This is a genomic window from Halovivax asiaticus JCM 14624 (assembly GCF_000337515.1).
GTDB lineage: Archaea > Halobacteriota > Halobacteria > Halobacteriales > Natrialbaceae > Halovivax > Halovivax asiaticus.
In genome coordinates, this window is sequence record NZ_AOIQ01000021.1 from 334,420 (window position 1) to 392,090 (window position 57,671).

Sequence of the window (57,671 nt, forward strand, 5' to 3'; positions counted from 1 at the left end):
ACGACGTCTTCGGTGATCTCCTCGTCGATATCTCGACCGCCGATCTTGGGGAGAATTTCGCGGATCGCGTTCAGCCAGGAGTCCTTTTTTTGGCCGCCGTACTGGTGCATCCGGAGCGACTCGGCGACCTGCTCGCCGACGGATACGGCGGGGTTCAGGGAGGTCATCGGGTCCTGGAAGATCATCCCCATCGACCCGCCGCGAGCTCGTCGCATCGCCTCTTCGGGGGCTTCGGTCAGATTGACGATGGCGTCGTCGAGTTCGATTCGGTCGACATCGGCGTCGACGCTGTCGTCAGGGCCGATTTCGTCGGTCCCAGCAGCTCGTGACTCGCCGACGAGCGTCCCAGTGGCGCCCGCTTCGGTGTAGCGTTCGAGTGCGTCGGTGTCGATGTAGACGTATCCGTCAGTCGCCTCGCTGACGGCGTTTTCGACCGCATCAGCGGCGTCTTCGTGGCCGTCGGCTGCGAGTGAGGCGGCGTTCTCGAGCGCCGAAGCGAAGTCAGTCGAATCCGTACTCGCAGCGGTTCCGTCGGTCAGATCGTCGGCGATAGCGCGCAACTCCTCTGGGGCGGTTCCCGAGTCGCGCTCGCTCCTGAGATCGTCGGAAACGGCCCAGACCGCTTCGATCAGCTCGACCGGATAGGAGGAGACGACATCGTCGAACTCGTCGGCCAGTTCGGCTGCCAGGGCCGGCTCCCGGAACGTGACGCGCCCGTCGACGATTTCACCTGGCTCGTCGACGAGATCCATCGCCGAGAGTGCCGTGACGCTCTTGCCCGACCCGGATTCTCCGACGAGGCCAACCGTTTCGCCCTCCGCGATCGTGAGGTCGATGCCGTCGACGGCTTTTACGTCACCTCGATTCGTTCTGAACTGTGTCCGCACGTTCGAAAGGGATAGGAGATCAGTCACTGGCACGGTATCGCAGGGCAGTCAAGAAATACCTTTTGGAGCCTGTACTGAAATCACTTGGTTCGGTCCACTCGTCACGCCATCCGTCGTCTCACTGTGTGAGTAACGTTTATCCCTGCAGCGGGCCGGGAGGGAGACATGAACGATAACCCGGGACAGGGTGTTCCCGAGGCCATTCGAGAGACCGACGGCTGGCAATCGGTTCTCGACGACATGACGTCGACCGCCGAGGCGTATCGCGACGACGGGTGGCAGACACTCGAACTCCACCCGGGTGATTCCGTCCTCGTCGATAGTGACCGTCGGACCGGACTCGACGTGTTGCTCTCCGGTCCCGAGTACGAACAACTCGAGTCGCTCGCGTCGTCGCACACCTTTTCGACGAGCGAGGTGTTCGCCGCCGAATCAGCCGGCCTGTACTATCTGCTGATCGTCGAACGAGATCCAGACGCCGAAACCGCCGTTTTCGTTCCGGCGTACTACGAACTGGCCCGGTCACGAGAGGCCCTCGATACCATCGTCGACGACGGCGCCTTGCGCGTGTTCTGTCGCCGACTGAACAACGACTACGTCGCCTTCGATCACGACGACATTGCTCCGTTCGTCCCAACGGGGCTCCTGGAGAGATAACAGCAGTTCCGCCGGTCTGCTTCTCGATTCGTCAGCCCGCACAATTGTCACACCGTGGCCGATCCGGTCGGCCTGCTCCGTCGGTCCGCGATCCCTCTCACCATTCGCACGGACTCGGCCAGCTATCGTGACAACCTCGTCGGGCTTCGAATCGAAACTTCTACGTCCCGTTGCTGCGCACGCTCAGGCGTGAGTCAGTACCGTACGACAACCCTGTTTCTCGTTCTCGCGTTCGCCTGGGGGTCCGCGTTCGTGGCTATCGACGCCGGACTGACCTACCTGCCACCCGTCCTCTTCGCTGCAGTCAGGTACGACGTTGCGGGGGTCATCATGCTCGCGTACGCGCTCGTCGTCGCCGACGACCCGCTCCCCCGCGGACGGCAAGCGTGGCTAACCGTGGGTGCCGGGGCCGTGTTGATGATCGCGGTGTACCACGCCTTTCTCTTCGTCGGCCAGCTCAACACGACGGCGGCGGCCGCTGCCGTCCTCGTCAGTCTGTCGCCGGTTCTCACAACCGGGTTCGCGCGCGCACTCGTTCCCCAGGACGCGCTGTCCCGGATCGGCGTGGTCGGCGTCGGGCTTGGGCTCGTCGGTGTGCTCGTCATCTCCCGGCCGGACCCGTCGAACGTGGTGACGACGGATACGGTCGCGAACCTCCTCGTCTTCGGTGCCGCCGCAGCGTTCGCACTCGGAAGCGTCCTCACCCGCCGGCTCGATGCCGACCTCGAGATCGAGGCGATGGAAGCCTGGTCGATGCTCGGTGGCGCCGCGATCTTACACGTGCTGAGCGCCGGGCTCGGCGAGTCCTTTGCTATCGCCGACTGGGCGCATCTGGAAGCAATCGGCGCACTCGCGTATCTCTCGATCTTCTCGAGTGCGATCGGGTTTCTCATCTACTTCGACCTGCTCGACCGCCTCGGCGCCGTCGAGATCAACATGGTCTCCTACGTCGCCCCGATCGTGGCCGCCGTCGTCGGCTGGTTCTACCTCGACCAGCCGGTGGATGCGGCCACGGTCGTCGGGTTCGTCTTCATCTTCTGTGGATTCTTACTGGTGAAACGGCGAGCGATCACCCGCGAACTCGCCAAGTTGCGAGCCTGACGCCTCCGCGAATCGCAACTCCTGGGGGTTGGTGCGAAGGAAGTGAAATGGGGAACTGGAGTTTCGACGAGAGGCGTAGGCTGAGACGAACCGGGTACGCTGAGACGTATCGTGTAGCCAGAGACGTATCGAGTAGACTGAGGCGAGTCGAGACCGGAGAATTCGTCGAACCGTGTGCGGCAGAAATCGTGCCGATCGAGTGTGCTACTGGAAGCCGATCCGGCTGCCACGGCGACCGCTCGCCGGTCGCGTGGCGGTGCCGCCGCGGAATTGGTCTTCGATTCCCTCGTAGTACTCGAGGATGTCTTCGGTGATCGTCGGTCGGACGTTCTCGAGTGCCTGTCGGAAGTGGCGCATCTCGACGACCTCGGCCTCGTCGTCGTCGCGCAGGGCTTCGATCGCCGCCTCGCGACCGATGGACTCGAGGTCGGAACCGACGTAGCCGTCGGTGATCTCGGCGATCTCGCGCAGGCTGACGTCGGCCGCCAGCGGCATGTCCTCGGTGTGGATCTCGAGGATACGCTCGCGACCGTCCGTGTCGGGTTCGCCGATCATGACGAGGCGGTCGAAGCGGCCAGATCGAAGCAGCGCCGGGTCGATCATGTCCGGGCGATTCGTCGCCCCGATGACCATCACGTCACCCATGTCTTCGAGCCCGTCGAGTTCGGTTAGCAGCTGGTTGACGACGCGCTCGGAGACGTTCGAGCCAACTTCGCCGCCGCGGCCCGGCGCGAGTGCGTCAAGCTCGTCGAAGAAGATGACGGTCGGGGAGACCTGCCGGGCCTTCCGGAACGTCTGGCGGATGGCCTTCTCGGACTCGCCGACCCACTTCGAGAGCAGTTGCGGGCCGCGCACAGAGATGAAGTTGGCGTTCGTCTCGTTGGCGACGGCCTTCGCCATCAGCGTCTTCCCGGTGCCGGGCGGACCGTACAGCAGGACGCCCGCCGGCGGGTCGATGCCGAGGCGGCCGAACTTCTCGGGGTCGTTGAGCGGCCACTCGACGGACTCCTGGACCTGTTCTTTGGCCTCGTGGAGGCCGCCGACGTCGTCCCAGGAGACTTTCGGGAGCTCGACCAGAACCTCGCGCATCGCGGAGGGTTCGACCTCGTTCAGTGCGCCGCCGAAGTCGTCGCGTTTGACGATCATCCGGTCGATGAGGCTCGGCGGGATGTCCTCTTCGTCCAGATCGATCTCCGGCAGGTAGCGACGTAGTGCCTTCATCGCAGCTTCCTTGGTGAGACTCTCGATGTCGGCGCCGACGAAGCCGTGCGTGTCGTCGGCTAGTCGAGAGAGGTTGACGTCGTCGGAAAGCGGCATGCCACGCGTGTGGATCTGGAGGATCTCCTCGCGGCCCGTCTCGTCGGGGACGCCGATCTCGATCTCACGGTCGAACCGGCCCGGGCGTCTGAGGGCGGGGTCGACGCTGTCGACGCGGTTGGTCGCCGCGATGACGATGACTTGGCCACGGGATTCGAGGCCGTCCATCATCGTCAGCAACTGGGCGACGACGCGGCGTTCGACCTCGCCGGTGACGTCCTCGCGCTTGGGCGCGATGGAGTCGAGTTCGTCGATGAAGATGATCGCCGGAGACTCCTCGCTGGCGTCCTCGAAGATTTCCCTGAGTTGCTGTTCGGACTCGCCGTAGTACTTCGAGATGATCTCGGGGCCAGCGATCGAGAAGAACGAGGCCGACGTCTCGTTGGCGACGGCCTTCGCGAGCAGCGTCTTCCCGGTGCCGGGCGGGCCGTGTAAGAGGACGCCCTGGGGCGGCTCGATGCCTAGTTTCTTGAAGATCTGCGGGTGCTTCATCGGGAGTTCCACCATCTCCCGGACCCGCTGGATCTCGTTCTGTAAGCCGCCGATGTCCTCGTAGGTGATGCCGCCGCCGGTCTTCTCGAAGCCGGAGATCGGCTCTTCGCGGAGTTCGACGTCCGTGTCCTCGGTGATGAGGACGACGCCGTCGGGTTCGGTCTCGACGGAGATGAGCGGGATCGCCTGCCCCGGCGAGCGCATGAACGGGTGGTTCGTCGAGCTCATCACCGGGACGATGTCTCGTTCGACGACCGGCCGTTTCAGGATCTGGCGCTTGACCATCCCTGCGGCGTCCGAACCGAACTGGACGGACGCCTCTTCCGGCGGGGCGAGGACGAGCGACTCGGCTTTCGTGGCCTCGGCCTTGCGGATCGTGACGCGCTCGCCGATACCGACCTCCGCATTCTGGCGCGTGAAGCCGTCGATCCGGACTGTGTCCGTGTTCCAGTCCTGTCGATCGGCTCGCCAGACCTTGGCAGCGGTGGTGTTCGCCCCTTCGATCTCGATGATATCTCCCGGACTCAGCTTCAGGTGCAGCAGCGTATCGGGGTCGAGCCGGGCGATGCCACGGCCCGAGTCGTTGGGATACGCCTTCGCGACCTCCAGTTGCACTTCATTCATAGGTTGTGGTGGACGACGTTGACGGTACTCCGGTTGCTCGCCGGATAGCTCTTTTGCTCACGGTACTGCACTCACACTCACGTGTGCTACTGGTACTCGAACGCCCTTAGGGTTACTGCCCTCGTGTGCCCTGACCGGGTTGCCCTGTCAGTGCCGGGGAATTGGTTCAACGCGTACACGCATGCCGAAGATCGTACGAAGGCGATCGATCTCGTTCTACTGCCCTGGACATCTTGCTATCCTCGTACCGTCTGGGCGTAGCGCTGTCGGAGAATACTCCCGTTCGGTTGCTCGGGCTGCTCGATTGGAACTGCCCGACATCGAACGATCGGGTCGGCTACTCCGATCGACTCGATCGGCTGCGTGAGCAGTTTTGCCACCCATCGGACGAACGATACGATATTGTCGCCTCGATATGCTGTTCCGACCGGATCGTTCGATAGTGGCCGTCGAGTGCTCGATCGGGTTTTGCGTTCGGCGCATATCCTCGCGCTCGCCCCTTCTCGTCTTCTGATTAGTCTCCGTCGTCCACCAATTTTCCCTCTTTTCCCCGATTTCGATTGTTACTACTTTCGCCCCCTGCCGAAACGGGGCGCTATCGGACGGTTCGTGCTGGCTCGACGAGAGCCCTCGATTCTATAAGTGGGGTCGGATATCGCCGACAAATAAACTTTATAATGCTATACCAAAATCTGTTGTTGCAGTTCTCGATACAATATTTAAATGGGTGCCTAATTCACCCGATTTAAGGGCGCTACCCGGCTTTCTGTGCTCTCCATGTCCATCTCTCTGGCTGATTGGTGGCTATGCTGTCATTTTTGGCTGCGTAGATACCTGTCCAATCCAAATGCTTGCCCACCGTGTCGCTCACCGCTTTCACCGTGAACCGCCGGCTCCGTCGGGATGGGGCGATCCGAATACCCGGTCATCTGGCGGCTCCCAGCACTGACGAATCCAGTTCGCTGTTACTGTCTGTGGAACCGTGTGCCTCGCTGTTCTCTGTACCGAGCCGTGCACGACAACTGTCTGTCCCGTTGAGTGTCGGCCCGCTGTTTCCCTGAAATAGTCCCGACAGGCGTACTGCGGTGCGGGAACGCTGGTAGTGCAAGACTGGGCTCTGTGAGCCGATCACCCGATCGCTCACTCGTGGGTTCGAACGTACACTTGCCGGGCAGAAACTTACAGGTCAGCACTGATCACTCGGCCAGCAGACACTCGCGGACGTACCGTTCGAACTCGGCGCGTGCATCTTCGAGGACGTCGTCGTCACTCGTCACGCGCTGAGTCATCGTCCCGACAAATGTGAGTTGAAACAGTGCCGCCGTCTCCTGTGGATCGACGTCCCGGAAGATTCCCTGCTCGATGCCGGATCGAATCGTGTGGGCCACGTGTTTTCGGACGAACTGATCGCTGCGGGTGAAGTACGAACGGAACGCGTCGTCGTTGGCTCCCTGTGTACGCAGTTCGAGGATCGCGCGAGCGAAGTCGTCGCTAGTGTGAGTTCCGCCGAAGACGAAGGTCTGATCGACGATATCCTGAATGTGGTCGTCGGCGCCGCTATCCTTGTACACCGGCAACTGCTCTTCGAGCTGGGTCAGCATAAACTCGAGAAAGTCGAGCAGTAGATCGTCTTTGCTGTCGTAGTGGTGGTACAGCAACGACTTGCTCTTCGAGAATTCGTCACCGATTCGCTGGATCGTCAGATCCGAGTAGCCGTGCTTTCCGAGTGCGACGTAGGTTGCGCGCATGATCGCTTCCCGGGTATCGTCCGGATCGTCGAGAAACGAAGTTCCCTGGTTCATCGCAACTCACGGCGGTTTGCGTGCCGGAGGGTGAGCGAACACGTCCTACAGTCCATGATAGGTCCCCTATCAGCGCTGGCTATAAAAATTGATTGAATAGTCAGTCACCACGTTGGGTCGGGCCACAGACGGGTTGGGTAAAGACGATCGTCGAGATTGGCTGCAAGCCGGGTATCGGCGCCGAGCTGTCCAGGGTGTGCCGTAGTGATGATGGTGGTGGTGGTGGTGAGTTACCACTCCACACTTCTGGTGAGCACGTGAAGTGAGAAAGTTCTTAAGTGCTGATTGAATATTCAGTCACAAGATGACTGCCGACCAACGACGGGTAATCGAAGCGACGACCACTGGAGGGGCGGTTCTCCCATGAGCTGGATGGACCGTCTCGCCGGAACGATTATGGATCACTCCAGAGCGGTGATCGCGGTTATGCTGGTCCTCACCGTGATCATGGGTGCGGGCGCTGGGATGGTGGACCAGACGTCCTCGCTCGATACCTTCCAGGGTGACTCGGAGCAATCGAAGGCGCTCTCCTACGCGCAGAACAATTTCGATAGTGGAAACGAGAACGGAACCTCGGCGCAGGTGATCGTCAGGGGGGACAACGTTCTCACGAAGGACGCTTTCGTCTCGCAGCTCGAACTCCAGCAGTCCTTCAGAGACGAACCGACGATCAATCGGACGCTCTCCGACGAGCAGCCCTCGGTCGGCGTCGCGAATCTCGTCGCCATCGCGGCGATCTCTGGCGAACAACAGCGCGAGTTACAGGAAGAAGCTGCCGCCGTCAGACAGCGCCAGGCCGAACTGAACGCGACTGCGGAGGCGTTGCGCGCGTCGCTCGATTCGATCCGGGACGGGGAGTCGTCGGCGCGTGATGCGTTCGAATCGGCGAACCAGAATTCGCCCGTCACCTTGACCGACTCGCACTACCAGACGTTCGAGCAGGCCGCCGGGATGCTCCAGAGCGCCGAAAACGAGTCGCAGGTCGAGTCGGCCTACCAGCTCGGTACGCAGGGCGTCCTCGAGGACGAGTACGCACAACTGACCGAACGCAGCGAGCGGCTGCAGGAACGACAGGCTGCCTTGCAGAACGGTTCGGCACCGCCGATCACCGACCAGATCGCGGCGATCGAGGCGATGAATGAGACGACGTTCGACCGAGCGCTCGGAACCGTCCTCAGCGAAGAGGGAGCGGGCCAGTTGAACGGTCTCGCCTTCATGCCGGTCGATTACGACGTCGGTTCGACGAGCGCGAACGCGACGATGATGCTCGTCACCCACCAGATGGAGGGTGGAGGCGGTGGTTCACAGCCGGGTTCGATGCCGCAGTCGATCGTCGACGCCCAGCTCGAGATGCGGTCGATCGCGAACGCGGACGACGCCCCCGGAACCGAGGTCATGATCTTCGGCGGCGGCGTCATGACCGAGGAGATCAACAACTCGATGGGCGACAGCTTGGCCATCGTCGGGCCGCTCGCGTTGTTGTTCGTCGTCCTCGCGCTGATCGTCGCCTACCGTGACGTTCTCGACATCCTGCTGGGGCTCTTCGGTATCATCGCCGTCCTCGTCTGGACGTTCGGCTTCATGGGTTGGCTGGGGATCAGTTTCAACCAGATCTTCATCGCCGTTCCCGTCCTATTGATCGGGCTCTCGATCGACTACGCGATCCACATCTTCATGCGCCACCGCGAGCAGCGCCACGACGGTGGGGCGTACGACGAGGAGGACTCTCGCGGCTCGATGCGGACCGCGCTCGTCGGTGTCGGGATCGCCCTCGTCTGGGTGACCGCGACGACCGTGATCGGGTTCCTCTCGAACCTCACCAGTCCCGTCCCGCCGATTCAGGACTTCGGTGTGGTGAGCGCGGCCGGGATCACGGCCGCGCTGTTGATCTTCGGCGCGCTGATCCCGGCGATCAAAGTCGAACTCGACGAGTTCCTCGAGAATCGCGGGTTCGATCGCAAGAAGCGGGCGTTCGGGACCGGCGGCGGCAGATTCAGTCAGGTACTCGGTGTCGGTTCGGCGGCTGCACGACGCGCCCCAATCGCCGTCATCCTCATCGCACTGCTCGTGAGCGCCGGCGGTGCCTACGGCGCGACGCAGGTCGACACGACCTTCGATCAGGAGGACTTCATCGCCGAGGACCCACCGGAGTGGACGAAGAACCTGCCGGAACCGTTCAAACCGGCCGAGTACACGATGAAGGAGAACCTGGACTACGTCAACCAGCACTTCGTCCGCGAGGACGCTCAGGCCCAGATCGTCGTGCAGGGTGACGGCGTCACGGATCCACAGACGCTTAAGCGGATCCACGACGCCGAGGGCGAAGCCGCGAACAACAGCGTCGTCGCGACGCTCGGGAGCGGTGACGCCGACCTCGAGAGTCCGATTCGAACGATGCAGGCGGTCGCCGCGGAGAACGAGTCGTTCAACGCGACGCTCACCGCGGCAGACACCAACGGCGACATGGTGCCAGACCAGAACGTCGAGGGAGTCTACGATGCCCTGTTCGCGACGGCGCCCACCGAAGCGTCCAACGTGATTCATCGGACCGACGGTGGCGAGTACCAGGGTGTCAGGATGGTCATCTCCACGCAGGGGACGGCGGCGATGAGCGACGTCACGGACGAGATGCAGACCATCGCCGCGGGTATCGACGGGACGGCTGGCGTCTCCGCCACCGCGACCGGCCAGACGATCCTGTTCGACATCATCTCCGACCAGCTGATGGATACGGTCATCGAGAGTCTGTTGATCACGCTCGTGGCCGTCTTCGCCTTCCTCATGCTCACCTACCGGCTCACGGAAGGCAGTGCGACCCTCGGCGCGGTCACGCTGATGCCCGTCGTCTTCAGCGTCTCGTGGATTCTGGGGACGATGTACCTCACCGGCATTCCGTTCAACGTGATGACGGGGATGATCACGAGCCTCACGGTCGGGCTCGGCGTGGCCTACAGCATCCACATCAGTGAACGCTACAATCTGGAACTCGAACGGACGGGATCGGTCTGGGAGGCGATGTCCCGGACGATCACCGGCACGGGCGGTGCACTGCTCGGGAGCGCTGCCACGACCGTCGGCGGGTTCGGCGTCCTCGCGTTCGCCATCCTCCCCCCGCTCCAGCAGTTCGGTATCATCACGGGCATGACGATTATCTATGCGTTCCTCGCGAGCGTGCTCGTCCTGCCGAGCCTGCTCGTGCTCTGGACGAAGTACATGGGGCCGGACGATGTCTCGTTCGCCATCCCGGGCGCACAGGCCGCCGCCAGTGATGGTGGGAAGACCGGTCCTGCCGGCGAGTCCGCCGACACGCTCCCGTCGGACGAAGACGACTGACGGCGGACCGCTCGCCTCGTCCTGATCGATTCGACCCCGCTGTTGCGGACGCGATTTTTGATCGAGAAGCGTTCGACAGGCGTCTTATTCGCCGTCGTTCGTCTCCCTTCGATGCGCGGCGAGTGCCTCGGCGATCGTCAACTCGCCGGCGGCGACCTGCCGCGCGAATCGGTCGTCGATCGCCCGGTTCGTCTCGCCGGCGTCCCGGGAGCGATCTTTGATAGCTTGCAACTCGCCGGCGGTCGGCTCGAACTCGCGTTCGGTGATCGATTCGCCCTCGATCCGGGCGATGTTGGCCGCGGCGAGGACGTCGCCCATGCCGCGAGCGCCAGTCCCCAGATATGGCGTGGTCCCGGTTTCGTCGACCAGTTCGACCCGGAGGTCGTCGGCAAGGTCGTTCACGATCGTGGTCCCTTGTAGCCGGGCGCCGTCTCCGATTCGGACGATCGGATCGTCGGCCGTCTCGAGTTCTGCCTCGATCGTTTCGACGGTATCCGCGAGTGGCACCTGAAAGGCCGCGACGACGACATCGTCGACGAGGACGGCGACCCCTGGTTTTCGGCCGGGATCGACGCCGACGATGGTCCGCCCGCTATCGCCGCGGGTGAGCGTGAGCGCGCGATCGACGGCGTGACGGGGCGAGTCCGGGTCACCCGGTACGATCGGGAGGTCCGCGTCGATGTCGGTCGTCTCGGTCGCGGCGTCCGTGATCACGACCGTCGTCTCGTCGGGAAGTGGCTGCGCCGGTTCGATCGTGGTGAACGTCACGTCGCGGTCGCGAAGCTCCGTGACCACCCCGTGATAGAGTTCGAAGTCGGTCGTGCGGACGACGATCACGGGCTGAGTTCTGCCCCGACGGGAATAAGTATACCCTCGTCGTCCTGCTGTCGTTCCGCGGACCGACGGAGGACGTGGATGCCTGCAGACGTTGACGCGGGCGAAATCCCCTTGAATCGATCTGGCCTAGGAGCCATCGATGGTCACCGTCAGCGCCGGCGCCCGCCTCCACGTCGGGTTTCAGAACCTCTCGCTCGCACACGACCGCCTGTACGGCGGCGTTGGCGTCGGCCTCGCCGAGCCGCGGACCCGAATCAGTGCCGAACCGGCCGACGGTGTCTCGGCTTCGGGCCAGCCAGTTCGCCGGTACGCCACCCGGGCGGTCGAACGCCTCGGCGTGTCCGGCGTCGAGATCGAGGTGGAGTCGTCGATCCCTCGCCACGTCGGCCTCGGAAGCGGAACGCAACTTGCACTGGCCGTCTACGCGGCGACCGCACTCGCCCACGATCGACCACTCGCGATCCGGTCCGACGCCCCCGAACTGGGACGCGGTGGGCGAAGCGGGGTGGGTGTGGCGACGTTCGAGGCGGGAGGGTTCGTCGTCGATGCCGGCCACCCGACGACAAGATTCACGACGGCGCCGCCGGAACGCGGCGAGTGGACCGTCCCGCCGGTGGTCGCTCGTCACGACCTCCCGGAGGCGTGGCGGTTCGTCGTGGTCGTTCCGGACGCGACGCCGGGTCGAAGCGGCGACGCCGAGGACGCGAGCATCCGGACCGTCATCGAGGACGCGTCGCCGGGTGTTGCCGACGAGATTGCTGGTGTCCTCACCAGACGACTGCTTCCGGCAGCCGCGGCTGGCCAGCTGGACGACTTCGGCGACGCAGTCGAGCGAATCGGCCGCCTGAACGGGACCTGGTACACCGAGACCCAGGGCGGCGTCTTTCGCCCACCAGCCGGTCGCCTCGTCGAGCACCTCGACGAGGCCCCGGTCCTCACCGGAATCGGCCAGTCGTCGTGGGGCCCGGCGGTCTACGGCGTGACCGACCGAATCCACCGTGACGAGGCCGAGAATCTTGCCCGTGACAGTCTCGACGAACTCGGACTGGACGGGTCGGTGTACGTCACCCGTCCGGCTGCGGACGGGTTTCAGGTACACGAGTAAGGTGGCTACCCGCTCAGGGGCAGCCGAATCCTGGTCCACGGTTACGGTCACCCGCTCCTGCGGGGTGCCACAACAGCTAACCCGGCGCCGTTCGATGGACGGCTATGGAGCGGATTCCCTTCGGCGTCTCCCGCCTCGACGCGATGATCGGTGGTGGCGCCCCGGCGGGGAGCGTGGTTCTGCTCGCCGGCGAATCCGGCGCGGGTGCCAGGGAGTTCTGTTACACGAGTGCGGCGATGAACGCGCTCGCGACGGCGGATTCGGCAACCTTCGACCTCTACTACGGCGATCTTGAGGGATCGGCGTCACCGCCGGCGGACGCTCACTACGTTACGTTCACGGACGAGTCTGCGGCGGTCGTCGACGAGATGCGCTTCGCCCTCGCGGACGACCTCGTCGACGCGGCGGCCCCGGAGCTCACGATCGCCGACTTCTCACAGGAGTACTTTCAGCTCTCGCCCGTCCCGACGGAGTGGTACTCGGATCGGACGCCCGATATCAGGGCGCTCGGCGAGTCCACCGACAGGCGGGACGTACTGGCGGCCGTCAGCGAGTATCTCACGGCGAACGCGCCGGGAAACCTGGTCGTGATCGACTCCGTGACGGATCTCATCGCGGCCTCGACCGACCGGTTCGATCCGGCCGACCTCACCTTCCTTCTCAAGGGGCTCGCGCGGGCGACCTACCGATGGGGCGGGCTCGTCCTCTTGCTGGTCAACGTCGAACCGCTCGATACGCGCACGCTCGGCCGGCTCAAGGAAGCGGCGGACGGGACCTTGTTATTCGAGTGGGAGACGGGCGGCTCCGAACGCGCCCGCACGCTCGTCGTCGAGGAGTTCCGCGGCGTCCTCTCCCGGCTCGAGGACGAGAACATCGTCCGATTCGAGACCGAGATCGGCGACACCGGGTTCGACGTGAGCAACGTCCGGAAGATTCGATAACGCTGTCACTGTCGTCGCGTCCGTGATTCGTCGTGGAGGCAGTCAACTGGCGCTTCCCTCGGCGGCCAGTGCTCGACTCGAACGCTGAGTCGAGACCAACGGTTAAGGATTTCACTGCCCAATGCACGGTAAATGGCCAGCGACGGGCGCGAAAACGATACCATGACGGTTTCGGTGCCGCCCGAGGTCGGCGACTGGCTCGACGAACAGGCGACGCGGCACGGATCGTCCCGTGAGGCGATCTGTCGGCAACTGCTTCAGGGGGTTCGAGATGTCTCAGCGGATGAGGACCTCGCCGACGCCGAGGAACTGGCGTCGCTTCGAGCCCACGTCGAGGCCCAGCGCGAGGAGTTCATCGATCACGTCGAGGACGTCCGCGACCGCGTCGTGCAGGTCAAACACGAGGTAGACGGTCGGGCTCCACTCGAACACGACCACGAGCGCTACGCCGACGCGGAGACGGTCGACGCGCTAGAGTCGACGATCGACGCCGTCACGGCCGACGTCGAGGCGATCGACGCGAGCCTCCAGACGCTCGCAGACCGAGTCGACGAGGGGTTCGACAATTACGAGACGATCCTCGACGAGCTCGCTGCGGACCTCGAACTGGTGTCCGACCGATCGACCGTGCTGGCGAACGCCGTTCTCGATCTCCGCGACACGCGAACGGCGATGCAGGCGCGAGCGAACCGCCGAGCCGCCGCTGACGAATTGAAACTGGCGGCGAACCGACTCGACGTCCGGAGCGCCTCGTGTGCCGACTGTGGATCGAGCGTCGACATTTCGTTGCTCACGAACCCGACCTGTCCACACTGCGGGGCGTCGATCGCCGACGTCGAGCGCCGATCGTCGATCCTCGGGTCGCACACGCTGGTTACGGGGGAGCCACCAGCGCTACCCGGTGATTCGGATCCCGGCGGTCCTCAGCGAGAACGACTCGAGGAAGCGGCCGATGCTGACGCCAGCTCCTCGAACGAGGGAACCCATGACTGACGACGCATCGGATACGTCGAGCGAGGCTACTGGCGAGGCGGCGGCGGTCGATGATGCCGACTCAGCGGAAAACGCCTCGGAACCGACGGGAACGGAGGCGAACGAGCCCGCGGCGGGCAAGACGGCGGGGACCGAATCCGAGTCGGACACCACGGAGCCGAACGGAACGTCCATGACGTACGGTGACGTCGACGCGACCGAACCGACGGCGCCCGAGAGCGCTGGCGAGACGAGCCCGCTGGGTGAACTCGCCGACGACCTGTCGCCTGGTCCGGACGCCGACGGGAACGTGGATGGATCCGCCGCCAACGGAAACGTAGATGGGTCAGCCGCCGACGACCACGAGATCGACAGCCCCGACGATCTCACAGCGCCGTCCCAGACCGAGTCTGCGACCAGTTCGGACGGCGCCGAGGTACGGGCACTGTTCGACGAGATGGACGTCGCGACACTCGACGGCGACCGGGTCTGGGCCCAGCTCGAAGCGGCGGACGAGGCTCCGACGGGGGAGATTCACGAGCGAGAGATCCGAGACATCGACAAGCGGCGGTACTGCCATCAGTGCGTTCACTTTGCCGACCCACCGGCCGTCCGCTGTGAACACGAGGGCACGTCGATCCTCGAACTCGTCGACGTCCAGACGGTGAAAGTCGCGAACTGTCCGGTCGTTCTCGAAGAGGAGTCGATCGAAGATCGGTGACGCAGGTCCGCTGTCCGAAGCTGGCTCGGTCCCGTCTTGGCCGCGTTCGGGTCGATGGTGTCGATGGCAGCTCTGCTGTCGAGCATCGGCCGTCCCGTCGCTCGAGACGAGGGGACTTTTCACGCGTCGACGCCTACTACCACGCATGCAGTTTTGCGACGAGTGCGGTTCGATGATGAAGCCCGAGGGCGACCAGTTGGTCTGTGCTGCCTGCGGCGCGGCGATCGATCGCGATCGCGAGCGGGAGGCCGACTTCGTCACGACGGAGACGCAGACGGGCGACGAGCTGATCGAGACCGAGGAAAACGCCGACTTCGAGGGAAAGCCGAAGGCGACCGATGTCCGCTGTGACCAGTGTGGCACAGAAGAGGCGTGGTACTACATCCAGCAGACGGCATCGGCCGACGAACCCCCGACGCGATTCTTCAAGTGCACCGAGTGTGGCCACAAGTGGCGCGGGTACAACTGAGTCCCAGTGAGGCTCATCGGTACCGGTGACCGTCATTTGAGACCATTCTCTGGAACAGCCGGTTCGAACCCGCACGCCGGACCCGGGTGTTCGCGCACCTACAACGGCTTGTCTGTCGAGACACGCGTCCGAAGGAACGGTCCCGACGCCGTACCTGTTCGCTTCCGCGGGTTGCCCGGTCGGTCGTCCACCGCCGTCGCGTCCAAATTGTCCACGGCCAAGAAATCGTACACCTGAGAGTCGGAGGCCGAGAGTCTGTACGGGAAGTCACGACGCTTTCGCTTCAGGTCGGCGTGGCGGTCGGCCATAACAACGCTGTTTCAACCAATTCACAGACCCGTATTGTCTCCGCGAGAGGGTGCCGTGAGCGCGTTCCAACTGCTCACGTTCGTCGGGCAGGTCAGGCGATTCGACTGCCAAGCCGTCGGTGTCGCGGGTGGACGTGAGAATTTCCACGTCGATGCCGCCCCACCACGTGGGAATTCCGGTTTTTCCAGTGACCTTGGATGTTTCGACGGTGAGAACCGTGCGGCGGTACCGAGACTGTGTCCCGTTCGCACACCAGAACGCGACGATTTCGGGGGACGTCCTCAGAAACGTGTGCGTTTCTGATTTCGAGGCGAATTCTTTGATTCGCCGACCATTGGAGAGCAAAGCTCTCCAAGAGGCTACTCAAGAGCTTGCTCTTGTGAACGCTGTATCCGTTCCCTGCTCGTCCGTTTCACTCGCCCCTTGAGGAAGGTCTTTTGCTTCAATTCAGGAAAATACCATAGATCAAAACCAAATCTAGCTTTCCAGTTCGGGTACGTCGCCGAGAACTCCGAGACCGTCGTCGGTGTGAGTGGCTGTAACAAACACGGCCCCGTCGACCAGAACCGGTTGTGAGGTCAGACCGGAGTGAGGCTTCGACTCTAAACCGTAGTGCCAGCGCCGCGCTCCAGATTCACGATCGAACGCGCTGATCGTCTCCTTCTCGGGTGCGTATTCGGGCTCGTAGATCGGGAACAGGACCGTTTCAGTTCCAACACAGATACCCCCCGGCGCGGAGTCAACTGGAATGTCGAGGCGCCATCGTTCCGTGCCGGTTTCGCTGTTGAGCGCGACGGCGTCGCCCCTATCGCTGGTGACGAACACGGTCCCATTGTCGACGGCAACCAACTCAATGTCGTATTTGCCGTCGTCGTGCGAGAACGTGTAGAGTTCGCGGAGCCGGTCGCCGGTTTCTCTGTCGTGGACGACGAGCGTTTCGCCGTCGGAGACGAACACGCCCTCCTGAGTCGCGACGGGCGCGGCAGATTCTGGTGCGGACGTGAGTTCACTCCGCCAGCATTCCGAGCTATCGTCCAGCGAGAGGGCGACGAGAGACGGCACATCATCCACCTTCCCGACGGCGAACACGCGCTCGTCGTACACAGCAGGCGTATGGACGAGTGGGTGTAACATGTCGGTTTCCCATAGTTTCTCGCCGTTTGCAGCTCCGAATGCCTCGATACCAGCACTGGTATCAACCAGCACGGTTCCGGTGGTTTCGTCTGCGACGAGTGGGTCCGAAGAGAACCGACCGCGTATCGGTTGTGTCCAGATCCGATCGCCAGATCGGGAGCCGAGTGCAACGACTTTTGTGCCGTACGCCACGATACATCGGTCGTCGGCGACGACGATTCCCTCGGGTTCGCTTGCATCGAAAGTGGTTTGCCACTGCTCAGCGCCGTCCTGCGCATCTAGTGCGATTACACTTCCGCCAGCGCTGGTGTCGGAGCTTATCATGTACACTGTCCCGTCGGAAACAGCGGGTTGCCAGCGTGTGTAGGCCTCCGACGTCCACGCCAAATTCGCCCGCGAGGGTGCGGAGACGTTCGGAGCGAACGAATTTGCCCCATCGGCTCCGTATTGTGTCCACGAACCCGTGGGAACCTCCGGCAGCGGCCTGTCCGGCCTATCCGACTCCAGGAGCGTCGACAGACACCCCGAGAGGGCACTTGCGCCGACGACCGCTGCCGATAGGTACGCTCTCCGCTTCATAATAAATGCATAGGGGATAATTTCATATGCTCTTTTTGGTACAGATATCCTCGGTGACCCGAGTCGTCGGCGCTTCTCATTCGGCAACACCCACCGATTATGGCTAATTCTGTATCCAACGATGACTGTGTAATCGGCGGACGACCGTGGCAGTGGTCTTATAATAACTGTTATCGCCTTAAACCGGTACTCATCGTAATCAGTATTGAGGCCATCGGCGATCGGTGAAAGCAGCCATTATTAGTTCCTGTTTCTTAGGTCCGTAGATACAATTGGTAGACCGAACCGCGAGAATAAGTTCCCATGTACCACGCGCAATTATACGCCGTATTTCTGACGACGGTGTCCCAATCATCACGGTTTTCGGTGCCGTTGTTGACGATTGTCTCGTAGATATGGTCGGAATAATTCGACGAATAATCTGCCATCGCCTCACAAGTTTCTTTCATCGAACCAACCCATTCTGGTTCTATCTGTCCATCGTTGACACATCGTCTGTATCGTCCCAGTTGTCCGCTACGAGGATGAACTGTGCGCCCACTGCGAGAGAACCCAGTAAGTTGCAGCCAACCCGCTCGAATCGGAATTGGAACCGGGACCGATAGCGTTTTTCGGGTTCCGGCGCAGGTATCCTGCGTGAAGGTACGTGGAACGGTCGTCGGCGAGGTGACGATGCGAACGGTCTCGACGAGCGCCGGCGAACGGGAGTTGGCCGAGGTGCCGGTACGGCTGGCGGACGGGACGACGGCGGCGGATGGATCCGCAGACGGAACTGCGACTCACGACCACGACACGGATGCAGCTACGTCGACTCGATCAGCCGTCGAAGCGGACCGGCCGGACGTCGATGCCACGACGGTCACGCTGTGGGGCAAGTGGACGGAATCCGCCGACGTGCTCGAACCGGGGATGGAACTCGTGGTGACCGAGGCCGAACGCGACGAGTTCCGCGGCGAGACCCAGTACGCGACCACGACCGACTCCTACGTCGTCGTCGAACCGTCCTACCTCGTCGACGTGACCGACGTCCGCAACTGGGTGCAGTGCCCGCGACTGTATTACCTCAACAAGCTCTCCGGCGTTCCGCTCAACTACCCCGTCGTGACGGGGACGCTCGTCCACGAGGTCTTCGGCGATCTCCTCCGCGGTCGCGACCTCGACGCCTCGATCGACGAGCGCATCGAGGAGCGGGCGCTGGAACTCGGTCTGCTCGGCGAGTCGGCCGAGTCGGCCGCCGAGGACGTTCGACAGAACGCGGCGGCGATCGAGGGCTGGCTCGAACAGGGCCGGTTGAGCGAGGAAGACGACTGGCGCTCCGAGCAGCTACTCATCAGTGAGACGTTCGGGCTCAAGGGCCGGGCCGACGCGATCCGCCGCGGCGCGCCGGTCGAACTCAAGACCGGCAAGAACCTGCGCAAGGAGCCCCGATTCAAGGACAAGGTGCAGGCGGCGCTGTACGCGCTCGTCCTCGAGGAACACGGCGGCTCGATCGACACCGGCACGTTGCTCTACACGAAGAACTCGGCGCTCGACCGGAACGAGGAGACGGGCGATCTCACCCCGGCGAAGGACTTCTCGATGGGTCGTGGCCTCCTCGAGTACGTCCTCCGGCTCCGGAACGAGATCGCGGCGATGGAGGCGTCGGGGACGGTCCCGACGGGGAAGGAAGCCGACGCGAAGTGTGAGTACTGCTTCGAACGGGACACCTGTATGGTCGTCTCCGGCCGCCTCGATCAGGAGTCGAAGGCCGGACAGGTCGGCCAGGCGCTGCCCGAGGCGGAACTCGACCACTTCGAGCGCTTCTATCGCGCGATCGAGGAGGAACGACGCGAGGTCCATCGCGAGTACGGAAAACTCTGGGAACAGACCCCCGAGGAGCGAGCGGACGACGATCGCGCCATCGTCGATCTCGAGTTCGTCGAGGCGCGCGAACTCGACGGCGGCCGGTGGGAACTGCGGGCCCGACGCGGCTCGTCGGGAACTGCCAAGTTCCGCGAGGGCGATCTGGTCCTCGCGAGCGACGGCGAACCAGTCGGGGGCGACGCGGAACTGGCCCGGATCGAACGATTGGACGAGGACGTGGTCCTGACGGCCGACGAACCCGTCGAGGTCGCTCGCATCGATATCTACCCGAGCGAGTTGACGACCGATCGGCTCCTCGTGGCGCTCCACGACGCGCTCCTCAAGGGCGACGAGCGTCGCAAGGACATCCTCTTCGAACGCGCCGAACCAGAATTCGAGTCACTCGACGAGACGTTCGTCGGCAACAACGCCGCCCAGGACGAAGCGGTTCGCAAGGCCGTCGGTGCCCGTGACTGTGCGCTGATTCACGGCCCGCCGGGGACCGGCAAAACGTACACGATCGCTCGCTCCGTCGACGCGATGGTCGAGCGGGGCGAGCGAATCCTGCTGTCGGCGTTTACCAACCGGGCGGTCGACAACGCGCTCGAAGCGCTCCTGGATGCGGGTATCGATCCGGACCGAATCGCCCGGGTCGGGACAGAGAGTGGCGTCAGATCGGACCTCCAGCACTTGCGTCTCGAACGCGAAGGTGATCCGGACGAACGGGTTCGAGCGCTCGAGGACGCCCAGATCGTCGCGGCGACGACGGCGACGTGTGGCTCCCGGATCATGAAAGAGCAGTCGTTCGACGTGGCACTCGTCGACGAGGCCGCCCAGCTCACGGAACCGGGAACGTACGCCGCGATCAACTTAGCCGAGCGATTCGTGCTGGTCGGCGACCACCACCAGCTGCCGCCGGTGGTGCAGGCCGAGAACGAACTCGTCGAGTCGCTGTTCGAGCGACTGGTCGAGACCTACCCCGACGCGGGCGTCATGCTCGACCGACAGTATCGGATGAACCAGCGCATCCAGGCGTTTCCGTCGCGCGAGTTCTACGACGGCCGCCTTCGTCCGGCGACGCCGGCCGTGGCGAGTCGGACGCTCGACGATCTCGACGGCGTCTCCCGGTCGGCGCTGCCGGCCGACCGGCGCGACCCGGTCACGTTCGTCGACGTCCCTGGCGACGGGGAACGCCACACCGACGCCGAGGAAGCGGCTCGAATCGCCGACCTGATAGAGACCTACGAGGCTGCCGGACTCGACCGGGAGGACATCGGCGTCATCGCGCCGTTTCGGGCGCAGGTCTCCGAGATCGAGCGACGGGTTCCCGCCGACGTGACCGTCGACACGGTCGATCGCTTCCAGGGATCCAGTCAGGAAGTGATCGTCGTCTCGTTCGTCGCGAGCGGCGACCTCGACGGCCCGATCTTCGAGGACTACCGACGGATCAACGTCGGGCTCACGCGGCCAAAGAGAGCCCTCGTGCTGGTGGGTGACGCCGAAGCCCTCGAGAGTGACCCGGTCTATCGACGGATGCTCGACTGGGCGCGAAGCTGAGCGCGTTCGGGAGCGGGATGGAATCTCTCTTATTCGACGAGGTGTTCGTCGAGTGTCGTCTCTCCCCACGACCCGTCCCAGACGAGTTCCAGCGACCGGAGGTCGGTCGCGGTGACGTCGACGATTTCCCCATCACGCATCGAACTGGCCAGGACCGTCCCCTGTTCCAGCGGGGTTCCTTCGACGGCGACCGCCAGTACGTCGACGCCGGTTTCGCTATCGGTCCCGTCGATAGAGCGACCTTCGAGCTGGACGTCGGATCGGTACGGCTGCCTGGTGGCCACGTCGGCGTCGGCGACGAAGCCGACGGTGAGCGTACTGCCGTTCCTGATCGTTCCCCAGTCGGCCAGCGACGTATTGCCGTCGAAGCCGCGGATGCCGGCCGCCTTGAGTGTCAACTCGCCCCCGTCGATCACGTCGCCGCCGGTGTGTTCGAGCGTGACCTGTCGGTCCATTCCCTCTCCGGACTCACGCCACTCGAAGTCGGCGTCGGGTTCCGGATCCTCCGTGATCGTCCCGACGAGGACGCCCACGCCGACGGCGAGGACGACCGTGACGATCAGTGCCAGCGCGAACCCGATCGCCGGCGAGATCGCTCGCTCGTCGTCAGTTTGCGGGTCGAAATCGCCGCTCGATATCATCTGAGTGTGTCCCTCGTTCGTGCGCTCGCCCGGGACCGGCCGTCCAGCCGGAATCGCCACGCGCAAATCAGGGCCGATACCGACACGGATCCGATCTTCGAGGCGAACGCCGTCGTTCGAATGTTCGGAGGAGGGTGCGACCCAAGAACGTTCGTTCCGTATCGAACGGTGAGTCGGCGCTCGATCCGTAGGTGTTTCGGCGACTCGAATCAGGACTCGGTCCGCTCGTCCGCCTCGGCCCACAGCGGATAGAGATCGTCGGCGATCGGTCCGGTGATCTCCTCGTCGTCGAGCGTGAGGCGTCCCGAACGATCGTCGCCAGTCACGGATCCGATACTCGCCGCCTGGATTCCCGCCTCATCGAGCGCGGCGACCGCATCGTCGGCGTCCTCGTCAGGGACGGTCGCGAGGAGCGCCCCGGAGCCGAAGATGCGGAGCGGATCGACGTCGGCTGCTGCACAGAGCGTCTCGGTCTCCGCGCGGACGGGAATCGCCTCACGCTCGATCGTGAGTTCGACGCCCGAGGCACCGGCGAGTTCGACGAGCCCGGCGAGGACGCCACCTTCGGTGGGATCGTGCATGGCTGTCGCCCGATCTCTGAGGAGGCGAGCGGCGGGCACGACCGATATCTCCTCGAAGAACGCCGTCGCCGCCTCGATGGTCGCTGGGGGGACGGCCAGCGAGTCGGCGAAGTCGCTCGCCAGGATCGCTGTTCCTTCGAGGCCGGCGGGGCCCGCGATGACGACGCGGTTGCCGATCGTCGCGCCGCCCGTCGGCACGAACGGATCGGCAAAGCCCATTGCCGTCAACGAGAGCGTGGGTCTGGTGAGCGCGTCGACGTACTCGGTGTGGCCGCCGACGATCGACACGCCGAGTTCGCGAGCTGCGTCGTCTAAGTCACCGGTGACGGTCGCGAGCGTCTCGGGGGCGTCGGTCGGGAGGAGACAGACGGCCGTGAGCCACGCCGGGTCGGCGCCGGAGGCGGCCACGTCGTTGGTGGCGACGGCGACGCCGAGCCGGCCGGCCTGACTGGCGGCGAGCGAGATCGGATCGGAACTTACGACGAGCGTCCCCGCAGGAACGTCGATCGCCGCGGCGTCTTCGCCGAATCCCGGGCCCTGCCTGACGCGATCGTCGTGGGCACCGGAACGCTCGAAGACGTGTTCGGCCAGCTCGTCGGGACCTACCTTCCCGGGCATGGACGAGACTGGAACGACTCGGGGCTTGTAGCTGTCGCTCGCGGCACGAGCGTGGTCGAAAGACGAGTCGCTGAAACGAGCCCCTCTATGGCCGGTCAGCCGACTGCCATCAGGACGACTGCCGGTCGACGATGGCCTGGCGCATCTCCGCCGGGACCGGTGCGGACTCGGCGGTCTCTGTATCGACGACGACCTGCGTGACCGTCCCCTCGGCGAGCAGTTCGCCGTCCGCCTTTCGACGGATGCGGTGGTCGTAGGTCACGCTCGTTCGCCCGATTCGACTGACGCGCACTTCGTTCTCCAGGACGTCTTCGAACCGTGCCGAGGCATAGTACTCGAGTTCGGTCGCGACGACGCGCGTCGTCAGGTCTGGCTCACGGACGTACTCGCCGCCGTAGCCGAGTTGCCGGCGGTAGGCCGCGACGGCCGCGTCCTGGTAGGTGACGTACTCGCCGTAGAAGACGACGCCGCCGAGATCCGTCTCTGCGAGCCGAACCCGGTTCTCGCTGACCGTCTCGAACGCGTCGTCGCTGCCATCGTACGGGATGTCGACACTCGTCTCGCTGGAGTCGCTCATAGCGGTCGTGGGTGAACTAAGCGCAAAGACCTGTTGGCGCCGGCAACGTACTGGGAGTCTACCCCCGGACGCCGGCAACGTTCCGGGTGTCTATCTACGGACGCCGGCAACGTACCTCAACGCTGCCTACTGGGCCACCGCTTCCGTGTCCCGCCTTCTGCGTCTCAATCGTCAGTCACGACGCCGGTCGGTGACGAGTCGTCGATCTCGGCGAGCACGCGGTCGTGGAACGACTGGAGCGCCGCGCTCTCGTCTTCGGCGAGGACGACGTCGCTGGCCGAGAGCGTCGCGAGGCCGAACGCTCGGGGCGTCGGCGAGTCGAACAGCGCCCGTTCGACGGTCAGGTCGTCGGTCGCGATGGCGCCGACGATGGATTCGATCTCGTCGACCGCGAGTTTGTCTTCCAGTATCTCGCGGTAGGTCTCTTCGACGACGGCGAAGTCTTCGAGGCCCTCCGCGAAACCGAGCAACATCTCGCTCGAGACCTGCTGTTCGCTGGCGGACTTCTCGTACCCCTTGTAGCGTTTGAGGATCATCAGCGAGCGCGTGGCATTGATCCGGAAGTATCGCTGGAGGAGGTCGGTCCCGGAGAGGGCGGATCGCAGATCCTCGCGGACGGCATCGGGATCGAGGTCGGCGAGGATTCCGGGGACGTCGACCTTGCGGTTCAACGGCATCGACAGGACGAAGCCGTTGTCCGCGACCGCGACCCGAACGTTGGCGGTCGCCTCCTGGGCGCAGTGGTAGGCGAGTAATCGCGAGAGACCGTCGTTGACCTGCCGGCCGTAGTTGGAGTGGACGTAGTAGTGACGTTCGTACTCATCGCGATTGCGTTCGACCTCGATCGCGAGTCGATCGTCAGTCGAGACGCTCTCGATCCCGCCGTACTGGCACTGGTGGTCGTACAGGCGCGCGAGCGCCCGGACGCTGTTGTCGTCGAGCGGAAACTCCCTGAGCCAGGCCCGGACCCGGGCGGCGCCGCCAGCCTCGTAGTGCGACAGGAGTTCCCGCTGGAAGTCGATGATTTCACGACCGAGGTCCGTCGAGAGCGGGAGTCGTTCGGAGTACCAGGAGGGCACCGTCGGTCTCGCATGAGTGTGGTCGACGTATACCTTCGACCCGCGGCGGTAGCGGTACTCGAAGTGGTTGCCGCCGAGGACGAAGACGTCACCCTTCTCCAGGGTGTCGAGGTAGTCCTCGTCGAGTTGGCCGACCCACTCGTCGCTCGCGCGGGTGTGGACGCTGCAGGTAAAGGAGTCGGGGATCGTCCCGATGTTCGTCATGTAGATCACTCGCGCGAGGCGACCGCGCTTGCCGATCAACGTCTCGCCGACTGGGTGGTCCTCGTAGTGGTGCTCGCCGTCGGGCGGATCGTTCTCGTCGCGCCAGATCTTGGCGTAGACGTTGCGATCCTCGAGGCCGGCGTAGTCGGCGGTGAGGTACCGAATCAGCCGTTCGTAGCGCTTGGCGTCGTACTCGCGGAACGGGTAGGCTCGACGGAGGATGGCTTTCACCTCGCGTTCGGGTCGAACCTCGGCGATGGCCATCCCGTAGACGTGTTGGGCGGCTACGTCGTGGGCGTTTTCCGGGATCGATACGGAGTCGACGAAGCCCTCTTCGGCCCTCGCGAGCATGACCGCGCACTCGACGAGTTCGTCGCGGTCGAGCGCGATCACGCGGCCGGTGACGGTCTGGCCCACGCGGTGACCGGCTCGCCCGACGCGCTGGAGCAACGCCGCGACGCTCTTCGGGGAGCCGACCTGCACGACGAGGTCGACGTGGGGCATGTCGATCCCGAGTTCGAGGGAGGTCGAGGAGGTAACGACGTCTAGCTCGCCCGACTTCAACTTCTCCTCGACGTCCTGTCGGACCTCCTTCGAGAGGCTGCCGTGGTGACAGGCGGAGTTCGACTCGTCGTAGCCGGCCCCGGGTGTGTCAGGCGCTGCAGCCTCGGCCGTCGCATCCGTGTTGGTGCCAGCGCCGGGTTCGCCGTCGTCCGAAAACCGTTCGCGTAACTCGTGGAGCACCCGTTCTGCGCCCGACCGGGTGTTCGTGAACACGAGCGTGTTGGTGTGGTCCCCGATCAGGTCGTGTAGTCGCCGGTAGAACTGGTCCTGGACGATGTCGCGGCGCGTGTTGATCAGGTCGTCCGTCGGACACTCGAGTTCGAGGTCGAAGTCGCGGGCGAACCTGGCGTCGACGATTTCGTAGTCGCGGGGCTGGCCGGCGGGTTCCAGGGGCGCGTCGGCTGTGTCACAGGATTCGTCGTCGGTGTCGGAAGCATCACTGGTACCGCTCGATGTCGCCTGAGACGATTCGTCGGGGTCCGCAGGATACTCCCGGCCGACGAGAAACTCGGCGACGTCTTCGAGCGGGTCGATCGTCGCCGAACAGCCGATCCGCGTGATGTCGCCCTCGGCCATCGCTTCGAGGCGTTCCAAACTCACGGAGAGGTGCGTGCCGCGTTTGCCCTCCGCCAGCGAGTGGATCTCGTCGACGACGACGTACTCGACGGTCCGGAGCTTCTCGCGGAATTTCGGCGAATTGAGCAGGATGGCGAGCGTCTCGGGCGTCGTGTTGAGGACGTGTGGCGTCTCGTCCAGCATTTTCTGACGCTCGCTCGAAGGCGTGTCGCCGTGGCGGATCGCGTGGCGAATCTCGCCGACGTCGTCGCCGCGTTCCTCGATGATCGACTCGATTCCGGAGAGCGGCCGGGTGAGATTACGGTGGATGTCGTTGGCAAGCGACTTCAGCGGTGAGACGTACAGACAGTAGACCGAATTTGCCAGTCCGTCATCCTGCTCGCGATCACGGCAAAAGAGCTCGTTGATGATCGCACTGAAACTGGCCAACGTCTTCCCAGACCCCGTCGGCGCGCACACGAGCGTGTTAGTCCCGTCGTGGATCTTCGGAATCGCTCCGCGCTGGGGCGGTGTAAAGAAGCCGTCGTTCTCGGGAACGTATTCGCCGAACTCGCGGATCCACCACTCCTGGACCGCGGGTTCGAACAGGTCCAGGACGTCGCGGTCGGCGATGTCCGCGTCGGCGTCGAGCGACAGGCGCTCGTGGAAGTCGACCGACTCGGCGGGTTCCATCGGGGTATCCTGGGACGCGAGCGCCAAAGAGGGTTGGGTCGGCGGAGTGAAAGTGAATATGTGCGGGCTTGACGTTCCGTGGGTCGATGCGAACCTGCCGCTGTTGCCAATCTACTAACTGAAATTCTGGGCCGCAATAACCACATATTATATGGTTGAATGGCCATGTGCCTTTGAAAACCCTCCAAGGTCCTTCTTGGTTTTTAATTTATTAAAATCAATAATTGGGTGGAAGTATTTATCATCATCTCGTTCTCACTTTCGCTGGGACGCAATGTCAGACCCAGACTTCCCGAACGAACTCGGTAACATTCCGTATAGCAAGATCCTCGGCGCGCCGCTCAACGCGGCCGTCGAGGCGAACGCCGAAGCGTCCGAGACGGCGGCGGCGTTCATTCAGGATGTCGGTTTCACGGAGACCGATAGTTTCGGCTCGTTCAACGCCCAGCGCGAACCGGTGTACGTCAACTTCCATTACAAGAAACAGGCGACGAACGAGCAGGGAACCGTCGAGACCCAGGAGTTCGAGATGAAGATCCCGCTCCTGTTGTTACTCCACGTGCCGTACTTCGAGGTCGACAATGTCACCGTCGACTTCAACGTCTCGCTCAACTCGACGCACATGCGACAGGTCGAGGAGGAAGGTGGCGGTGGTGGCAGCGTCGGCGGCCTCGTCGGCGGGATCATCGGCTTCAACGTCGGGGCGAGCTACCAGAAGACCGATAAGCGACAGCAGAAGATCGAACGCAGCTACGATCAATCCGTCCACATCGAGGCCGGCTCGATCGAATCTCCGCAGGGGGTCACTCGACTGCTCGACGTTCTCGAACAGACGATCACTGAAACGTCCGAAGACGAGGTCTCCAACGGCGATACCGACGACACATAATGGGACTCGGATGTGATCATCGGTGACTGACGAATTACAGAACCTGCCCCTCTCGTCGCTGTTCTCGGGGCCGCTGATCGCGGCCATCGACGCGAGCGTCGAGGCGCAGACGGAATCTGTCGCACTACTCCGCGAGTATGGCTACGACGAGGACGGACAACTGGTCACCGTGACATTCGGGTACACGACGACCGAATCCGATCCGGCGGGCGGTACGCGTCGAGTGGCCAGAGAGATCGAGATCCCGCTCTTGCTCTTTCTCTCGCTGCCCAATCTGGTGATCCACCAGATCGAAGAGGAGTTCTCCGCGAAGATCACCGAGGTCGAGACGGTAGAGAACGAGCCAGCGGCAGCCAGTCCCGCGATGGTCCCCTATCGACCGCCGCGACTGCGCGTCACGCCGTCGGATCGGGAGACCACGATGGATCGAAAGACCCGTTCGACGTACGATCTGAACGTCAGGATGGTCGCCGAACTGCAGAACCAGTCTGCGGGAATGGACGTCCTCGACCGGGTGACACAGACTGCGACGTCCGACCGGCTCGACGAGGAGCGAACGGCGACGCTGTCCGCTACCGAGGGGCACTCCGATAGTGGCGGCCCCGCTAGCGCACCGGGTACCGACGACGGACCCCGGGACGGTCTGTCGACCCCGGATCCATCGGCGTTCACCGTCTCCGAACTGCAAACGGCGATCGACGACATCGACGATGCGTCCACGCTCCGGGCGATGTTGGCGGCCGAACGCGAGAACCACGACCGAAAGACCGCCCGACAAGCTATCGAACGCCGCCTCGACGACGTGCGAGGCGGGGAGGACTCGGCCGAATGACCGAACTCAAACGGTTTCTGACGGCGCTGTACGATTCGTTCTCCGAAGCGGAACTACAGGCGTTACAACACGGCCGCGAACGCTACCTGAAACTCGTAGAGAATGGCGCGATCCCGAAGGACGGAGCCGTCCCCGTCTACCACGCGGCGAACGCCGACGTGACTCTCGACGTTGGACTCGAAGCCGAGGAGACCGAGCGCGGCATGGAGATCTACATCACTGGCTCCCGCGACGGTGATGAATCCGGACTCGCGTTCACCGTCGATCTGTTCGACCTCGTCGACATCGACGACTTCGACGAGCTCGACTACGAGGACATTCTCGGAGCCGGAACCGGGCCGGGCCGATCCGTTCCTCGAAAACCTGGCGACGACGTGGCTGCCGGTGACGAGTTACGGGACGCTGGCGGTCTCTCGGTCGATGCCGTCCACGGTATCGGCATCCAATTTTCGAACGACCTCGCTGACGCGGGCATCGAGACGGTCGTCGATCTGGTCGCCCACACGCCAGAAGAGCTCGCCACCATCGTCAGCTCGGAAGGGGCGACCGTCTCTCCTGGCCGTGCGAACGACTGGATCGAACAGGCTCGCGGCATGATTACCGTCCTTTCGGGTGGCCAACCGATCGAGTTCGTCGACGATATCGGCCCGACGATCGGTGGGCGTCTGCGAGAACACGGCATCGATACGCTAGAGCAACTCGTCGAGACGGACCCGTCCGAAATCGCAGAGTCGGTGAGTACGGACTCGCGGTCCGTTTCGCCGGATCGCACCGCTCGTTGGCTCGACGAAGCCGACGCGTTACTCGCGGAACTCGAATCGGCGGAGAATGCGGCGGCCGACGACCGGCCGCCGTCAGAAACCGACGCAACTGATGACACCTAGATAGATGACAGGGAACCTTGGAACGTACTTCGAGACGCTGACGATGAGTGATCGAGCCGACCTCGAGACGCGGCTCGAGCGGTATCGTGACCAACTGGCGGACCAGGGCTACGAGGCGACGATCGCTGAAGGGGAAGACGGCTTCTTCGCCGGCGTCCTCGTGATCGACGACGACGATGGTGGCCGATTCGGCTTTCTCGAACCCGACGGGAGCGTTAGCTGGATCGGGGGCGAAAACGGCGGTATCGGCTCGCTGGGGACGGCCGTCGCACAGAACCCGACCGAGGAACTCGAACCGGAGACCGACGGGCTAGACAACGTCGACGTGGAATAGCCGGTCGCTGGGACTTCGTCGTGTCGCACGCGGGCCGCCGGACCACTCGTGGTCTCGAAGAGAATCCGATGCGGGTCTGCGAGTCGGGTGTCGGTGTTGGCTGCCGTCCATCGATGACGTTCACGTCCCCCGATTGCCGCATCGTTCCCGGTCGAAACCCGCGTCGTCGCAACGTTTTTCCTCGGTCCACGCCCACGTCCGCGTATGCAGGTGACCTTCCTCGGAACCGGTGCCGCCATGCCCACGGGCGATCGGTACCAGACGGGGATTCTCGTCCAGGAGGACGACAGGACCGTCCTGATCGACTGTGGAGCCGGCGTGTTACAGCGGCTGGAACAGTCTGGCGTGGGCTACGAGGCCGTGTCGACGGTCCTTCTGACACATCACCATCTGGATCACGTCGCCGACCTCCTCCCCTTGATGAAGGCCCGCTGGCTCGCGGGCGAGGAGCACCTGGAGATCGTCGGCCCGCAAGGAACGAAGGCGCTGGTGGACGACCTCCTCTCCGTGTTCGAGTATCTGGACGGCCGCCTCGAGCTCCAGATCCGCGAGGTGGTCCCGGACGACGAGTTTACCGTCGCCGGATTCGACGTCACCTCCTACGAGACGCGCCACTCGGTACCCTGTCTGGCCTACCGGTTCGACGACCGCTTTACCTTCGCCGGCGACAGCGAAGCCTTCGCTGGCCTCGCGAACTTCGCCGACGGCTGTGCGATCCTGGCTCACGACTGTTCGTTTCCCGACGACGTCGACGTGTCGAACCACCCGACGCCGGACTCACTTGGGAAGACACTTTCGGGCGTGGAGATCGGCCGACTCTACCTCACGCACCTGTACCCGCACACGCAGGGGCGCCACGAGGAGATGCGTCGATCGATCGCCGAACACTTCGATGGCGACGTCAGGTTCGCCGAGGATCTCCAGCGAGTGACGATCGAATCCTGATCGGCTCCCGCCAGTCGGCCCTCACTCGATCCGATAGCGAAGTAACGCCGCGATCCCGCCGAGATTCGAGAGTTGCTGGCCCGGCGGGAACTCGCTCGAGAACACGGTCACTTCGCCGCCTTTCTGTTCGGCCGTCCGGACGAGGCCGTCGATGTCGACGGCCCACTCGCCGTCGGGGCCGCGCTCTTTTCGGAGGCGGTCGTCGAGAATCAGCAGTCGCTCGACCGCACCGAACTCGGCCGCTTTTTCGACTTCGTCGGGTCCGTAGGCGGCCTTGGCTCCCTCGGCGATCCGGCGGGTCAGTTCGTCGATCGCCTCGGCCTCGGTCTCGATCCGGGTCTCCTGCTGGACGTCTGCCACGGCGCCGCGTTTGAGCACCTCGTGGACGCCACGGTCGCCGACGCTCGCCGTGTCGACCATCGTGATCAGTTCGGCGACGTCGGGCGCCTCGTCTTCGACGTACTTGTAGGCGTCCTGCTTGGTGAAGCCGGGCCCGGCGAGGATGATCGCGTCCACGTCGAGCCGGCGGAGGACGTCGGTCAACTCCGAGAAGAGCGCCGTGCGATCCTGCGCGTCTTCGTTCTTTCCCGTGGAGCCGGTGATCGTCGCGCGTTCTTCGGTGCCGTACTGGGCGACGCTGTGGACGTGCGCCCGGCCTTCCTCGACCGTGGCGATGGCGACGTCGGGGTTCTCGGTCGCTTCCTCGGCCTCTTCGAGGCGCCGCTCCTGATCGGGTTTCCAGTACTTCTCGATCGAGAGCTCGTCGCGCTCTTCGACGTTCAGTGTATGCTGAAACCCCAGTTGATCCTCGCGGGAGCAGGCGACGATCTCGCCGCCGACGCGCAGCCGGTTCGCAAAGCGGTGGAACTCGATGTCCTCGACCGCCAGCGCGACCCACATGGGCTCGCGTTCGCCGCCCGTATCGCGCATCTTGTCGTCGTTGCGCTGGATCCGCCGGGTCGTATCGCCGGCGACGCGGTCGCCGGGTTCCAGAACGTACTGGAGGTGCCAGAGGTCGTCGACGTTCTCCGGGACGACGGTCAGTCGCTCCCGACCGCCATCGAGTCGCTCCCGGTCTCTGACCTGCATGGGTCACCGTCGAACCGGCGCGGTGAAAGGTGCTGTTATTCGGCCCCACCGCGGCGATCGATTAGCAGTGTACCAGAGGATGTGTTCTCGGTCTGTCGAGACAAAGCGGACGACGGTTCCGGAGTCACGATAGTCCGTCCGGCGTGATCGCCCCGATTCGCTGGTCCACGTAGCGTCCAGGCTCGATCGAGAGGGTGCTCCACCTTCGACGCAGTGATGTCGACCGTTCTCATAGCATACGGCCACGACATATTTTTATACGATTGTGGTGGCTAATACTTACAGACGAATGCGACACGGACGGGTCCTGCTGCTGGCGGCGACGCTGCTTTCGATTCTCTCGCTGGGGATCGCCGGGTCAGCGCTCGAAGCGGTGTCGATCTCGTCGCCGTACGAGCCGCCCTCTGCTGAGGGACCCGACTCGGGTGTCTCGCTGTTCGGGATGCTGTTTATGCTCCTGGCCGCGTTGTTCGAGTTGTTTGGCATCGAGTTGACGGAGCCAGCGGTCCCTGCCGGCACTGGCGATATGACCGAGATCGTCGTCGCGGTGCTCGAGTTCCTGTACCCGAACGTATTGGTCTTGCTTGCGCTCGGTTTGGGTGCGGTCCTCCTGGCTCTCGCTGGGCACCGACTTCCGGATTCGAGCGGCGTCTCGCTGGTTCGGATGGTGGTCAAATGGGGTGCGTCCGCGCTGGACGGGTGGCGGTACGAGGCGGGCGCGACGCCACGACACACCGACGCGGGCCGCGAGTGGCCGCCCGCCGACCCGACGGACGAGGTGTCACGGGCCTGGGTGGCCATGACCACGGAGCTAAATGTCGACAATCCACGTTGTCGAACGCCCACGGAGTGGCGGCGTGCAGCCGTCGACGCAGGGATCGATCCGGCTGTCGCTCGCGAGGTGACCGACCTGTTCAGGAAGGTCAGGTACGGGCGTTCGACGGCGTCTTCGGACGACCGGCACCGAGCGAACGATCAGCTGCGACGGATCGAGGGGGAGTGAGCGATGGATCCCATCTCGATCGGTCGCCGTTCGTTGACCGCGATCGGGGTCCTCTCGCTTTGTCTGGGGCTTGCGGTGGTGCTGTTCGGTCCGATCGTCCCACCAGTTCCGTGGCCTCGAGACGACGAGGTCGTCCTGATCCTGTTCTTCACGGGAGTCCTGACGATCGTGTGTTTCTACGTGCCGCTCGTCCTGGTGGGAGTGAACCGACCGGGTGACTCGAACGGACCGCCGCCCGAACGAGTTGTGTCGACGCCAACGCCTCACTCTCGGCTCGAACGGCGCCTCCAGAGTCGGTGGTCGATGACGCTGCCGCGCCGGACACGCCGGCGTATTCGGGCGGAAATCCGTCAGGCGGCCGTTCGAGCGATCCGCAGGCGATCGAACTGTACGTCTCGGACCGCACGTGAAACGATCGAACGAGGGGACTGGACGAGCGATCCAGTCGCCGAATCGTTCGTTCGAAGCGATCGGGGGTCGGAACGGTCGCGCGTCCGGGCTGTGGTCGATCGGGTGCGGTTCAGCACTCGTGCGCTGCGAGCCGTCCGGGCGATCGTACGCCTCGAACGGGAGGGCCACCGCCGATGATCCGTCGACGGACTGGTCGATGGAACGTCACCGTCATCGTCGCGTTGTCGGCGATCGCCGTCGGCGTCCTGCTGGCGAAGCCGGTGGTGGCGCTCCTGGCGATCCCTGCGATCGTTTTCACGGGGTATTCACACGTTACGCGGGAGCCTGTCGTGTCGCTCTCCGCCGACCACCAGGTAGCCCCCACGGACCCGGCCCACGGGGAGTCCGTCGAGGTCACCGTGACGGTTCGCAACGAGGGCCCACAGCCGCTCGCAGACGTTCGAATGCTCGATGGGGTCCCGCCGATGCTCTCCGTCCGGGACGGTTCGCCTCGCCACGGAGCCGTTCTCGGGCCCGGTGAGTCGACGACCTTTTCCTATCGCGTCGAAGCGAAACACGGCGTCCACCGGTTCGAACCGGTGACGGCGGTCGTCAGAGAGGTCAGCGGCCGGCTGGTGATGGTGACGACGCTCTCGACGTCGGCGGCGATTTCGTGCCGGTCGCCGATCCGGACGATTCCGCTCGAACGGGCCGTCGGGAATCGTCCTGGCGCCACGGCTGGCGCGACGACCGGGAGCGGGGTCGAGTTCTCCAAGGTCCGATCCTATCGATTCGGCGATCCACCGGGACGGATCGACTGGAATCGATACGCACGATCCGGTGCGTTATCGACGGTCAGCTATCGCGAGGAGCGAACCGAGTCGGTGGTCCTCTGCGTGGATGCGAGGCGCGAGTGCTATCTCTCGGCGGGTCCGGCCGAACCACACGCAGTGCTGTACGAACGCGTTGCAGCCAGAGAAGTACTCGACGCGGTGACAGCCGCCGGGACACCCGTCGGGTTGTCGATTCTGTCGGCCGAGTCGACGTGGCTCGCGCCTGGAACGTGTTCTCACCACGTCGGGACCGTCGAACGGACGCTCGAAGACGACACCACGCTGTCGCTCGAGCCACCGGACCGTCGGACGGAAGACGGGTGTGTCGACGCCCACGTCAGCACGCTCCAGCCGGCCGTTCGCGCGGACTGGGACGTCGTCTTGTTCTCACCCCTCTGCGACGACGTTCCGGTCGAGATCTCGCGTCGACTCCGCGAACGAGGCTGTTCCGTCGCGGTCGTTTCACCGGACGTCACGAGTGGGCACTCCCTCGCCACCGCGTTCTCGCAGCTCCGGCGCAGAAATCGGATGGCCACCCTTCGGCGGGCCGACGTTCCCGTCGTCGACTGGGACCCCGAAACGCCTCTCGAGCCGACGATCCGGCGGAGCGTGCAGCGATGAGTCGTATTCCTGACCACCCGACCGACCCGCGACCGGCGGTCTTGAGCGCCACAGTCGCCTGTCTCGCCGCCTTCGGCGCCGCCATCGTCGGTTCGACCGGTCCCGTTCAGCGGGCACCGTTGCTCCTCGCAGGCATTGGCTCGGGACTCTATGCGTGTGGGATCGTCCTTCGGCGCCGTCGCTACCGGTTCGTCGGCCGCGGGGCCACGATCGTCGGCCCGCTCGTCGTCGGCGGTGCGCTCGTCGGGATCATCGCGTTGTCGCCACCGCTGCCGACGATGCTGCCGGTTATCGCGTGCGGTCTCGGCGTCGCGTTTCTCACCGCCGGGCTGTTTCCGATAGTCGTTCGATGGGCGCGTCAGTGTGCCGTGTTCGGCGTCGTCCTGCTGCTCGGTGGCGTGCTCGCGAATGTGGTGATCGCTGCCCCGTCGATCTGGCGATCGGCGACTGCGGCCACCTTGGTCGTGCTGTCCTGGGACGCCGCCGACCGTGCGGTATCGGTGGGCCGAGAGCTCGGTGCTGGCGCGACGACGGCGCCGGTGGAAGTGGTCCGGACGGTGCCGAGCGTTCTCGTCGGTGGGATGGCCGTCGTTCTCACCGTCGGCGCCTCGAGGATTCCGACCGCTGGTGGAACGGTTTTCGGCGTTCTGCTCGTGCTCGTGGCGACGGTCGCGTTTACGCTCGTACTCTCACACATCCCTCACACGTCGGAATCGTGATGTGGCGGCCGACGGTTCCGGTCCCGTCCGTCGTTCGCACGTGCGACCGGTCCCCGGAACCCGATCGAGTCGATCGAGCGCGCTCACTCGTCTTTGATCCGGCTGCCGCCCGGCGGCAAGAAGTGCTGGAGCTGGTCCGGACTGGCGATCTTGCGGACGAACGACTCGTCCGCAAAGCGTTCGCGCAATTCGCGGTAGATCCGCTTTGCCACGTCGCCCTGGGCGAACTGGCCCGGTTCGACTTCGATCGTCGTCACCGCCCGGTCTGCGATCGCGGCCGGCGGCCCACCGATGACGCGGGTCCAGGGTTCACACTGGATGCCGACCGCGACGTCGACCGGCGTATCCCGGTGGTAGGTTCGGTCGCCCCGAATCGCGAAGCCGCCCTTCTCCAGGTATTCGCCGCTCTCGGGCGTCTTGGTCACCTGATCGGCGTCGACGGCGTAGACGTCGCCGGCGTAGCGACCGTCCTTCCAGACCGAGGCGTAGGAGACGGCGAACTGGGCGGCCTGCTCGATGCTCGCCTCCGGGAACTCCATGTCGGGGCGGGACGATTCGCTCGGATCCGTGGCCTTCAGGACCGTGACGGGGCCGCCGTGGGCCTGCGTGTGGAAGACGCGATCGCCTGGTTCCAAATACTTGTTCACGAGCTCTTCGTTCTGGTCGGCGTTCCGGCCACCGATGACGAGGAAGCCGTCACTGGTCTGGACCCACCGGAACCGGTCGAACCAGGGTTCGTTCTCGCGGATCGGGATGGAGGAGCGAGCCAGCCAGTCGATGTCCGGCTCGTCCTCGTCCGAGTCGTCGCCTCCGGTCTCGTCGCTACCCTCGTCGTCGGCCTCCCAGGCGGCCTTGCGTTCGCGGACGTCGGCGAGTTCCTCGCGGGTGTTCTCGATCGCCTGCTGGGCGCCTTCCTTCTTCTCGGCGATGCGCTTCCCCTCGGTGTAGAGTCGGTCGGCGTTCTTCTCGACGCCGTCGTCGGCGTCGAGCCCGATTCGCTCGCCGTCGAGTTCGATCGTCACGCGACCGTTCGCACCGTCGACGTCGACGACCGCTTCGGCCGCGTCGATCCCCTGTTCGGCACCGGCTTCGAATCGCTCCTCGATCTCCGCCCAGGGGGTGCCCTCGGTTCTGGCATCCCGGACCGTCGAGAGAATCTCGTCGACGAAGCCGTAGTTCGCGTAGAGCAACTCGGCGCGCTCGCGTTCGGCCTCGGCCTCGCGCTCGAACTCCTCGATCGCACCCTCTTGCTGTTCGATGATGCGCTGTTGTTTCGCGATCTCGGCCTCGAAGTCCGGGCGCTGGCTGGCCGCGTCTGCAGGCTCCTCGTCGGCGAGTTCGAGTCGGTAGAAGTACTCGTCGAGTGCGTCGGTGAACGAGTCGAACGCCTCGGGTTCGAGCCCCGCTTGCTGGTGTTCGTCGAGCGGGAACGGCGTCACGTCGACAGGTGTGCCGGAGGCCTCGGTCTCGTCGTCAGTCTCCGCTGTTGGGCCAGCCTCGTCGTCGGTCCCGCTGTCGCCTTCGGTTTCGCCCTCCTCGTCCTCGTGTTCCAGATAGAGCCGCGGGTCGAAGGCCCCGTTCCTGACGTCGATCGCCAGCCGCTCGATAGCGCCGTAGAGCCGCTCGTATTCGGACTCGCCGGCGTCCTCGATGTCGATCGTCTTTTCGACGCCGGCGCGCGTACAGAGTTCTTCGGCGTAGAGGCCGCCGAAGTTGAGCTGTGTCGCGAGCGTTCGGACGACGTCCGTATCGGACTCGTCCATCTGCCGGTCGAAGGCCTCGCGGGAGACGGTTAGCGGATTCACCCGCGACTCGGGGAACTCGTAGCGAGCGCCGGGAGCCACGGTTCGCGATTTCAGTCGGATCGTCTCGAGCGAGTCCACGACTTCGTACTCGCCGTCGGTGACGGCCACGTTGCCCTCGCCGAACAGTTCGACGATGAGCCGCGTGTTGGCGTCCTCGCGCTCGAAGACGAACTCGAGGATGCGATCGAACTCGTACTGCGAGACGCCGGCGAAGTCGGCCCCCGAGAGCCGGTTCCGCAGCATTTTCGCGAAGTGTGGCGGCCGACCCGGCGCGTCCGGCACGCGCTCCTGGGCGACCGTGTGGACGCGCTTCGTCTCGCTAACCTCGATGAAGAGTTCGACCCGTCCGCGATCGAAGTCTCGCAGCTTGAGGCGCACGAGATCGTCGCCGTAGAGATAGGCCTTGTCGACCTTCGCCCCCTCCAGGTCGGAGAGTTCGCCGACGACGGCGGCGAGGTCGACGCTCGAGAGTTCCCGCTTGGGATCCATACTGTTCACTGTTCCTCCGGACCAAAAAGGGGTGTCGCTCTTCACACGTGCAAAGCGCTCCCGATACGCGCACCGATGAGATAGAAAGTGTTTCAACACTTGGGGATCTATTTTATCGCAGACGTGGAAGAATACGACAGCGGCCGATCGATCCGTCGGCGACGACTCCTCGCGGCGGTGTGCACCGGTCCGGTTGCCGCCGGCTGTCTCAGCCGGGAGGAGCGTCCGACCTTCGCCCTCGGCCGCGTCGAGATCCAGAACCGGAGCACGCAACCGGTCGACGTCGTCGTCACGATCACGAGAGACGGGGAGGAACGGTACCGCGAACGGAGATCGTACGAGGCGGCCGAGTTTGGCGTCGAGCACCCGACCTTCGGTGGTGAGGTGCTGGCCAAGGAGTGGTTCGGCACGACGGACGAGTACGAAATTTCGGTCGCGACGGTCGACGGCCGGTTCGAAGCGACGGCTTCGACGGCCGATGCCCAGGAAAAACACGGGCATCCCGTCGAGGGAGACGCGCCCGACGGACTGTGTTTCTCGTTCTACGTCATGATGGGAGTGTGGGGCGAGGACGAACTCGGCGCCATCCGTATCGGAACGACACTCATCCGGCAGAACTCGACCCACATGCCCTACGCCGACGGCTGTCAGGTAGTGGACGCCTGATCGCGACGGCGTCGTCGCACCCTCCGCGCCGCGCGGTGTGTGCCGGACCGTCTCACTATTCCGGCGACGGAGTTACGTCGCTCGATTCCCTTCCCACCTCCGTGTCGAACGAACCCGACCGACGGCCCGACGACCACGCCCGAATCGGCCCGTATCGCGTCGAGCCGCTGGCCGACCCCGAGCGCGGACTGCGCGTCGGCTGCGAGCGCCACGACGAGTGGACCGAGTTCGATCCCAGTCGCCGATCGGTGGCGTTCTACTGTCCCGACTGCAGCATGGAGATCGAGGTGACACTCCACGACGACCTGGACTGGCGAGACTGGGGCGAGCGGTGTTAGGGGCGGGCTAGCAGCGGTCGTCCGTCGGCCGCCCGAAACACGAGGGAGCCTGCCTAGAGCCGCTTGCTCACGTACGGGCCGTCCTGGTGATAGTCGAGTTTCTCGCGGTAGTACTCCCGGGCGCCGATGCCGGAGATGACCGAGAGCTTGGAAAACCCGGCGTCGGTGGCGAGTTCCTCGGCTCGTTCCATCAGCCGACGGCCGTAGCCGCGGTGCTGGTGCTGGCCGCCGTCGTTGCCGGCGTCACTCGCCAGCGTGCCCTGCCCGTTGGCGGATTCAGCGCCACTTTGCGGCTCGCTCCCGACGCTCACCTCGCTGCCGTAGACGTGGAGCTCACGGATCAACGCGGCGTCTTCGAGTTCTGGGCGAACGGGGTCGTTCGGGAAGCGAAGCCGGCAGAAACCGATCAGGAGGTCCTGATCGAAGTCTTCGATGGAGATGAAGTGCTCCGTGCCGCCGCAGGCCTCGTAGGTCATCACGTCCAGGTCGACGGTTTGGGGCTCCGCGTCGTTCATCCCCACTTCACGACAGCGGATACAGTCACACGACCAACCGTGTTCGTCCATGCGCTGTCTGGCGAGCTGGCGCAGGTTCGACTTCCAGACGCCGGCGTCGATGAAGTCCGCGGGGATGTCCCGCTGGACGCGCTGGAGGCGCGTGTAGCGCGGGATCATGTCCTTGATCTCGGCGACCAGGTCGGCCGCCTCGTCGTTCGTCAGGGGGTCGTACTCGTCTCGGTGCCACCAGTCGTAGGTGGCGGTGCCGCGGACGACGAGCGTCGGGTAGATCTTCAGGTAATCGGGCTTCCAGTCGTCGTTCGCGAAGAGTTCGCGGAAGTCCTCGAGACACATCTCTTTGCTCATTCCCGGCTGTCCTGGCATCATGTGGAAGCCGACCTTGAACGCCGCGTCGCGCAGGCGGCGGTTGGCGTCGATCGACTCCTGGATGCCGTGGCCGCGGTGCATCTCGCGGTTGATGCGCTCGTAGGTGGTCTGGACGCCCACCTCAACCTTCGTCCCCCCGAGATCGAGCATGCGATCGATCTGTTCCGGGTCGCACCAGTCGGGCTTGGTCTCGAACGTGGTTCCGATATTCCGGATCTCGTTCGTCTCGTTTTCGGTAATCACGTCTTCTGTGTACCGCCACTCGTACTCGTCGGGATCCTGCGCGAAGCTCACGCCCTCGGCGGGCTCGGGCGTTTTCTCGACGTCGTAGTCGTTCATCGCTTCGAGCGCCCGCTTGACGAACCACTCCTGGTAGTCGTGGCTCCGCGCGGTCATCGTGCCGCCCATCAGAATGAGTTCGACCTTGTCGACGGGGTGGCCGATCTGTCGCAACTGCTCCAGCCGGAGGGTGACCTGCCCGTACGGATCGTAGTCGTTCTGGACCCCGCGAGCGGCCGCCGGTTCCTGGCCGGTGTAACTCTGCGAGGAGGAGAACTCCGAGTCGGGGCCACCGGGGCAGTACAGACACTTCCCGTGCGGACAGCGCTCGGGTGAAGTCATGATCGCAACGGGCGAGACGCCCGAGGCCGTCCTGACCGGCTTTCGTCGCAGGACCGTTTCGAGCGTCTCGCGATGCTCGTCCGGGGCGTACTCCAGCAACTCCGCGTTCTTCGGCACCTTCGGCGCGGAGTGCTCGGAACACGCCTGTAGTTTCGCCGACTCGACGTCGTCGCGCTCGACCTCGCCCGACAAAATCCGCTCGACCAGCGTCTCACAGACGCGCTCGAACGCCTCCGTCTCGGTCGGATCCACCCCGGTACTCATCGGGACGTATTCACCGCGGACGCCGGTTAAGCGTGTCGCCCTGGCGGCGCGAGTCTCGGTGTTAGACGCCGTCGCGTTCCCGTTCGAATTCGACGTCCCGATCGTGGGCGGGCTCTGCCTCGACCGATCCACCCCGCTCCGCGGCGTCTTCCAGCGTCTCCGTCGCTAGCAACCGCTCCAGTTTGCCCTCGAACTGCTCGTCGGTGAGCTCACCAGCGGCGTAGCGCTCCCGTAGTGTCTCGAGTGCGTCGCCGGCACCCGCCTCACCCCGCCGCGCCGTCTCGGTCGATTCGTCGCGTTCGGCCTGCTCCGTCTCGTTTGCGTCCCACCACGTCTCGGCGTCTTCCTCGTCCCCGTAGAGCAGCGAAACAAGCGGGACGACGACGATGTAGCCGACAAGCAGGGTGACTAGCCAGAGGGTGTTGCCGACTCCCGAGAACATGAGCGCGAGCCAGCAGCCGGTGACCAGCAGCGACGCGATCCCGGTCGCGTTCTCCCGGAGACGCGTTGCCGTGTCGTCGCTCATGGTGGGATGTCCACAGGCCGGCGTAAAAGGTGTTTCTCACGTCCGAACGGAGGTCGGTCGGGCACTTCGAAGCAGCGCTCTCGACTACCCGAGCAGTTCGCCGAGTGCGTCGATCGCCGCGTCGTGGACGGCCGCGCGCTCGCCCTTGAGGAACTCGACGTGGCCGTCGGCGCCGCCGACGGTGTGGACGCCGGCGTTCGGGACGGCGCTTGCGATCGCGTCGCCGAGATCACGCACGTCGACCGCGTCGGTCGCCCGGACGTGTAGTTCGGTTTCGTCGACACCGAGGGTGACGAACGGGGGTTCCGTCCGGTTGCGCTCCCGACGGTGGAGTTCGTCTAAGAGCAGGCCAGTCGGCGGGAAGTCGAACCGGTGGGTGTACTTCGCCGTGTCGAGGACGGTGATCGTCACACCGTCGGTCCCGCGTACGCCGGCGTTCTCGCGAGCGGTCTCGAGTTCGGTCTCGAGTTTGTCGCGGAACTGCTCGGAGACGTGGGCCGCGAGATCGCCGTCGGGATCGAACAGCAGGTCGGCGATCAGTTCGCGCTTGTCGTTGTACGATTGGTAGTGGGCCTCCAGTGCGACGGCGTTGCGACGATCTTCGAGGCCGGTCGCGTCGTAGCCGGCCTCGGTCGCCAGGTCGACGAACGTGGTTGGCGGCTCCTCCCAGTAGCTAAGCGCCGGGAGGTGGGCCAGTTCGTCGCGAACGTCGGGGTTGACGGCGGACGCGAGCGGTGCGGCCAGTGCCGTCGTCGTACAATCGTCGACGGAGACGCCCTGGGTCGACGGTGTGACGGTCGTCGTCACGGCATCGGAGAGGTCGTCGGCGTGGCTGCTGTCGACGACGAGATGGTCGGCGCCGTAGCGGTCGAGGAGTTCGTAGGCCTCACGCGAAGCGTCGGTACTGCCGGCATCGACAACGACGACCAGCGGAACCAGTTCGTCGTGGCGGGTCTGCGCGTCGAGCAGCGATGTGACGTCACCCGTCGCGTCGTTCATCTCGTAGCGACTGCCCTCTAACGGTCGGCGCTCGGCGTAGTGATAGACGGCGTCGTCTCGCGTGTGCTTCTCGCGAATCAACGGGAGGATCGCGTGTTCGAGCCCCGCGGCGGCCGTGTAGCCGTCTGCCGTATCGCTGTGTCGAATCACGACGGGTCGACTCTCCATGACGGCGCGCCGAATCGCGGTCGCCGCGTCGGCCAGTTCGGATTCGACGGCGGTGACGGCGTCTAGTTCGCCGAACGGCTCGATCGCCGCCGGGCGGGCTTCGTCTTCGATCGCGGCTTCCAGTCGGTCGTGAATCTCGGTCGCGTCCTCGTCCGTCTGGACGGTGAGCGCTTCGGTCTCGATCTGGAGATCGCCGTTGTGTCGTTCGACCTCGCCTTCGAGTGAGACGATGTCGTCGACGTCGACGTCGGGATACGCGCGGACGCCGGCCTCTTCGAAGGCGGCACACTCGACGATGCCGGTCTCGTCTTTGAGTTCGAAGACGGTCGGTCCGCTCGTCTGTCGGACGCTCGTGATCTCGCCTTCGAGGCGAACGATCGTCCCGAGGCGATCCTCGAGCGAGTCGACCGTCGCGCGAGCGAGCGTCGCGTCGGCTTCGTCGGAGTCCGACTGATCCGCATCGTCTTCGTCGGAGACGGCGACGGCCCCGGCGCTTCCGGTTGCGACTGCGCCAGCGTCGGTCGTGCTAGCCCCGCCGGCCGTCCCGGCGCTCGCTGTACTGGCAGTCGCGCCCTGGTTTTGTGGCGCAGATTCGGTATTCGCCGCCTCACGCTCGTCAGATTCGGCCGTCGATTCCGTCTCGGGTGTCGATTCCACTTCGGCGTCCGCCGTCGTCCCGTCTGTGGGCGCGTCGTCCGCCTCGTCCTCGAGGCGACTCTCGCCCTCGTCGGGATCGTCGACGATCGTGCCGCGGAACTCGTCGGCCGATTCACGGATGGACCAGCCGAGGTCGACGTTTCCGTTGTCGCGGACCGAGAGGACCTGGACGAACACGGTGTCGCCCGGTTCCCAGTCGAGACTCTCCAGTCGACTGTCCAGTTCGCTTCGATGCAACAGGCCGGTGACACGGGGGCCGATATCGACGAAGACGCCGAAGTCGGCGTAGCCGTCGACGGTGCCCCGGTAGTATCGGTTCGGGGTCAGCTGCGAGGGGTCGTCGCCACGGAAAACGAAACAGACGTCCTCCTCGTGGACCTCGCAAACCTCACCGTCGACAGGCGTGTCGCAGATGATGCAGGTACCCATCTACCCGGGTAGAATGGGTTGAGCGTAAAACGGTTGTCGAATCACGCTCGTTCCCCGTCGTCTTGCTGGACGTCCGTCTCGACCGGTCAATCAGGCAATCACGAGGTCCTGGCTGTGTTCGGTGCTCCTCTGATCGTCACTCGAAGACGATCGAGTCGGCCTCGAGTGCGTCGAGGTCGGCGACGAGCGACCGAATCTCGTCGGGAAACATCGCTACCTGTATCTCGTTTCCCTCCGCGTCGGTGAACTCGAGTTTCACGCGCCTGTCACCGAATTCCCGTGCGCTCGCCGTCTCTACGTCGAACAACTTGGCCGTCGTCTCCGTGTTCGTCGGGCCGACGTTGTGAATCGAACCGTCTTTTACTTCGACCATGAACGGATCGAGTTCCAGGGTCAACATCGTCGGCGCGTTCGCCGTGCCCCGGGATAAAGCCAGGTGCTCGGGCGGAGGTATCTGAAATTCACCACGCTGGCACCAGTCGTGGATAAGAGGGGAATAGGAGAGCGACTGCTACGAGGGGGCGACACGTTGGTGCCGATTGGGTAGCGCGGCAGTTCCGTCTCGGAGCTGTCACGGCCGGGTGCCCGAACGGACTGCGAAATTCGTCGTCACTGAGCGGTGTACCGTCCAAATTCAGCCGTCCGGCCGAGCCGAACCCCGGCGAATCTCGTACTTTTATGGGTCACAGGACGGAAGTATCGCCCGTCTATGGAACTCACCTGGCACGGCCACTCGACGTGGCACGTCACGGTTGGCGAAACCGACCTGCTGATCGATCCCTTCTTCGACAACCCAAAGACGAGCCTGGAGCCGGAAGACGCTGTGGAGCCGGATTACGTGCTCCTCACGCACGGGCACGCGGACCACATCGCCGATGCGAGCGACTTCGCGAATGCGACGCTCGTCGCCACGCCAGAACTCGTCGCCTACTGCGAGGACGAGTTCGGATTCGACGATGCCGTCGGTGGCATGGGAATGAATCTCGGTGGGACCGTCGAGTGCGGCGACGCCTTCGTCACCATGCACCGCGCCGACCACACGAACGGCATCATGACCGACTACGAGTCGAGCGCCGGGATGCCCGCGGGCTTCCTGATCAGCGACGCGGATCCGACCGACGACGAGGCGGACGCGACGACGTTCTACCACACTGGCGACACGAGCCTGTTCAGCGAACTCCGAGACGTCGTGGCGCCGTCTCTCGATCCGGACGCGGTCGCCGTCCCGATCGGCGATCACTTTACGATGGGGCCGACGCAGGCCGCGATGGCCGTCGACTGGCTCGACGTCGACTACGCCTTCCCACAGCATTACGACACGTTCCCACCGATCGAGCAGGACCCTGCCGACTTCGCCGCCGCCGTCGAGCGGACGGGTTCGGACGCCGACGTCGTCACCCTCGACGGGGACGAATCGTTCGATCTCTCGTAACGCTGTCAACCCGTTCGCAACTCAGTTCGTTCAGCCGGTTCCGGTCGCGCCCGAGGCGGCCCTGTCTCGATAGTTTCTCGGACCAATGGTAACCCGCCACAGAGAACAACGTTTACACGTCGGGCCGTCGTCAGTCGGACCTGCATGTCAAAGAACGTGACCACAGTCTCCGACGAGGGCTACGACTCGACGAACAGTACCGACGACTTCGAGTGGACGGTCGACGCGACCGGCGAAACGGGGCCGGACACACTGGAGGCACTGCTCGGTGCGTATGCGTCCTGTTACGTTCCCGCGCTTCGCGTCGCCGCCGAGCAGCGAGACGCGGGCGACCTCGGTCGCATCCAGATCGACGCCGACGGCGAACTGAACGACGACGACAAACTGGCGTCGATCTCGTTCGATGTCACCGTCGACCCCGAACTCGACGAAGAGACAGCCGAGGCTGTGATCGACCGGGCGAACGATCTGTGTAAGGTCCACGATGCGGTCAAGGCCGAGCTTCACGCCGACATCTCACTATAGCCGCAGTACTCCGGATCGGTCACTGGATTTCAGCAAAACGAGACGGTCGCACTGTCGTCGGTATCACTCGTATACCCGTAATTGTGCAACCGAGCAACGAGGACAGCGGCGTCTGAAAAACTGTCAGTCCGGTGTCTATTCGGCCGGTTCTGCGCCTTCGAGAACGAACGTTACTTCCTTTTGTCCGTCGATCGTCACGTCTTTTTCGACGTCATCGAAGCTGTCGTCGGCACTCGTCACGGTGAACGTGTACTCTCCCTCGGACAGCTTTTGCGTGGTCGTCCCGTTCTCGAACCCGGTCGCCTGTGCGCTGAAATCCGGTTTGCTGCTGTCAGATGGCTCCGCGACGATTTCGAATCCGGCTCCGATTGCGTCACCGTTTCCGTTTTCGAAAGTCATGGTGACGGGGTACCGTTCGGTGGGTTCCCAATTATCGAGGTCCCCGTCCGATTCGTCGTCGGACTCATCGTCGTCGTTTTCATCGGAGAGACAACCCGCTACTGTTAGCGAACTGACGGCCGCGACTCCGGTAGTGAACTGCCGTCGTGTTGGTGTTGGACGTTCCATATCCGAAGCGAAACGTGGCACATACATAACCTCGTTGATATTAACCGGAACTTTCTGCCTGTTTGTAGTTGAGACAATCTCTACCAAGGCTGGTCTATAATTGTTTTTTAGCATGGTTGAGCTATGGGGCAGTGGTGAGTACTCAGAGGACTGCTGGGCCACAGCTGTACTGAGGTAACAAGCCAGGGAAACGCTGAAATCGACTCGGCGGAAATCACCCTCCATGTCGGAATCCTGGACGGATCACATCGTTGGAGAACGGATGGCGCTAGATCGCGAATTCGCCGACCGGGTCGTCGACTCCCAGTTTTCGAATCAGGAGTGGTCACTCATCATGACGGCGACGACGTTCGAGATCGAGCGCCCAGCCGATTCGGACCAGGCGGCGCTAGTTGCGAACACAGAGCAGGTCGAACACGTCCTCGCGGAGTTCGATTCGGCGGCGTCCCAGCCGGCCGGCTTCGGCGGGACTGGTCGCGGTGATTCCTCCGATTCTGCAGGTGGTCTCTTCGACTCGATCAAGTCCGCATTCGGTCTGGGGAGTGACGATGGTGGCATCACCGACGCGGAGCGCACGGCTGCAGACCGGCTCGCCCAGGAGTACGCGAGCGAACTCCAGACGAAACTCGAATCGAACGGGCGCTGGGACGAGGTGCGGGAACTCGCTGCCTCGATGTGAAGAATTCTCTCCATTTCGCCGGGACGAGCGGTACCCAGGGGGGTTCACGAGCGTTTCGGCGCGTAGCCGCAGGACCTTTAGGCTGGGCCGTCAGTGTAGCCGTATGGCCGACCAGATCGAGACCACGACGTTCAGTATCGAATCCGAAGCAGGCGACGCCGACGACGTGACGATTCCTGCCGGACTCGTCGACCTACTTGCAGAGGGTGACCAGTCTCCTGCCGAGACGGTCGGAGACATCACTCTCCTGTCGTTCGCAAGCCGCGCACATCACCTCGTTCACCACGGAGAGGACGCCGGCGACGACCTCGAAGCGCAGGAAGAACTCATCATGGAACTGTTCGAGGAGCGTTTCGGCGTGAGCTACGCCGAAGCCACGGGCCACCACCACTGATAGCGTCGTGTTTCGAAAGCGGTCACACGATTGCCCATTCGTAAACCGAAGCCTATAGGGCGGTTTACGAATCAGTGGTCGGTATGTCGACCGATCACGAGTACGACTCCGTGGCGCTCGTCCCTGAGTCGATCGTTCGCCCGTTCGCCCGGGCGGCGTTGCTGGCTGCGTTGACGGGAGCCGTCGCGTTCGTTTCGATCCCGATCCCGTTCTCGCCCGCGCCGCTGACGTTGCAGGTCCTGTTCGTCTTTCTCGCTGGCCTCTATCTCGGTCCGGTCTGGGGGTCGGTATCGTTGCTGCTGTACCTCACGGCCGGTGGCGCTGGGGCACCGATTTTCGCCGGAGGCCATGCCGGGATCGGCCACCTGTTCGGAAAGACTGGTGGATTCCTCTGGTCGTATCCGATCGCCGCGTTCGTCATCGGCGCGCTCGTTCACGGACGGACCGGATTTGGATTCGGCTCGATCGATCCGACCGCGGACGAAACACCGTCCGGCGGATTCTTCGATTCACTCGAGGTTCGCGATCCCGCGACTGTGGGGCTGGGGAGACTCGTCGTCGCCCTTTCGGTCGGGACGCTCATCGTGTATGCGATCGGTGCAGGATACGCGATGTGGCTGCTGTCTCTCTCACCTGTCGAAGCGGTCGCCCAGTTCGTCGCTCCGTTCGTCATCGGCGAAGTGCTGAAGATGGCGGCAACGATAGCCCTCGTCAGAGATGGCCGGTACGAACTGTCGTGAACGGACTCTTCCAGCGGGTTCTAACTCCACTCTCCCCATCCAATGATCGAATACGATACCGTTTCGTTCGCCTACGGTGACACGCCCGTCCTGGATTCTGTTTCGGCGACGATCGACGACGGTGAATTCGTCGTGCTCGTCGGTCCGAACGGCAGCGGCAAGACGACGCTCCTCCGGCACGCGAACGGTTTGCTTGCCCCTGATTCGGGAACCGTCCGGGTGAACGGGCGGGCCGTCGACGAGGACGTCGTCGCTGCCCGTACCGCAGTCGGGATGGTGTTTCAGCACCCACGTGACCAGTTCGTCGCGGCGACCGTCGGCTCGGACGTCGCGTTCGGGCCGGAGAATCTCGGCCTCGACCGTTCGGAGATTGACGACCGTGTCGAGCGGGCCCTCGAAGCCGTCAATTTGCAGGGACGGACGACCGACCGGATCGACGAACTGTCCGGCGGGGAGCAGGCCCGCGTCGCTATCGCCGGCGCGCTCGCCATGGAGCCGACCCATCTGGTACTCGACGAACCGTTCACCGGTCTGGATCGGCCGTCTCGCCAATCCGTTCACGCCCAGCTTCGCGCCCTCTCACGCGATGGAACGAGCATCGTGGTCTCGACACACGCACCCGGCAGTGTCGCTGACCTGGCCGACAGAATCGTCGTGATGGGAGACGGTCGACTCGTCCACGACGGGACACCTGACGAACTCCCTGACCCATCGCTGTCTGACGTATTCGACGCCGGCTCGGTGGGGTGACCGATGCTCACGTACGAACCCGACGAAACCGTCGCACACGCGCTCGATCCGCGCGCGAAACTGGCCTTTCAGGTCGCGTTCGCGGTTGCGGCCATCTCTCGTCCAGCGCTGGCACCTCTCGGAGTCCTCTCGCTCCTCGCACTCGGTGTCCTGCTGAGTGCGAACCTGTCGCCCCCTCGCGTGCTGTTCGGCTATCGCTACCCCTTCGGCATTCTGTGTCTCTCGGTCCTGATCGCCGCGGTAACGATCGGGCCGCCGTGGATCGACCTCGCGGACGGGGTTCGGACGGCCCACGCGGCGTACGGAGTCGGACTCGTCCTCCTCGTCAGTGCAGCCTACGTCCGGTCGACGCCGGTGCGCCACTCCCGTGCGGCGATCCAGTCGCTCGTTCCCGGCACGCCGGGGCGCCTGCTCGGAATCGGCGTCTCACTCGTCTTCCGCTTCGTCCCGGTCCTGCGGCGTGACATCGGGACGATCAGGGACGCGATGGCAGCTCGCCTGGGAACGGAGCGCAGCGCTACCGAGCGAGCAGTGGTGCTAAGCAGTCGCGGACTCACCAGGGCGTTCGTGCGCGCGGATCGCCTCTCCGTCGCCCTGCAGGCGCGGTGTTTCGCCTGGAATCCGACGCTCCCGCCACTGTCGTTCGCCCGGGCCGACGGACTGGTTCTCCTGCTTTCGGTCGTCCTCGTGACTGTTCCGCTGTGGTAGACCTGCCTGCTGACCGACGCTGACGATTTCGTCTTCGCTGCCTCCTCACGCCCTCATAGACGATGTGGCCTGTTCGTCCTGATCCGATCCCTGCACCCACCAGTCGATTTTTATCGAATGGTGTGGTAGGCGTCGCACCGATGAGTCTCATCGCCGAGTTTACACTGAACACGCCGATCCTCGTGGAGGCGCGGAGGGCCGTTCCGTCCGTCGACTTCAAGGTCGAAGACGAGTTCGTCTCGATCGAGGGAACTCCGTTTCTCACGGCGTGGGCGATGGGAGATAACTCAGATCTCACCACCTTTCACGAAGCGATCGGGGCCGATTCGACGGTGTCGACAGCGTGTCTACTCGCGGAAATGGACGACCGTCGTCTCTATCGACTGGAACTGTCACCCGAGGGAGCGGCGGGTATGACCTACCCCGCGGCCGTCGACGAGGGGCTAACGTTTCTGGAAATATCCGGATCGGGTGAGACTGTTCGGTATCGCGTCCGCGTTCCCGACAGGGAGTCGCTGACGGCCTATCGTCGGTTGTGCGCCGATCGAGATCTCGAATTTAGACTCCTCGGTCTGTACCAAGACGAGTCACGGAGCGTCGAACCGGCTGCCGTGACCGAGCGCCAGCGAGAGGTGTTGCGTGCGGCGTTCGAAGCCGGCTACTTCGCGGTTCCACGCCAGACGACACTCGAGTCGCTGGCTGCCGACTTCGACATCTCGGAGCAAGCACTCTCGGCGATCATCAGACGTGGCGAGTCGAACTTGCTCGCCGAGACCGTTGCGAGTGATCTGTCGCCGATGGGTGCTGCTGAAGACGCGTAAGCTGAGATAGCCGAACCCACTTAAAGTATTGATCAATCAACCACGCTACCTACCCTCCCAGTCCGACTAACTGGAAACAGATTCTCAATGTACGCAGACACAGACTCCGAATCGGCCGTCCGCGACGAGCGCTCGTTCACCTACCAGCGATCCGGCGCCGAGACACCAACTGAGGGCGTCTTGGAGGCCGTCTCCACGGCACTCGATCGACCGATCCTTCCGGACGCTGGGGCCGATCCACTCCCACCTCTGTACGACGCGATCGATCCCGATGCGCTCGATGCGATCTTCTCGAAACCCGGCCGCGAAAGCCCGCTCCTCACGTTCGAGTACACCGGCTGTACGATTACGATCGACGGCGACGAGATCACCGTCGAACAAGTCTGATCTGCGATCGGTCCCCGGCGCGCCTACCGCTCGGATCTGCGTTGGCGGTCTCCCGTTCGAAACGATTGAATCCACATCGACTCCCTGATGCCGGCCACCGCCGACATCGAGTGTGCCTCGACAGGGCAGACTGAGACACGTTGCTCACGGCTCCGCCGTTCACTATTCGTGGTTCCCGCTTCGCTCTGAACCACGCTCCGTTCGTCGCAGAAAGAGCCGGTGGAGGGATTGTGAACCACCTGAACTTCGGTCGCTTCGCTCCCTCGTTCCGTAGTTCAAATCCCTCCAGAGCGTATCTGCTGCTCGCGAATTTGCTCGCAGCAAAAGAAGCCGGTGGAGGGATTGTGAACCACGGTCGATCGCTTCCTCGCTCACTTCGTTCGCGAGACTGCGCTCTCCCTGATTCAAACCCCTCCAGTTGCTCTTTCGTTCTCATTGGCGTTCGAACAAAAAGAGCCGGTGGAGGGATTTGAACCCTCGACCTAATCCTTACGAAGGATTCGCTCTGCCAGTCTGAGCTACACCGGCGCGTGCGATCCGCCCGCCGACACGTCGCGTGTCTCGGGTGGGTCGCGTTCACTCAATGGTAGGGCCGATGGCAGCCATAAGGATTGCGAATCGTCGCGGTGCGGTCACCGGGTGAGGCGAACGTCGAGACAGACGTTGAGTTCGTGGGGCGCGTAGGATCTGACCTCGCGTCGGGTCTCGACAGTGACGTCGTAGTCGGGTTCGGCGGCGGCACGGATTGCGCGCTCGCCGGGTCCGAAGGGGTCGTCCTCGTGCTGGATGTCGTAGAAGTGGATCGTACAGTCGTCGCCCGCGACGGCGGCGGCGCTGTCGACGAACTCGTCGGCACTGTGGGGCAGGTTCATCACGATTCGGTCGGCCCAATCGGCGTACTCGCCGGCGACGTCGCGCACGTCGTCGTTGATCGCGGTCACTCGCTCGGCCACGTCGTTGCGCGCGGCGTTCTCCCGGAGGTACTCGATCGCACGTGGGTTGACGTCGACGCCGACACACTCAGCGCCGCGGGCGGCCATCGGGATCACGTACGGCCCCACGCCGGCGAACATGTCGAAGACGCGCTCGCCCGCCGCGACCTGTTCGGCGACGCGGTGGCGTTCCGTCGCGAGGCGGGGCGAGAAGTACACCTCGGCGAGGTCCAGTGCGAACGCGTGGCCGTACTCACGGTGGACGACCTCGGTACTCGGCCTGTCGTCGCCGCTAGCGCGCTCCTCGGTCGGTTCGTTTGCCTCGGCAAGCACCTCCCAGTCCCGCACGCGCGTTTCACCTTTCACTTTCGAGGCCTTGTTCAGCACGACGTCGACCGGGAGGTCGGAGGCGACGATGGCGTCGGCGATCTCGTGGGCCCGATCGACATCGTCCTCGTCGACGATGACTGCCCGACCCAGTCGCTCGTAGGAGGGCTCGAACCCTAGCAGGTCCGCGGGCGCCGTTTGCGTCTCGCGTTCGGGCGCGTCGCGGTCGATCACGTCCATCCCTTCGGGGACCATCGCCTCGTCCGTGACGGGAATGTACAGCCAGCCGTCTTCGTGGGTGATCTCGAACCCGTCGGCGACGAGATCGTCGTCGGCGAGGTGCTTGCGCGCCGTCTCACCGTCCTCGCGTCGCACCCGGACGCACGGCACTTCCATGTTCGCCTCTCGCGGCCGGCCGGCCCTAACGATGTCGCTTCGGCCGGCTTCGGCGGGTGGTGTTCAGCCTCATCGTGTCTCGACCCGCGGGAGTTTTGTCGCGCCGTCGGAAAGCCGTCCCCATGACAGACGGCACGCACCTCACGAGCGTCGACACCGTCCACGACGAGGGATCGTGGCTGTTCACCGTCCGCGACGCCTACGGTGAACTCGACGAGGTCATCTTGGTTCCTTGCGACGACGGCGTCGAGGGCTGGATCAACCGCTGTACGCACGAAGCACAACGCCTGGACGTGGGCCGCGGTGCGGCGATGCGCGACGGCGAAATCATCTGCCCGCGCCACGGTTCGACGTTCGACTCGTGTGCTGGCGGCTGTGACAATGGCGAGGCAGCGGGGACGCGACTCGTCCCGATCGAGACGACCGTCGAGGACGGTGGTGTCTACCTGTCCGACTCTGGTGTGACGTTCGCGAACGAGGGCGGCATCGACGAGGCGACGACGTCACCCGCCGACGACGTGGACGACGATGACGACCTGCCGTCGTCGACCTCGCATATCGGTCTTTAAGGGGGAATCGAACCATTTTGGTGGTACATCCGGGGTGTAATGGCTGGGGTGATTCCGAGATGCTCGGTTAGCGACACTTGCGGTGTCTGTTCTCCTGTTTTCGTGAAGCTGAACGAGCTCGACGTTATACACGACCGAAGTGAACTGCTGACACTGTACAGGCTGATATTGCCTATCTGACCTCCCCGGATTGTTCTCTCCTGTTTGCTTACGTAGCTGGCTTTCGGATCGCTGTCTGGTTAATATCTTTCTCCCAAAAGCATAGGACATTATGAATAGTTATTTATATTCGGCATTGATAAGTCGGGGTGAATGATGGTTTCGCGTCGGCACGTTGTCGCTATCGTTTTCAGTGTCTTGCTCATTACCTGGCCGATCGGGTCCGTCTGGGCGGCGGATTCGCCGTACGCCACGAATCAACCGGAACCCGAATTAACCGGGAACTGGGAGCAAGGACCTGACACCAACTCGATTGGGATGCGTAATCCCGCTAGTACGGACTATTCTGCGGCCGGAGAGAACGGGAGCGCTTCCGACGACGCTACCGGCGTGACGGTCAACTGGTCGGACCCGTCGCTGGACGCCAGGAACGTCTCGTTCACGACGTTCCCCCTCGACGGTGATCACGAACTCCCGAGTGCGGGACCGACGGTGCGCATTCAACGGGCCGACGGCGGCCAAACCGACGGGGCGACCGTGTCCATTCCGATCGACGAGTCCGTCCCGGCTTCGGCATTTGATTCGCTCGCCGTCTACTTCTGGAACGGCGGCGGCGTCGGTGGCTGGCAGCCGCTTCAGACCGATATCGACGAGACCGACCGTCTCGCTCGGGCGACGGCACCGTCGCTCGGTTTCGTGACGGTAATGAATCGGACCGCGTGGGAGGATGCGACGCGCATCGAGCGACCAGAGCCGATCGACCGCGAGCAGGCAGCCGGCGTCTACGTTGGCACCGACAACGGGACCGTCGGTAAGCTAGATCCCGAAACGGGGACGGTCACCTGGGAACGCCGGATCGACGACGCCGGAGAGACGGAGCTGACAGCGGATCCGGATGGCGCACTGTACAGCGGAGTAACCGGCGTCGGGACGATCCACCAGCTCGACTGGTTCGACGGCGCGACGGTCACCGAGATTCCCTTCGCACCCGGCCTGACAAGCCTGTCGACCACCCGCGCCGACGGCGTCATTGCGGCCGCGGATGTCCCCGCCGGCGGGAATATCACGGCCGTCGACGCCGCCAATGGATATCGGCCGTGGACCGTCTCGTTCTTCACCGAACAGGGACCCGACTACCGCGTCGACGACGTCGCCCATGGACACAACGGGAGCGTGTACGTGGGCCTCTATCTCGACGGTCGCGAATCGGGAGCCGAATTCGCGCGCGTCTCCGCCCCGGACGGGCCGACCGAGGGCGGATCATTCGAGCCCGACTGGAAGCGAACGATAGAGCCGCGACAGGTCACCGATATCGAACAGGGGCCGAGCGGCGGCCTGTTCGTCGCCACGGAGCGGGGCGTTCGGAAAGTCGATCCGCAGGACGGGAGCGACCTGTGGACCACAGCCGTAGAGGGCGGCGCGAGCGAACTCGCGATTGATGCTGACGGGAACGTGTTCGTCGCCGAACGCGGCACCAGCGTCACGGCGCCCTCGCTACTCCGGTTTGATCCGGCGACCGGCGACGAAATGGAACAGATCGACGTCCCGGTCGACCGGCGGACCGCGGTTGTCGGCCTGGAAACGCTCGCTGACGGAACGATCTACGTCGGGACAAACCGGACCAGTGACGGGACGATCGGTGGCGATCAGCCAACAGTCACCGGGCTGACCGTAGACGGACAATCGCTTGATCGCGGGTCGATCGTTGGTGAACAGCCCTCGGTGTCCGACGAGGTGACCGGGACGCGCGTCGATACCGGGGACGACACGGTCGACGACTCAACCGTTGCTGGCGACGTCGCGACTGGAGAGGGGAAAACAGCGTTGACCGATTCGACACTAGTGCAGTCCCCTGCGAGCGACCGCCTAGGTGCCGATTCGTCACACAGCAGCAACTCGTCGCTGATGGCAACTGCCTCGAACGAGGTTTCGATCTCGGCACAGGATCAGTCACTTACACCCGAGGATAACCTTTCGCTGCAGTTCAGTGCCGCGAGTAGCCGATCGGTAACAATCGGTCTGAAGGCGACAGGTGGGCAGGAGCTACTTAGCCAGCCGGCGACGGCGGAAACTTATCCGCAGGTCTTCCGCATCTCGAACCTGCAGCCCGGCGAGTACGTAGGAACGATCGAGGACGGGAACGGGGCGACGGATACGACGGGGACGATCACGGTCACAACGTCCGGTGGCGACAATCCGACCGGGCCCTCGGTTTCGATCGCGGCTTTGGAGACGAATCTCGTGCCGGGTGACGATCTGACCCTCGAATTCAGCGCCGACCAGCAGCGAGACGCGACCATCGTTCTGGAGACCGCGTCGGGACAGCAGTTACTGTCGAAAGCCGTCACGGCGGGGTCAACGTCCCAGCAGCTTACGATCCAGGATATGCAGGCGGGCGAGTACGTCGCCCACATCGAAGCGGACGGGGCCGACCTCGCGGCGTCGACGCAGACGATCGTCGTCGATTCCGGCGGTGGTGGTGACGATCCGCCGCCGGCAGACGATTTGACCGCGTCGGCTCCGCCCAATGAGTTCACGACCGACGAGCCGCTCGCGATCCAACTCGAAACGGGCGCTGCGCGGGACGTCACGCTGACGGTTGACGCGACTGGCGGCGGAACCGTCTACGAGACATCGCTGTCGTTGTCCGCCGGGACGACGACGTTCAACCTAAACGGGGTACCGGAAGGCGAGTACGTCGTGGCCGTCACGGCCGCCGACACCGGGGCTACGGTGACGACGGAGCCGATCACAGTCGAACGACTGGTCGGCGGAACGACTTACACGCCGTCGAAGCCAGTCGTCGACGAACCGGTGTCCTTCGCGGCGTTCGTGAACGAACCGGGTAACGACGACCGGATCGTCGAGGTTCGGTGGGACTTCGGCGACGGAACGACGACGACCACCGCGTCGCCGTCGGTCGAACACGTCTACGACGAACCCGGAACCTACGAGGTCAATATCACCGTCGTCGACGCGTTCGGCGGCGAAACCGAACTGGACGCGAGCGGTCACCTCCTTGTCGAGGCCGAATCCGCCGGGAATGCCACGGCCGGGACGGTCACGGCCCTCTCTCCCGATGGGACGCTACGGTGGCAACACGAGACGGACGCCAACGTAACCTCGATCGCGGCGAACGACCGCATCGAGCCCGCTGAAGCCGTCGACGGGACGACGACGCCGGTATGGTCGCTCGACGTTCCCGAGACCGGACGAGCCACGGTGGAAGCCCTCGTCAAGCTCGACGGTGGGAGCGCGGCAGCCGCTGACGTGCTCGCCCGTAACTCGTCGGGCACGATCCGAACGGCGTCGACTCCCGTCAACGGCAACTGGTCCCGTGTCAGGCTGAACGTGACCGACTTCGTCGACGAGGAGATCGTCGTCACGCCGCGAGAGCTCGACAACGCGAGCTTCGCCGTTCGCGACGTTCGTCTCCTGACGGACGCCGATGCCGACGGCGTCCCCGACTACGTCGAGAATGCGTCATTCCAGCTCCCGTTCGGCCACGCGCCGACGGTGGACCTCGATCCGAAAGCCGCCGATACGTCTGGAGACGGCGTCCGCGACGGCGAGCAGCTCGTTTTCTGGCCGTCGAACGGCTCTTATCTCGATACGACCGTCCGTCCGGCGGTGGCGGTCGGCGACCCGACGGTTGTCGACACGTCCGACGCCGGACTCGACGATCGAGTGCAGGCAAACTACCCGTTCTTAAGTCCGTGGTTGGCCGACAGCGACGGCAACGGCTTGATTGATGCCCGGGACGATTACGACGGCGACGGACTGACGAACGCCGAGGAGGTCAACAACGGCACGCGACTGGATCTCGTCGACACGGACGATGACGGGCTCCCTGACGACGAGGAACTCCGCGACTACGGCACCGATCCGCTGAACCCCGACACCGACGACGATGGTCTCCCCGACGGCGAGGAGATCGAACTCGGTCCCGACCCGCTTGACCCGGACACGACGGGTGACGGGACGCTGGACGGCAACGAGTCGTACACGACGACCGCCAGTAACGAGTCCGTCGGCGTCGCGCTCGAACTGACTGGCGACGGCAACGTGGCCAGTGGCGTGACGATCACCGAGGAATCGAACGAGTCGATCACCGGGCCGCGGGTCGCGAACGTGACCGCGTCCGACGTGGTCCACCTCGAATCCGAACGGGAGTTCGAGGAAGCCGAGGTCACGATCGAGTACGAGGCGAACCGGAGCGCGGAGAACCAGACCACCAACGAAACGGATTCCCTCGCGATCGCGACGTACGACTCGGACGCGCAGATGTACGTCCCGCTGAACTCGACGGTCGACGCCGAGAACAACACCGTGTCGGCGACGACGCCGCACTTCTCGACGTTCGCAGTGTTCGACGTCGACGAAATGGCCGACGCCTGGGACGCGCCGCGCCAGTCGTCGTACGACGTGGAGCCGGCGGACGTCATGTTCGTCCTCGACGAGAGCGGGAGCATGACCGGTGAGCGCCTCAGTAGCGCGAAAGTGGCTGCAAAGCGCTTCACCGCCTCGTTGACTGACGAGGAACTGGCCGGTGTGACCGGCTTTGCCAGCTCGTCGCGGCTGGTCCGACCACTCACGACTGACCACGCGCAGGTCAACGCGAGCATCGACCAACTGGGTGTCGGCGGGCAGACGAACACGGCGGCCGGCCTTCAGGCGGGCGTCGACGAACTGGTCGCGAACGGGTCGGCGACCCGTAACGACGAACTCATTCTGTTGGCCGATGGTGGCACGAACCAGGGAGACGACCCCGTCTCTGTCGCTGAGACGGCCGCGGCGAAAGGTATCGAGATAAACACCGTCGGTCTGGGGAGTAGCATCGACAAGGCCGAACTCCGCACCATCGCGGAGACGACCGGGGGTAGCTTCTTCCACGCCGAGAGCGCTGAGGACCTACCCGACACCTTCCAGCGGGTCAGGGGGGCCCTTGATAGCGACGACGACGGGTTACCCGATCAGCTTGAACGGGAGGGGATCACCCTCGGGATCGCCGGGGGCGTGATGAACGAACTGGGGAACGATGGGACGATTAGCACCGATCCGTTCGATCCTGACACGGACGGCGACGGGCTCGAAGAGGGCGAAGAAGTAGGTGAATACACCGAAATCTCACTGCTCGGAGGATCTTCGCGGACGATCTCGTACTACAAGGTAGGATCGATTCCGACGAAAGTGGATTCCGACTCGGACGGGCTCACCGACTACGAGGAGGTCGAGACGCTCGACGGCCTCGATCCGATGAATTCGGACGTCGACGGCGACGGCATTTCGGACAACGAGGATCCGGAACCGACCACACCGCGGCCCGAGGCAGGCCACGTCTGGGCGATGGAGTTCGCGGAGACCAACGATCAGGTCGCCGAGTTCAACCGGCGAGCGGTGTACGGTGCCGTGTTCGGTGAAGTCGGCGTCGAATATACGGGAACTATGGTCAAGTGGTTCGACTCGTGGGTTCCGCCTAACGTCGACTTCGACGAGGAAGACACGGAATCCATGGCGTACGTCGCCGGCTGGATTCTGTCGGGGTTCATCCCCGTTGCGGGTGCGGTAGCTGATACGCGCGATTGCCTAGTGTTCACCGGTGACGCGTTCTCCGACGCGACCGACTGCGTGTTCGCGGGAGCCAGTATCGTCCTGTCGTCGACGACGATTGCCGGTGCGGTTTCGGCGCCGTTCACCGGTGGTGGCGGC

Annotated in this window: 48 protein-coding genes and 1 tRNA gene (2 of these 49 only partly in view); 31 read left to right on the top strand and 18 right to left on the bottom strand. The window is 64.1% G+C overall.

The genetic code is table 11. From position 1 onward, the window contains the following. On the bottom strand, positions 1-914 hold the 5' end (the start) of the coding sequence (locus C479_RS16955) for a dipeptide ABC transporter ATP-binding protein (RefSeq protein WP_049907356.1). Its footprint begins 2,158 nt before the window's first position; 914 of the gene's 3,072 nt are visible here — the first part of the coding sequence; its start codon is at positions 912-914; the stop codon falls past the left edge of the window. Between the two features lie 138 nt (positions 915-1,052). Between C479_RS16955 and C479_RS14240 the strand changes: the two genes are divergently transcribed. Both C479_RS14240 and C479_RS14245 read left to right on the top strand, forming a co-directional pair. Further along, the gene (locus tag C479_RS14240) at positions 1,053-1,544 is read left to right on the top strand and encodes a DUF7529 family protein (RefSeq protein ID WP_007704003.1); all 492 of its coding nucleotides are present in this window, start codon (positions 1,053-1,055) and stop codon (positions 1,542-1,544) included. Positions 1,545-1,733: 189 nt separating this feature from the next. Continuing rightward, a complete protein-coding gene (locus tag C479_RS14245) occupies positions 1,734-2,645 on the top strand; it encodes a DMT family transporter (RefSeq protein ID WP_049907357.1) in 912 nt (303 codons plus the stop codon). A 204-nt stretch (positions 2,646-2,849) separates the two neighbouring features. Here the strand turns inward: C479_RS14245 and C479_RS14250 are convergent, their stop codons facing one another. Continuing rightward, positions 2,850-5,078 carry a CDC48 family AAA ATPase gene (locus C479_RS14250; RefSeq protein ID WP_007704005.1) on the bottom strand — a complete coding sequence of 743 codons (2,229 nt, stop codon included), beginning with the start codon at positions 5,076-5,078 and terminating at the stop codon, positions 2,850-2,852. Positions 5,079-6,274: 1,196 nt separating this feature from the next. Continuing rightward, on the bottom strand, positions 6,275-6,880 hold the full coding sequence (locus tag C479_RS14255) for a TetR/AcrR family transcriptional regulator (protein WP_007704007.1): 606 nt from the start codon (positions 6,878-6,880) through the stop codon (positions 6,275-6,277). A gap of 363 nt (positions 6,881-7,243) precedes the next feature. Here C479_RS14255 and C479_RS14260 point away from each other — a divergent pair, with 363 nt between their 5' ends. Beyond that, positions 7,244-10,213, top strand: a complete 2,970-nt coding sequence (locus tag C479_RS14260; protein WP_007704010.1) for an MMPL family transporter — start codon at positions 7,244-7,246, stop codon at positions 10,211-10,213. 84 nt (positions 10,214-10,297) lie between these two features. On the opposite strand, the gene C479_RS14265 is transcribed toward C479_RS14260, so the two are convergent. Continuing rightward, on the bottom strand, positions 10,298-11,050 hold the full coding sequence (locus tag C479_RS14265) for a hypothetical protein (protein WP_007704012.1): 753 nt from the start codon (positions 11,048-11,050) through the stop codon (positions 10,298-10,300). 139 nt (positions 11,051-11,189) lie between these two features. Between C479_RS14265 and C479_RS14270 the strand changes: the two genes are divergently transcribed. The 5 genes from C479_RS14270 (at position 11,190) to C479_RS14290 (ending at position 15,258) form a co-directional block, all read left to right on the top strand. Next, complete coding sequence (locus C479_RS14270) at positions 11,190-12,155, top strand: beta-ribofuranosylaminobenzene 5'-phosphate synthase family protein (RefSeq protein WP_007704014.1); 966 nt, start codon at positions 11,190-11,192, stop codon at positions 12,153-12,155. Positions 12,156-12,259: 104 nt separating this feature from the next. Then, positions 12,260-13,096 carry an RAD55 family ATPase gene (locus C479_RS14275; RefSeq protein ID WP_007704016.1) on the top strand — a complete coding sequence of 279 codons (837 nt, stop codon included), beginning with the start codon at positions 12,260-12,262 and terminating at the stop codon, positions 13,094-13,096. 132 nt (positions 13,097-13,228) lie between these two features. Beyond that, positions 13,229-14,089, top strand: a complete 861-nt coding sequence (locus tag C479_RS14280) for a hypothetical protein (RefSeq protein ID WP_007704018.1) — start codon at positions 13,229-13,231, stop codon at positions 14,087-14,089. Further along, positions 14,082-14,789 (top strand): hypothetical protein, encoded by a 708-nt coding sequence (locus C479_RS14285; protein ID WP_007704019.1) that lies wholly within the window; start codon positions 14,082-14,084, stop codon positions 14,787-14,789. Before C479_RS14280 ends, C479_RS14285 begins: the two co-directional genes overlap by 8 nt. Positions 14,790-14,934: 145 nt before the next feature. Further along, a complete protein-coding gene (locus tag C479_RS14290; protein ID WP_007704023.1) occupies positions 14,935-15,258 on the top strand; it encodes a transcription factor S in 324 nt (107 codons plus the stop codon). A gap of 786 nt (positions 15,259-16,044) precedes the next feature. Here C479_RS14290 and C479_RS14300 read toward each other — a convergent pair. After that, positions 16,045-17,280 carry an outer membrane protein assembly factor BamB family protein gene (locus tag C479_RS14300; protein WP_049907360.1) on the bottom strand — a complete coding sequence of 412 codons (1,236 nt, stop codon included), beginning with the start codon at positions 17,278-17,280 and terminating at the stop codon, positions 16,045-16,047. Between the two features lie 636 nt (positions 17,281-17,916). On the opposite strand from C479_RS14300, the gene C479_RS14305 reads away from it, so the two are divergent. Then, a complete protein-coding gene (locus C479_RS14305; RefSeq protein WP_007704038.1) occupies positions 17,917-20,679 on the top strand; it encodes an AAA domain-containing protein in 2,763 nt (920 codons plus the stop codon). A 29-nt stretch (positions 20,680-20,708) separates the two neighbouring features. Here the strand turns inward: C479_RS14305 and C479_RS14310 are convergent, their stop codons facing one another. From C479_RS14310 to C479_RS14325, 4 genes are all read right to left on the bottom strand, one after another. Then, positions 20,709-21,320 carry a type IV pilin gene (locus tag C479_RS14310; protein WP_241430197.1) on the bottom strand — a complete coding sequence of 204 codons (612 nt, stop codon included), beginning with the start codon at positions 21,318-21,320 and terminating at the stop codon, positions 20,709-20,711. A gap of 209 nt (positions 21,321-21,529) precedes the next feature. Further along, entirely contained in the window at positions 21,530-22,519 is a 990-nt protein-coding gene (locus C479_RS14315) for an AIR synthase family protein (protein ID WP_007704043.1), read from the bottom strand. A gap of 109 nt (positions 22,520-22,628) precedes the next feature. Then, positions 22,629-23,096: an acyl-CoA thioesterase gene (locus C479_RS14320; protein WP_007704044.1), complete on the bottom strand. Its 468-nt coding sequence runs from the start codon at positions 23,094-23,096 to the stop codon at positions 22,629-22,631. A gap of 164 nt (positions 23,097-23,260) precedes the next feature. Continuing rightward, positions 23,261-26,191, bottom strand: coding sequence for an ATP-dependent helicase (locus tag C479_RS14325; RefSeq protein WP_007704046.1), 2,931 nt, complete (start codon positions 26,189-26,191; stop codon positions 23,261-23,263). A gap of 274 nt (positions 26,192-26,465) precedes the next feature. Here C479_RS14325 and C479_RS14330 point away from each other — a divergent pair, with 274 nt between their 5' ends. From C479_RS14330 to C479_RS14350, 5 genes are all read left to right on the top strand, one after another. Beyond that, positions 26,466-27,080 (top strand): DUF2589 domain-containing protein, encoded by a 615-nt coding sequence (locus tag C479_RS14330; protein ID WP_007704047.1) that lies wholly within the window; start codon positions 26,466-26,468, stop codon positions 27,078-27,080. Positions 27,081-27,102: 22 nt separating this feature from the next. Beyond that, entirely contained in the window at positions 27,103-27,912 is an 810-nt protein-coding gene (locus C479_RS14335) for a DUF2589 domain-containing protein (RefSeq protein WP_007704050.1), read from the top strand. Then, complete coding sequence (locus C479_RS14340) at positions 27,909-28,796, top strand: helix-hairpin-helix domain-containing protein (RefSeq protein WP_007704053.1); 888 nt, start codon at positions 27,909-27,911, stop codon at positions 28,794-28,796. The genes C479_RS14335 and C479_RS14340 overlap by 4 nt, the downstream gene beginning before the upstream one ends. 4 nt (positions 28,797-28,800) lie before the next feature. Next, positions 28,801-29,130 carry a hypothetical protein gene (locus C479_RS14345; RefSeq protein WP_007704054.1) on the top strand — a complete coding sequence of 110 codons (330 nt, stop codon included), beginning with the start codon at positions 28,801-28,803 and terminating at the stop codon, positions 29,128-29,130. 204 nt (positions 29,131-29,334) lie between these two features. Further along, positions 29,335-30,075 carry an MBL fold metallo-hydrolase gene (locus C479_RS14350; protein WP_007704057.1) on the top strand — a complete coding sequence of 247 codons (741 nt, stop codon included), beginning with the start codon at positions 29,335-29,337 and terminating at the stop codon, positions 30,073-30,075. Positions 30,076-30,096: 21 nt separating this feature from the next. Here the strand turns inward: C479_RS14350 and C479_RS14355 are convergent, their stop codons facing one another. Further along, on the bottom strand, positions 30,097-31,164 hold the full coding sequence (locus C479_RS14355) for an mRNA surveillance protein pelota (RefSeq protein WP_007704060.1): 1,068 nt from the start codon (positions 31,162-31,164) through the stop codon (positions 30,097-30,099). A gap of 289 nt (positions 31,165-31,453) precedes the next feature. Between C479_RS14355 and C479_RS14360 the strand changes: the two genes are divergently transcribed. Genes C479_RS14360 through C479_RS14375 form a run of 4 tightly spaced genes read left to right on the top strand, consistent with a single transcriptional unit; the run spans position 31,454 to position 34,730 of the window. After that, positions 31,454-32,167 (top strand): DUF4129 domain-containing protein, encoded by a 714-nt coding sequence (locus tag C479_RS14360; RefSeq protein WP_007704062.1) that lies wholly within the window; start codon positions 31,454-31,456, stop codon positions 32,165-32,167. A 3-nt stretch (positions 32,168-32,170) separates the two neighbouring features. Further along, positions 32,171-32,755, top strand: coding sequence for a DUF7269 family protein (locus C479_RS17140; protein WP_007704064.1), 585 nt, complete (start codon positions 32,171-32,173; stop codon positions 32,753-32,755). After that, positions 32,752-34,011, top strand: a complete 1,260-nt coding sequence (locus C479_RS14370) for a DUF58 domain-containing protein (protein WP_007704076.1) — start codon at positions 32,752-32,754, stop codon at positions 34,009-34,011. The genes C479_RS17140 and C479_RS14370 overlap by 4 nt, the downstream gene beginning before the upstream one ends. After that, positions 34,008-34,730, top strand: coding sequence for a DUF7519 family protein (locus tag C479_RS14375; RefSeq protein ID WP_007704083.1), 723 nt, complete (start codon positions 34,008-34,010; stop codon positions 34,728-34,730). The genes C479_RS14370 and C479_RS14375 overlap by 4 nt, the downstream gene beginning before the upstream one ends. Positions 34,731-34,813: 83 nt before the next feature. On the opposite strand, the gene rqcH is transcribed toward C479_RS14375, so the two are convergent. Beyond that, a complete protein-coding gene (rqcH, locus tag C479_RS14380; RefSeq protein WP_007704086.1) occupies positions 34,814-37,024 on the bottom strand; it encodes a ribosome rescue protein RqcH in 2,211 nt (736 codons plus the stop codon). A 123-nt stretch (positions 37,025-37,147) separates the two neighbouring features. Between rqcH and C479_RS14385 the strand changes: the two genes are divergently transcribed. Both C479_RS14385 and C479_RS14390 read left to right on the top strand, forming a co-directional pair. Continuing rightward, on the top strand, positions 37,148-37,690 hold the full coding sequence (locus C479_RS14385; RefSeq protein WP_152415919.1) for a hypothetical protein: 543 nt from the start codon (positions 37,148-37,150) through the stop codon (positions 37,688-37,690). A gap of 101 nt (positions 37,691-37,791) precedes the next feature. After that, complete coding sequence (locus C479_RS14390) at positions 37,792-38,028, top strand: hypothetical protein (protein WP_007704096.1); 237 nt, start codon at positions 37,792-37,794, stop codon at positions 38,026-38,028. A 53-nt stretch (positions 38,029-38,081) separates the two neighbouring features. Here C479_RS14390 and C479_RS14395 read toward each other — a convergent pair whose 3' ends face one another. The 4 genes from C479_RS14395 to C479_RS14410 form a co-directional block, all read right to left on the bottom strand. After that, the gene (locus C479_RS14395; RefSeq protein WP_007704100.1) at positions 38,082-39,797 is read right to left on the bottom strand and encodes a tRNA uridine(34) 5-carboxymethylaminomethyl modification radical SAM/GNAT enzyme Elp3; all 1,716 of its coding nucleotides are present in this window, start codon (positions 39,795-39,797) and stop codon (positions 38,082-38,084) included. Positions 39,798-39,858: 61 nt separating this feature from the next. Beyond that, on the bottom strand, positions 39,859-40,323 hold the full coding sequence (locus tag C479_RS14400; RefSeq protein ID WP_007704102.1) for an SHOCT domain-containing protein: 465 nt from the start codon (positions 40,321-40,323) through the stop codon (positions 39,859-39,861). Between the two features lie 84 nt (positions 40,324-40,407). Next, a complete protein-coding gene (locus C479_RS14405; RefSeq protein WP_007704104.1) occupies positions 40,408-42,576 on the bottom strand; it encodes a DHH family phosphoesterase in 2,169 nt (722 codons plus the stop codon). Between the two features lie 136 nt (positions 42,577-42,712). Then, positions 42,713-42,976, bottom strand: coding sequence for a hypothetical protein (locus C479_RS14410; RefSeq protein WP_007704105.1), 264 nt, complete (start codon positions 42,974-42,976; stop codon positions 42,713-42,715). 309 nt (positions 42,977-43,285) lie between these two features. On the opposite strand from C479_RS14410, the gene C479_RS14415 reads away from it, so the two are divergent. Further along, positions 43,286-44,008 (top strand): metal-dependent hydrolase, encoded by a 723-nt coding sequence (locus C479_RS14415; protein ID WP_007704107.1) that lies wholly within the window; start codon positions 43,286-43,288, stop codon positions 44,006-44,008. A 144-nt stretch (positions 44,009-44,152) separates the two neighbouring features. Beyond that, a complete protein-coding gene (locus tag C479_RS14420) occupies positions 44,153-44,533 on the top strand; it encodes an OsmC family protein (protein ID WP_007704110.1) in 381 nt (126 codons plus the stop codon). Between the two features lie 135 nt (positions 44,534-44,668). Here C479_RS14420 and C479_RS14425 read toward each other — a convergent pair whose 3' ends face one another. Continuing rightward, entirely contained in the window at positions 44,669-45,262 is a 594-nt protein-coding gene (locus C479_RS14425; protein ID WP_152415920.1) for a hypothetical protein, read from the bottom strand. Positions 45,263-45,323: 61 nt separating this feature from the next. Here C479_RS14425 and C479_RS14430 point away from each other — a divergent pair, with 61 nt between their 5' ends. The 7 genes from C479_RS14430 to C479_RS14460 all read left to right on the top strand — a co-directional run bounded on the left by C479_RS14430 (position 45,324) and on the right by C479_RS14460 (position 49,579). Beyond that, a complete protein-coding gene (locus C479_RS14430; protein ID WP_007704117.1) occupies positions 45,324-45,779 on the top strand; it encodes a DUF5799 family protein in 456 nt (151 codons plus the stop codon). 103 nt (positions 45,780-45,882) lie between these two features. After that, entirely contained in the window at positions 45,883-46,173 is a 291-nt protein-coding gene (locus C479_RS14435; protein ID WP_007704124.1) for a DUF7545 family protein, read from the top strand. An 83-nt stretch (positions 46,174-46,256) separates the two neighbouring features. Continuing rightward, positions 46,257-46,913 carry a biotin transporter BioY gene (locus C479_RS14440; RefSeq protein ID WP_007704126.1) on the top strand — a complete coding sequence of 219 codons (657 nt, stop codon included), beginning with the start codon at positions 46,257-46,259 and terminating at the stop codon, positions 46,911-46,913. Between the two features lie 42 nt (positions 46,914-46,955). After that, entirely contained in the window at positions 46,956-47,663 is a 708-nt protein-coding gene (locus tag C479_RS14445) for an energy-coupling factor ABC transporter ATP-binding protein (RefSeq protein ID WP_007704127.1), read from the top strand. Positions 47,664-47,666: 3 nt separating this feature from the next. After that, positions 47,667-48,371 carry an energy-coupling factor transporter transmembrane component T family protein gene (locus C479_RS14450; RefSeq protein ID WP_007704130.1) on the top strand — a complete coding sequence of 235 codons (705 nt, stop codon included), beginning with the start codon at positions 47,667-47,669 and terminating at the stop codon, positions 48,369-48,371. 140 nt (positions 48,372-48,511) lie between these two features. Continuing rightward, on the top strand, positions 48,512-49,192 hold the full coding sequence (locus tag C479_RS14455) for a helix-turn-helix domain-containing protein (protein ID WP_049907364.1): 681 nt from the start codon (positions 48,512-48,514) through the stop codon (positions 49,190-49,192). Between the two features lie 87 nt (positions 49,193-49,279). After that, positions 49,280-49,579, top strand: coding sequence for a HalOD1 output domain-containing protein (locus tag C479_RS14460; protein ID WP_007704136.1), 300 nt, complete (start codon positions 49,280-49,282; stop codon positions 49,577-49,579). Positions 49,580-50,033: 454 nt separating this feature from the next. Here C479_RS14460 and C479_RS14465 read toward each other — a convergent pair. Beyond that, positions 50,034-50,107, bottom strand: a tRNA-Thr gene (locus C479_RS14465). A gap of 104 nt (positions 50,108-50,211) precedes the next feature. Further along, entirely contained in the window at positions 50,212-51,234 is a 1,023-nt protein-coding gene (locus C479_RS14470; protein ID WP_007704140.1) for a class I SAM-dependent methyltransferase, read from the bottom strand. Positions 51,235-51,356: 122 nt separating this feature from the next. Between C479_RS14470 and C479_RS14475 the strand changes: the two genes are divergently transcribed. Together C479_RS14475 and C479_RS14480 are read left to right on the top strand one after the other, a co-directional pair. Continuing rightward, complete coding sequence (locus tag C479_RS14475) at positions 51,357-51,803, top strand: Rieske (2Fe-2S) protein (RefSeq protein WP_007704143.1); 447 nt, start codon at positions 51,357-51,359, stop codon at positions 51,801-51,803. A 477-nt stretch (positions 51,804-52,280) separates the two neighbouring features. Beyond that, positions 52,281-57,671 carry the 5' portion of a VWA domain-containing protein gene (locus C479_RS14480; RefSeq protein ID WP_049907366.1) on the top strand. It continues 1,767 nt past the right edge of the window, so only the first 5,391 of its 7,158 coding nucleotides appear in the window; its start codon is at positions 52,281-52,283; its stop codon lies beyond the right edge, outside the window.

What these genes read in the sequence shown, in the direction of transcription:
- C479_RS14330 (WP_007704047.1), top strand. Translation starts at nt 26,466, where the DNA reads ATGTCAGACCCAGACTTCCCGAACGAACTCGGTAACATTCCGTATAGC.
- C479_RS14285 (WP_007704019.1), top strand. Translation starts at nt 14,082, where the DNA reads ATGACTGACGACGCATCGGATACGTCGAGCGAGGCTACTGGCGAGGCG.
- C479_RS14240 (WP_007704003.1), top strand. Translation starts at nt 1,053, where the DNA reads ATGAACGATAACCCGGGACAGGGTGTTCCCGAGGCCATTCGAGAGACC.
- C479_RS14325 (WP_007704046.1), bottom strand. Translation starts at nt 26,191, where the DNA reads ATGGAACCCGCCGAGTCGGTCGACTTCCACGAGCGCCTGTCGCTCGAC.
- C479_RS14250 (WP_007704005.1), bottom strand. Translation starts at nt 5,078, where the DNA reads ATGAATGAAGTGCAACTGGAGGTCGCGAAGGCGTATCCCAACGACTCG.
- C479_RS14340 (WP_007704053.1), top strand. Translation starts at nt 27,909, where the DNA reads ATGACCGAACTCAAACGGTTTCTGACGGCGCTGTACGATTCGTTCTCC.
- C479_RS14290 (WP_007704023.1), top strand. Translation starts at nt 14,935, where the DNA reads ATGCAGTTTTGCGACGAGTGCGGTTCGATGATGAAGCCCGAGGGCGAC.
- rqcH (WP_007704086.1), bottom strand. Translation starts at nt 37,024, where the DNA reads ATGGATCCCAAGCGGGAACTCTCGAGCGTCGACCTCGCCGCCGTCGTC.
- C479_RS14400 (WP_007704102.1), bottom strand. Translation starts at nt 40,323, where the DNA reads ATGAGCGACGACACGGCAACGCGTCTCCGGGAGAACGCGACCGGGATC.
- C479_RS14455 (WP_049907364.1), top strand. Translation starts at nt 48,512, where the DNA reads ATGAGTCTCATCGCCGAGTTTACACTGAACACGCCGATCCTCGTGGAG.
- C479_RS14475 (WP_007704143.1), top strand. Translation starts at nt 51,357, where the DNA reads ATGACAGACGGCACGCACCTCACGAGCGTCGACACCGTCCACGACGAG.
- C479_RS14255 (WP_007704007.1), bottom strand. Translation starts at nt 6,880, where the DNA reads ATGAACCAGGGAACTTCGTTTCTCGACGATCCGGACGATACCCGGGAA.
- C479_RS14270 (WP_007704014.1), top strand. Translation starts at nt 11,190, where the DNA reads ATGGTCACCGTCAGCGCCGGCGCCCGCCTCCACGTCGGGTTTCAGAAC.
- C479_RS14470 (WP_007704140.1), bottom strand. Translation starts at nt 51,234, where the DNA reads ATGGAAGTGCCGTGCGTCCGGGTGCGACGCGAGGACGGTGAGACGGCG.
- C479_RS14395 (WP_007704100.1), bottom strand. Translation starts at nt 39,797, where the DNA reads ATGAGTACCGGGGTGGATCCGACCGAGACGGAGGCGTTCGAGCGCGTC.
- C479_RS14430 (WP_007704117.1), top strand. Translation starts at nt 45,324, where the DNA reads ATGTCGGAATCCTGGACGGATCACATCGTTGGAGAACGGATGGCGCTA.
- C479_RS14350 (WP_007704057.1), top strand. Translation starts at nt 29,335, where the DNA reads ATGCAGGTGACCTTCCTCGGAACCGGTGCCGCCATGCCCACGGGCGAT.
- C479_RS14370 (WP_007704076.1), top strand. Translation starts at nt 32,752, where the DNA reads ATGATCCGTCGACGGACTGGTCGATGGAACGTCACCGTCATCGTCGCG.
- C479_RS14375 (WP_007704083.1), top strand. Translation starts at nt 34,008, where the DNA reads ATGAGTCGTATTCCTGACCACCCGACCGACCCGCGACCGGCGGTCTTG.
- C479_RS14345 (WP_007704054.1), top strand. Translation starts at nt 28,801, where the DNA reads ATGACAGGGAACCTTGGAACGTACTTCGAGACGCTGACGATGAGTGAT.
- C479_RS14435 (WP_007704124.1), top strand. Translation starts at nt 45,883, where the DNA reads ATGGCCGACCAGATCGAGACCACGACGTTCAGTATCGAATCCGAAGCA.
- C479_RS14275 (WP_007704016.1), top strand. Translation starts at nt 12,260, where the DNA reads ATGGAGCGGATTCCCTTCGGCGTCTCCCGCCTCGACGCGATGATCGGT.
- C479_RS14460 (WP_007704136.1), top strand. Translation starts at nt 49,280, where the DNA reads ATGTACGCAGACACAGACTCCGAATCGGCCGTCCGCGACGAGCGCTCG.
- C479_RS14260 (WP_007704010.1), top strand. Translation starts at nt 7,244, where the DNA reads ATGAGCTGGATGGACCGTCTCGCCGGAACGATTATGGATCACTCCAGA.
- C479_RS14315 (WP_007704043.1), bottom strand. Translation starts at nt 22,519, where the DNA reads ATGCCCGGGAAGGTAGGTCCCGACGAGCTGGCCGAACACGTCTTCGAG.
- C479_RS14410 (WP_007704105.1), bottom strand. Translation starts at nt 42,976, where the DNA reads ATGTTGACCCTGGAACTCGATCCGTTCATGGTCGAAGTAAAAGACGGT.
- C479_RS14420 (WP_007704110.1), top strand. Translation starts at nt 44,153, where the DNA reads ATGTCAAAGAACGTGACCACAGTCTCCGACGAGGGCTACGACTCGACG.
- C479_RS14355 (WP_007704060.1), bottom strand. Translation starts at nt 31,164, where the DNA reads ATGCAGGTCAGAGACCGGGAGCGACTCGATGGCGGTCGGGAGCGACTG.
- C479_RS14405 (WP_007704104.1), bottom strand. Translation starts at nt 42,576, where the DNA reads ATGGGTACCTGCATCATCTGCGACACGCCTGTCGACGGTGAGGTTTGC.
- C479_RS14320 (WP_007704044.1), bottom strand. Translation starts at nt 23,096, where the DNA reads ATGAGCGACTCCAGCGAGACGAGTGTCGACATCCCGTACGATGGCAGC.
- C479_RS14280 (WP_007704018.1), top strand. Translation starts at nt 13,229, where the DNA reads ATGGCCAGCGACGGGCGCGAAAACGATACCATGACGGTTTCGGTGCCG.
- C479_RS14445 (WP_007704127.1), top strand. Translation starts at nt 46,956, where the DNA reads ATGATCGAATACGATACCGTTTCGTTCGCCTACGGTGACACGCCCGTC.
- C479_RS14300 (WP_049907360.1), bottom strand. Translation starts at nt 17,280, where the DNA reads ATGAAGCGGAGAGCGTACCTATCGGCAGCGGTCGTCGGCGCAAGTGCC.
- C479_RS14450 (WP_007704130.1), top strand. Translation starts at nt 47,667, where the DNA reads ATGCTCACGTACGAACCCGACGAAACCGTCGCACACGCGCTCGATCCG.
- C479_RS17140 (WP_007704064.1), top strand. Translation starts at nt 32,171, where the DNA reads ATGGATCCCATCTCGATCGGTCGCCGTTCGTTGACCGCGATCGGGGTC.
- C479_RS14440 (WP_007704126.1), top strand. Translation starts at nt 46,257, where the DNA reads ATGTCGACCGATCACGAGTACGACTCCGTGGCGCTCGTCCCTGAGTCG.
- C479_RS14415 (WP_007704107.1), top strand. Translation starts at nt 43,286, where the DNA reads ATGGAACTCACCTGGCACGGCCACTCGACGTGGCACGTCACGGTTGGC.
- C479_RS14310 (WP_241430197.1), bottom strand. Translation starts at nt 21,320, where the DNA reads ATGATATCGAGCGGCGATTTCGACCCGCAAACTGACGACGAGCGAGCG.
- C479_RS14360 (WP_007704062.1), top strand. Translation starts at nt 31,454, where the DNA reads ATGCGACACGGACGGGTCCTGCTGCTGGCGGCGACGCTGCTTTCGATT.